The sequence below is a fragment of the Sphingomonas sp. DC1600-2 genome (assembly GCF_049897605.1).
Classification (GTDB): Bacteria; Pseudomonadota; Alphaproteobacteria; order Sphingomonadales; family Sphingomonadaceae; genus Sphingomonas.
Genome location: NZ_JAFCWO010000002.1, coordinates 153,040 through 208,914, shown reverse-complemented (window position 1 = coordinate 208,914; position 55,875 = coordinate 153,040). Strand labels below are relative to the sequence as shown.

General features: G+C 65.5%; 53 protein-coding genes (2 of these 53 cut by a window edge). 27 read left to right on the top strand and 26 right to left on the bottom strand.

Translation table 11 applies throughout. The annotated features are described in order from the left end of the window. The 4 genes from mrdA to ACP7BL_RS04440 all read right to left on the bottom strand — a co-directional run. Positions 1–1,102 carry the 5' portion of a penicillin-binding protein 2 gene (mrdA, locus tag ACP7BL_RS04455; protein WP_426257728.1) on the bottom strand. It extends 1,004 nt beyond the left edge of the window, so 1,102 of the gene's 2,106 nt are visible here — the first part of the coding sequence; it begins with the start codon at positions 1,100–1,102; its stop codon lies off the left edge, out of view. Next, a complete protein-coding gene (mreD, locus tag ACP7BL_RS04450; RefSeq protein ID WP_426257727.1) occupies positions 1,099–1,608 on the bottom strand; it encodes a rod shape-determining protein MreD in 510 nt (169 codons plus the stop codon). Before mreD ends, mrdA begins: the two co-directional genes overlap by 4 nt. Then, the gene (mreC, locus tag ACP7BL_RS04445) at positions 1,605–2,510 is read right to left on the bottom strand and encodes a rod shape-determining protein MreC (RefSeq protein WP_341203263.1); all 906 of its coding nucleotides are present in this window, start codon (positions 2,508–2,510) and stop codon (positions 1,605–1,607) included. Before mreC ends, mreD begins: the two co-directional genes overlap by 4 nt. A gap of 122 nt (positions 2,511–2,632) precedes the next feature. Beyond that, the gene (locus tag ACP7BL_RS04440; protein WP_010403353.1) at positions 2,633–3,679 is read right to left on the bottom strand and encodes a rod shape-determining protein; all 1,047 of its coding nucleotides are present in this window, start codon (positions 3,677–3,679) and stop codon (positions 2,633–2,635) included. A gap of 159 nt (positions 3,680–3,838) precedes the next feature. On the opposite strand from ACP7BL_RS04440, the gene mutL reads away from it, so the two are divergent. Next, positions 3,839–5,629, top strand: a complete 1,791-nt coding sequence (gene mutL / locus ACP7BL_RS04435) for a DNA mismatch repair endonuclease MutL (protein ID WP_426257726.1) — start codon at positions 3,839–3,841, stop codon at positions 5,627–5,629. Between the two features lie 332 nt (positions 5,630–5,961). On the opposite strand, the gene rplI is transcribed toward mutL, so the two are convergent. The 4 genes from rplI to ACP7BL_RS04415 form a co-directional block, all read right to left on the bottom strand. Then, positions 5,962–6,561, bottom strand: coding sequence for a 50S ribosomal protein L9 (gene rplI, locus ACP7BL_RS04430; protein ID WP_426257725.1), 600 nt, complete (start codon positions 6,559–6,561; stop codon positions 5,962–5,964). 12 nt (positions 6,562–6,573) lie between these two features. Next, on the bottom strand, positions 6,574–6,798 hold the full coding sequence (gene rpsR, locus ACP7BL_RS04425) for a 30S ribosomal protein S18 (RefSeq protein WP_010163758.1): 225 nt from the start codon (positions 6,796–6,798) through the stop codon (positions 6,574–6,576). 12 nt (positions 6,799–6,810) lie between these two features. Further along, positions 6,811–7,245 carry a 30S ribosomal protein S6 gene (rpsF, locus tag ACP7BL_RS04420; protein WP_010403344.1) on the bottom strand — a complete coding sequence of 145 codons (435 nt, stop codon included), beginning with the start codon at positions 7,243–7,245 and terminating at the stop codon, positions 6,811–6,813. A 272-nt stretch (positions 7,246–7,517) separates the two neighbouring features. Beyond that, entirely contained in the window at positions 7,518–7,880 is a 363-nt protein-coding gene (locus tag ACP7BL_RS04415; protein WP_126845763.1) for an RcnB family protein, read from the bottom strand. A gap of 208 nt (positions 7,881–8,088) precedes the next feature. Here ACP7BL_RS04415 and fabD point away from each other — a divergent pair, with 208 nt between their 5' ends. The 6 genes from fabD (at position 8,089) to ACP7BL_RS04385 (ending at position 13,220) form a co-directional block, all read left to right on the top strand. Further along, on the top strand, positions 8,089–9,048 hold the full coding sequence (gene fabD, locus ACP7BL_RS04410) for an ACP S-malonyltransferase (RefSeq protein ID WP_126845762.1): 960 nt from the start codon (positions 8,089–8,091) through the stop codon (positions 9,046–9,048). A 62-nt stretch (positions 9,049–9,110) separates the two neighbouring features. Further along, positions 9,111–9,851 (top strand): 3-oxoacyl-[acyl-carrier-protein] reductase, encoded by a 741-nt coding sequence (fabG, locus tag ACP7BL_RS04405; RefSeq protein WP_137902568.1) that lies wholly within the window; start codon positions 9,111–9,113, stop codon positions 9,849–9,851. Positions 9,852–10,003: 152 nt separating this feature from the next. Beyond that, complete coding sequence (locus tag ACP7BL_RS04400) at positions 10,004–10,240, top strand: acyl carrier protein (RefSeq protein ID WP_033965183.1); 237 nt, start codon at positions 10,004–10,006, stop codon at positions 10,238–10,240. Between the two features lie 120 nt (positions 10,241–10,360). Then, positions 10,361–11,620: a beta-ketoacyl-ACP synthase II gene (fabF, locus tag ACP7BL_RS04395; RefSeq protein WP_126845758.1), complete on the top strand. Its 1,260-nt coding sequence runs from the start codon at positions 10,361–10,363 to the stop codon at positions 11,618–11,620. A 114-nt stretch (positions 11,621–11,734) separates the two neighbouring features. Beyond that, positions 11,735–12,700, top strand: coding sequence for an endolytic transglycosylase MltG (mltG, locus tag ACP7BL_RS04390; RefSeq protein ID WP_033965184.1), 966 nt, complete (start codon positions 11,735–11,737; stop codon positions 12,698–12,700). Between the two features lie 124 nt (positions 12,701–12,824). Beyond that, a complete protein-coding gene (locus ACP7BL_RS04385) occupies positions 12,825–13,220 on the top strand; it encodes a hypothetical protein (RefSeq protein WP_426257724.1) in 396 nt (131 codons plus the stop codon). A 128-nt stretch (positions 13,221–13,348) separates the two neighbouring features. On the opposite strand, the gene eda is transcribed toward ACP7BL_RS04385, so the two are convergent. From eda to ACP7BL_RS04345, 8 genes are all read right to left on the bottom strand, one after another. Then, positions 13,349–13,969, bottom strand: coding sequence for a bifunctional 4-hydroxy-2-oxoglutarate aldolase/2-dehydro-3-deoxy-phosphogluconate aldolase (gene eda, locus ACP7BL_RS04380; RefSeq protein ID WP_426257723.1), 621 nt, complete (start codon positions 13,967–13,969; stop codon positions 13,349–13,351). Then, positions 13,966–14,934, bottom strand: a complete 969-nt coding sequence (gene glk / locus ACP7BL_RS04375) for a glucokinase (protein ID WP_033965187.1) — start codon at positions 14,932–14,934, stop codon at positions 13,966–13,968. Before glk ends, eda begins: the two co-directional genes overlap by 4 nt. 2 nt (positions 14,935–14,936) lie before the next feature. Then, positions 14,937–16,754 (bottom strand): phosphogluconate dehydratase, encoded by a 1,818-nt coding sequence (edd, locus tag ACP7BL_RS04370; RefSeq protein ID WP_426257722.1) that lies wholly within the window; start codon positions 16,752–16,754, stop codon positions 14,937–14,939. Between the two features lie 124 nt (positions 16,755–16,878). Beyond that, entirely contained in the window at positions 16,879–17,589 is a 711-nt protein-coding gene (gene pgl, locus ACP7BL_RS04365) for a 6-phosphogluconolactonase (RefSeq protein ID WP_426257721.1), read from the bottom strand. A gap of 154 nt (positions 17,590–17,743) precedes the next feature. Then, positions 17,744–19,210 (bottom strand): glucose-6-phosphate dehydrogenase, encoded by a 1,467-nt coding sequence (zwf, locus tag ACP7BL_RS04360; RefSeq protein ID WP_126845754.1) that lies wholly within the window; start codon positions 19,208–19,210, stop codon positions 17,744–17,746. Between the two features lie 86 nt (positions 19,211–19,296). Next, positions 19,297–20,226: an N-acetyl-gamma-glutamyl-phosphate reductase gene (argC, locus tag ACP7BL_RS04355; protein ID WP_426257720.1), complete on the bottom strand. Its 930-nt coding sequence runs from the start codon at positions 20,224–20,226 to the stop codon at positions 19,297–19,299. After that, positions 20,223–20,483 (bottom strand): SH3 domain-containing protein, encoded by a 261-nt coding sequence (locus ACP7BL_RS04350; protein ID WP_126845752.1) that lies wholly within the window; start codon positions 20,481–20,483, stop codon positions 20,223–20,225. The genes argC and ACP7BL_RS04350 overlap by 4 nt, the downstream gene beginning before the upstream one ends. Positions 20,484–20,535: 52 nt before the next feature. Continuing rightward, a complete protein-coding gene (locus tag ACP7BL_RS04345) occupies positions 20,536–20,871 on the bottom strand; it encodes a MarR family transcriptional regulator (protein ID WP_126845813.1) in 336 nt (111 codons plus the stop codon). Between the two features lie 235 nt (positions 20,872–21,106). On the opposite strand from ACP7BL_RS04345, the gene secG reads away from it, so the two are divergent. The 3 genes from secG (at position 21,107) to ACP7BL_RS04330 (ending at position 26,221) form a co-directional block, all read left to right on the top strand. Continuing rightward, a complete protein-coding gene (gene secG, locus ACP7BL_RS04340; protein WP_033966389.1) occupies positions 21,107–21,514 on the top strand; it encodes a preprotein translocase subunit SecG in 408 nt (135 codons plus the stop codon). Between the two features lie 98 nt (positions 21,515–21,612). Then, on the top strand, positions 21,613–23,247 hold the full coding sequence (locus tag ACP7BL_RS04335; RefSeq protein WP_033966388.1) for a CTP synthase: 1,635 nt from the start codon (positions 21,613–21,615) through the stop codon (positions 23,245–23,247). A 163-nt stretch (positions 23,248–23,410) separates the two neighbouring features. Beyond that, positions 23,411–26,221, top strand: coding sequence for a DUF3857 domain-containing protein (locus ACP7BL_RS04330; RefSeq protein ID WP_426257719.1), 2,811 nt, complete (start codon positions 23,411–23,413; stop codon positions 26,219–26,221). A gap of 51 nt (positions 26,222–26,272) precedes the next feature. On the opposite strand, the gene ACP7BL_RS04325 is transcribed toward ACP7BL_RS04330, so the two are convergent. Together ACP7BL_RS04325 and ACP7BL_RS04320 are read right to left on the bottom strand one after the other, a co-directional pair. Beyond that, positions 26,273–26,560 (bottom strand): TM2 domain-containing protein, encoded by a 288-nt coding sequence (locus ACP7BL_RS04325; protein ID WP_426257718.1) that lies wholly within the window; start codon positions 26,558–26,560, stop codon positions 26,273–26,275. A gap of 132 nt (positions 26,561–26,692) precedes the next feature. Then, positions 26,693–27,163, bottom strand: coding sequence for an Hsp20 family protein (locus tag ACP7BL_RS04320; protein ID WP_426257717.1), 471 nt, complete (start codon positions 27,161–27,163; stop codon positions 26,693–26,695). Between the two features lie 259 nt (positions 27,164–27,422). On the opposite strand from ACP7BL_RS04320, the gene ACP7BL_RS04315 reads away from it, so the two are divergent. The 6 genes from ACP7BL_RS04315 (at position 27,423) to ACP7BL_RS04290 (ending at position 34,161) form a co-directional block, all read left to right on the top strand. Beyond that, positions 27,423–29,849, top strand: a complete 2,427-nt coding sequence (locus ACP7BL_RS04315) for a TonB-dependent receptor (protein WP_426257716.1) — start codon at positions 27,423–27,425, stop codon at positions 29,847–29,849. A gap of 406 nt (positions 29,850–30,255) precedes the next feature. After that, positions 30,256–31,506 (top strand): lipoprotein-releasing ABC transporter permease subunit, encoded by a 1,251-nt coding sequence (locus ACP7BL_RS04310; RefSeq protein WP_426257715.1) that lies wholly within the window; start codon positions 30,256–30,258, stop codon positions 31,504–31,506. Further along, positions 31,499–32,173 carry an ABC transporter ATP-binding protein gene (locus ACP7BL_RS04305; protein WP_126845749.1) on the top strand — a complete coding sequence of 225 codons (675 nt, stop codon included), beginning with the start codon at positions 31,499–31,501 and terminating at the stop codon, positions 32,171–32,173. The genes ACP7BL_RS04310 and ACP7BL_RS04305 overlap by 8 nt, the downstream gene beginning before the upstream one ends. Then, the gene (locus tag ACP7BL_RS04300) at positions 32,170–32,760 is read left to right on the top strand and encodes a GNAT family N-acetyltransferase (RefSeq protein WP_426257714.1); all 591 of its coding nucleotides are present in this window, start codon (positions 32,170–32,172) and stop codon (positions 32,758–32,760) included. The genes ACP7BL_RS04305 and ACP7BL_RS04300 overlap by 4 nt, the downstream gene beginning before the upstream one ends. Positions 32,761–32,771: 11 nt before the next feature. Beyond that, a complete protein-coding gene (locus tag ACP7BL_RS04295; RefSeq protein WP_033966381.1) occupies positions 32,772–33,251 on the top strand; it encodes a glutathione peroxidase in 480 nt (159 codons plus the stop codon). 19 nt (positions 33,252–33,270) lie between these two features. After that, complete coding sequence (locus tag ACP7BL_RS04290; protein WP_426257933.1) at positions 33,271–34,161, top strand: aspartyl protease family protein; 891 nt, start codon at positions 33,271–33,273, stop codon at positions 34,159–34,161. On the opposite strand, the gene ACP7BL_RS04285 is transcribed toward ACP7BL_RS04290, so the two are convergent. Next, the gene (locus tag ACP7BL_RS04285; protein ID WP_126845745.1) at positions 34,162–34,707 is read right to left on the bottom strand and encodes an HdeD family acid-resistance protein; all 546 of its coding nucleotides are present in this window, start codon (positions 34,705–34,707) and stop codon (positions 34,162–34,164) included. Positions 34,708–34,868: 161 nt separating this feature from the next. On the opposite strand from ACP7BL_RS04285, the gene dnaE reads away from it, so the two are divergent. Beyond that, on the top strand, positions 34,869–38,465 hold the full coding sequence (dnaE, locus tag ACP7BL_RS04280; RefSeq protein ID WP_426257713.1) for a DNA polymerase III subunit alpha: 3,597 nt from the start codon (positions 34,869–34,871) through the stop codon (positions 38,463–38,465). 93 nt (positions 38,466–38,558) lie between these two features. Beyond that, on the top strand, positions 38,559–40,142 hold the full coding sequence (locus ACP7BL_RS04275) for a long-chain fatty acid--CoA ligase (RefSeq protein WP_426257932.1): 1,584 nt from the start codon (positions 38,559–38,561) through the stop codon (positions 40,140–40,142). A 133-nt stretch (positions 40,143–40,275) separates the two neighbouring features. Here ACP7BL_RS04275 and ACP7BL_RS04270 read toward each other — a convergent pair whose 3' ends face one another. From ACP7BL_RS04270 to ACP7BL_RS04260, 3 genes are read right to left on the bottom strand one after another with little or no spacing between them, the layout of a single operon-like run. Then, complete coding sequence (locus ACP7BL_RS04270) at positions 40,276–40,569, bottom strand: DUF167 domain-containing protein (RefSeq protein WP_081988809.1); 294 nt, start codon at positions 40,567–40,569, stop codon at positions 40,276–40,278. Positions 40,570–40,579: 10 nt separating this feature from the next. Next, a complete protein-coding gene (locus ACP7BL_RS04265) occupies positions 40,580–41,923 on the bottom strand; it encodes an alginate export family protein (RefSeq protein WP_426257712.1) in 1,344 nt (447 codons plus the stop codon). A gap of 44 nt (positions 41,924–41,967) precedes the next feature. Beyond that, the gene (locus tag ACP7BL_RS04260) at positions 41,968–43,041 is read right to left on the bottom strand and encodes a PA0069 family radical SAM protein (RefSeq protein ID WP_426257711.1); all 1,074 of its coding nucleotides are present in this window, start codon (positions 43,039–43,041) and stop codon (positions 41,968–41,970) included. A 59-nt stretch (positions 43,042–43,100) separates the two neighbouring features. Here ACP7BL_RS04260 and ACP7BL_RS04255 point away from each other — a divergent pair, with 59 nt between their 5' ends. After that, positions 43,101–43,436: a VOC family protein gene (locus tag ACP7BL_RS04255; RefSeq protein ID WP_126845740.1), complete on the top strand. Its 336-nt coding sequence runs from the start codon at positions 43,101–43,103 to the stop codon at positions 43,434–43,436. A gap of 59 nt (positions 43,437–43,495) precedes the next feature. Then, positions 43,496–44,011: a YbjN domain-containing protein gene (locus ACP7BL_RS04250; RefSeq protein WP_426257710.1), complete on the top strand. Its 516-nt coding sequence runs from the start codon at positions 43,496–43,498 to the stop codon at positions 44,009–44,011. A 25-nt stretch (positions 44,012–44,036) separates the two neighbouring features. On the opposite strand, the gene moaB is transcribed toward ACP7BL_RS04250, so the two are convergent. Genes moaB through ACP7BL_RS04235 form a run of 3 tightly spaced genes read right to left on the bottom strand, consistent with a single transcriptional unit; the run spans position 44,037 to position 47,123 of the window. Then, positions 44,037–44,564: a molybdenum cofactor biosynthesis protein B gene (gene moaB, locus ACP7BL_RS04245; RefSeq protein WP_426257709.1), complete on the bottom strand. Its 528-nt coding sequence runs from the start codon at positions 44,562–44,564 to the stop codon at positions 44,037–44,039. Further along, a complete protein-coding gene (locus tag ACP7BL_RS04240; RefSeq protein ID WP_426257708.1) occupies positions 44,554–46,374 on the bottom strand; it encodes a lytic transglycosylase domain-containing protein in 1,821 nt (606 codons plus the stop codon). The genes moaB and ACP7BL_RS04240 overlap by 11 nt, the downstream gene beginning before the upstream one ends. Beyond that, positions 46,371–47,123 carry a uracil-DNA glycosylase gene (locus ACP7BL_RS04235; RefSeq protein WP_033966370.1) on the bottom strand — a complete coding sequence of 251 codons (753 nt, stop codon included), beginning with the start codon at positions 47,121–47,123 and terminating at the stop codon, positions 46,371–46,373. The genes ACP7BL_RS04240 and ACP7BL_RS04235 overlap by 4 nt, the downstream gene beginning before the upstream one ends. A 160-nt stretch (positions 47,124–47,283) precedes the next feature. Between ACP7BL_RS04235 and ACP7BL_RS04230 the strand changes: the two genes are divergently transcribed. From ACP7BL_RS04230 to ACP7BL_RS04200, 7 genes are all read left to right on the top strand, one after another. Continuing rightward, the gene (locus ACP7BL_RS04230; RefSeq protein WP_426257931.1) at positions 47,284–48,927 is read left to right on the top strand and encodes an electron transfer flavoprotein-ubiquinone oxidoreductase; all 1,644 of its coding nucleotides are present in this window, start codon (positions 47,284–47,286) and stop codon (positions 48,925–48,927) included. Between the two features lie 72 nt (positions 48,928–48,999). Beyond that, positions 49,000–49,824: a 4-(cytidine 5'-diphospho)-2-C-methyl-D-erythritol kinase gene (locus ACP7BL_RS04225; RefSeq protein WP_426257707.1), complete on the top strand. Its 825-nt coding sequence runs from the start codon at positions 49,000–49,002 to the stop codon at positions 49,822–49,824. Positions 49,825–50,026: 202 nt separating this feature from the next. Beyond that, complete coding sequence (locus tag ACP7BL_RS04220; protein ID WP_426257706.1) at positions 50,027–50,761, top strand: N-formylglutamate amidohydrolase; 735 nt, start codon at positions 50,027–50,029, stop codon at positions 50,759–50,761. Positions 50,762–50,770: 9 nt separating this feature from the next. Further along, positions 50,771–52,492 (top strand): dihydroxy-acid dehydratase, encoded by a 1,722-nt coding sequence (gene ilvD, locus ACP7BL_RS04215; RefSeq protein WP_426257705.1) that lies wholly within the window; start codon positions 50,771–50,773, stop codon positions 52,490–52,492. After that, positions 52,473–52,880: a hypothetical protein gene (locus ACP7BL_RS04210; RefSeq protein WP_426257704.1), complete on the top strand. Its 408-nt coding sequence runs from the start codon at positions 52,473–52,475 to the stop codon at positions 52,878–52,880. Before ilvD ends, ACP7BL_RS04210 begins: the two co-directional genes overlap by 20 nt. Further along, positions 52,877–54,274: an NAD(P)H-hydrate dehydratase gene (locus ACP7BL_RS04205; protein WP_426257703.1), complete on the top strand. Its 1,398-nt coding sequence runs from the start codon at positions 52,877–52,879 to the stop codon at positions 54,272–54,274. Before ACP7BL_RS04210 ends, ACP7BL_RS04205 begins: the two co-directional genes overlap by 4 nt. After that, on the top strand, positions 54,271–55,449 hold the full coding sequence (locus ACP7BL_RS04200; RefSeq protein ID WP_426257702.1) for a class I SAM-dependent RNA methyltransferase: 1,179 nt from the start codon (positions 54,271–54,273) through the stop codon (positions 55,447–55,449). Before ACP7BL_RS04205 ends, ACP7BL_RS04200 begins: the two co-directional genes overlap by 4 nt. A gap of 3 nt (positions 55,450–55,452) precedes the next feature. On the opposite strand, the gene truA is transcribed toward ACP7BL_RS04200, so the two are convergent. After that, positions 55,453–55,875, bottom strand: partial view of a tRNA pseudouridine(38-40) synthase TruA gene (gene truA / locus ACP7BL_RS04195; protein WP_426257701.1) — the 3' portion only. The gene runs 318 nt beyond the window's last position; only the last 423 of its 741 coding nucleotides appear in the window; its start codon lies off the right edge, out of view; it ends in the stop codon at positions 55,453–55,455.

Below are 55,875 nucleotides of genomic sequence, written 5' to 3'. Positions count from 1 at the left end.
AGTGGAAGATGCCGTTGCCGACGCGCAACGCGCCCGTGCAGACGACCCGATCGGATGCCGGAACCCCCGCGCCGAGCAGGGCCAGGCCGTTCATCGGCTTGACGGTCGAGCCCGGTGGATACAGCCCTTGGAGCACCTTGTTCATCAAGGGCACATGGTCGTTGTCCGACAGCATCTTCCATTCGAGATGGCTGATCCCGTCGGAGAAAGTGTTGGGATCGTAGGCGGGCATCGACACCATCGCGAGCATCTCGCCGGTCGCCACGTCGATCACTACGACCGAGCCCGACTGCGTGCCGAGCCGCCGTGCGGCATATTCCTGCAGGCCTGCATCGATCGTCAGGCGGGCGTTGGTGCCCGGCTGGTCGGGCTTGGTGGCCAGTTCGGCGACGAGCTTGCCGCGCGCGGTGACCTCGACGCGTTTTTGCCCAGCCACGCCGCGCAGCGTCGATTCGAGCGTCTTTTCCAGGCCATCCTTGCCCAGCTTGAAGCCCGGCGTGACCATCAACGGGTCACGCGTCTGCTTATATTGTTCGGCGGAGGCCGCGCCGACATAGCCGGTGAGATGGGCCACCGCCGCCCCCGCCGGATAGCTGCGGGAGAAGCCGCGCGTGGGGGCGACGCCGGGAAGCTCGGGTAAGCGCACGCTGACGGCGGCGAAGCGTTCCCAATCGAGGTTCTCCGCCACCTGAACCGGCTGGAACCCGGCGGCGTGCTCCAGATCGGCGACGAGCCGGTCCATTTCCTCGGGCGGCAGCTTCAGGATATCGCGCAGCAACCCCAGCACATGGCCCTTATTTTCGAGCCGGTCGGGGATGATGTCGACGCGAAAGTCGGTGCGGTTGTTGGCGATCGGTGCGCCGTGGCGATCAACGATCCAGCCTCGCCGGGGGGGCACCAGCGTCATGTTGACGCGGTTGCTTTCGCTGAGCGAGCTGTACCGTGCGTTTTCGGCGATGGCGAGCCAGGCCATGCGTCCAGCGAGCGCCACGCCAACCGCGCCCTGCAAGCCTCCCAGCAGGATCGCGCGGCGCGAAAAGCTGTAGCTTTGCGACGCCTCGGTCACCATGCGCGGCGATTGCGCGAAGGTGGCGCGCTTCATTCCGGCTCCTCGTCGCCCGCCAGCATGGCGCAGATCCGCGCGGCGAGCGGGAAGAGGAGGGTTGCGATGACGATTTGCAGCAGCAGCACGGTGTCGACATGCGCGCCGAGCGGCGCGGCAACCAGGCGCCCCAGGATCAGGCAGAAGGCGACCGACCCTGCCGCAATCAACCAGTCCTGCCAGAAATCACGATAGACGATCCGCTGGTCGATCAGTTCGATCATGAAGAAGCACAGCGTCCAGAACAGCATAGCGGTGCCGAGCGGTTGCCCGCTGATCAAATCATCGAACAGCCCCAGCGGAAGCGGGGCCCAAATGCGGAGCGAATCGGGTTTGGTCAGCCGCCAGCCGAGCAGCATCAACAGCCCGAAGGGCGGCAGGATCGGAAAGGTCGCGATGAACGGCCACAAGGTCACCGCCGAGCCGACCATCACCGACAGCGCCGGCACGAATCGCTGAAAACCGGTTACCGGTGCCTCGTCAAACGGGCCGCGAACCTGGCTCATTTCTTCTTCTTGGGCTTGGCGGGTTTGGGGGTCGGGATCGGCACGGGAATGGGGGGCGGCTCAGGCATGAAGGCGCGTTGCACCAGCGCGTAATCCAGCGTGTCGGCCTGGGCGAAACTGCGCGCGATCGAAGCGTCACGACCGCGCCGGATGACGCGCGCAACGGGAATGTTGGGCGGATAGATGCCGCCGGTGCCCGACGTCACGAAAACATCGCCCGGCCCGAAATCGGTGGTGGCGAGCGCAACCGACTTCACGTCGATCAGCCCGTCGCCGCGCCCGGCGGCGAGCGCGGGCATCCCGTCGCGCGTGCGGCGAACCGGCACCACGCTTTCCGGATCGATCAGCAGCAGCACCCGCGCACTGTTCGGGCCGGTTTCGAGGACGCGACCGATCAGGCCTTCGGGGCCGCGCACGGGTTGGCCGGTCGCAACGCCCTGCCAGGATCCCGCATTGAGCACCGCAAAGCGCCGCGTGCTGGAGCCCGTGGAGCTGACGAGCCGCGCCGCGACGACCGGCTCGGCGATGCGCTCGCGCATCTTGAGCAGCGCCAGCAACCGGCGATTGTCATAGGATAGCGATCGCGCGCGCATGAACAACGCGTGCTGGTCGGCCAGTTGCTTGCGCAAGGCGGCATTCTGGCCGCGCACCGCGAGATAGTCGCCAATGCCGCTCGGAATAGAGCCCAGCCAGTTTCCCACACCCGAAATGCCCGACGATACCGGCGTGGTAACTTCGGCCAGACTGGCGCGGAGCGACGCGAAGGCGGGCGGATCGAGCGAGGACAAGGCAAGCAGCACCGCGCTGACGATCGCACCCGCCAACGCGACGACATATGCCAGGAAGAAACCGTATTGCGCCCGCCGCGAGAAACCGGGACGCCGATTATGTGGCGGCGCCATGCTAACCCCATCCAAAAGCCCGAGGGCCGCCTAAAGAAACCGGTCTTCGCCTTACGCGATGTCGGTGTGCCTGAGTAGGGGTTACCCTAGCTTCAGGCACAACGACGTGTCATTTCAGAGCGTCACGCGGAGTGAAGAACACCCCGGAAGACCGGATCCTCCAGCGCGCGCCCGGTGCCGAGCGCGACGCAGGTGAGGGGATCGTCGGCGATAGTGACGGGCAGGCCGGTCTCGTCGCGCAGCACCTCATCGATGCCCTTGAGCAGCGCGCCGCCGCCGGTGAGCACGATACCCTGGTCGACAATGTCGGCTGCCAGTTCGGGCGCGGTGTTCTCAAGTGCGATACGCACGCCCTCGACGATCTGGCCGACCGGTTCGCTCAGCGCTTCGGCGATCTGGCCCTGGTTGATCTGGATTTCCTTCGGCACGCCGTTGACCAGATCGCGACCCTTGACGTGGATCGTCAGGCCGATGCCATCGAGCGGCGGTTTGGCGACGCCGACTTCCTGCTTGATCCGCTCTGCAGTCGCATCGCCGATCAGCAGATTGTGGTTGCGGCGGACATAGGAGACGATCGCTTCGTCCATCTTGTCACCGCCGACGCGCACCGACGTGGTGTAAGCAAGCCCGCGCAGCGAGAGCACGGCGACTTCGGTGGTGCCGCCGCCGATATCGACGACCATCGAACCGATCGGTTCGGTCACCGGCATGTCGGCACCGATCGCAGCGGCCATCGGCTCCTCGATCAGCCAGACCTGGCTGGCACCGGCGTTGGACGCGGCATCGCGGATCGCGCGGCGCTCGACCGAGGTCGAGCCCGACGGCACGCAGATCACGATTTGCGGCCAGCGCATGAAGCGGCGTTGCCCGCCATGCACTTTGTGGATGAAGTGCTTGATCATCTGCTCGGCAACGTCGATGTCGGCGATGACGCCATCGCGAAGCGGCCGGATCGCCTGGATGCTGTCGGGGGTCTTGCCCATCATCAGCTTGGCGTCGTCACCAACCGCCTTGACGCGTTTGACGCCATTGAGCGTCTCGACCGCAACGACCGACGGCTCGTTGAGCACGATGCCCTTGCCGCGCAGATAGACGACCGTGTTGGCGGTGCCGAGATCGATGGCCATGTCATGAGAAGAAAAGCGGAAGAGATTCGAGAAAAAGCCCATGGATCGTTCCGTTTCACGCCGGACTTAATGAACTGCCGACAGGTCGCACAAAGGTCGCGCGTCGCTTGCAACCGGGGCGTTCAGAGCGTTGCCTCCACGCTCTGATGCTCGGTTGAATGCGGGTCGCGGGATGCCGTCGATTGGGCTAGAGGCTAGGCCATGTCAATACGCCGCCTGCCAGAACATCTCGTCAATCGCATTGCTGCCGGTGAAGTGGTGGAACGACCCGCCAGCGCGTTGAAGGAACTGGTCGAGAATGCGATCGACGCCGGGGCGACGCGCATCGCTGTGCGCCTTGGGGGTGGGGGGACCGATCTGGTCGAAGTGACCGACGACGGGTGCGGCATGACCCCGCCCGACATGGCGCTGGCGCTGGAACGCCATGCCACCTCCAAGCTTCCCGATGAGGCGATCGAAGCGGTCAGTACGCTCGGCTTTCGCGGCGAGGCGTTGCCCTCTATCGCGAGCGTCGCGCGCCTCACGCTGGAAAGCCGCCCGCGCGGGGCGGAAGGGTGGGCGCGGGTGGTCGACAATGGCGTGCTGCTGTCCGAGGGCCCCGCTGCGATTCCGCCGGGGACGCGCGTGCGCGTCGAGGCGCTGTTCGAGCGCGTGCCCGCGCGGCGCAAGTTCCTGCGCTCGGCGCGTAGCGAGTTCGCCGCCTGCATCGACGTGGTCAAGCGGCTCGCCATGGCACGGCCCGACATCGGGTTTTCGGTCGAGCATGACGGGCGGCGCTCGTTCGGGGTGAGTGCGGGCGAGACCTTGCCCGACCGCGTCGCCGCGCTGACCGATCGCGGGTTGATCGACAATGGCGTTGGCGTCGATTTCGTGCGCGAAGGGATCGGGCTTGGCGGCATCGCCGGGTTGCCCACCTTCAATCGCGGCATTGCCGACCACCAATATCTGTTCGTCAACGGGCGCCCGGTGAAGGACCGCCTGCTGATCGGGGCGATTCGCGGCGCCTATGCCGAGATGATGCCGCGCGACCGCCATGCGGTGGTGGCCTTGTTCCTCGACGTGCCGCCCGACGCGGTCGACGTGAACGTGCATCCGGCGAAGACCGAAGTGCGCTTCCGCGATCCGGCGCTGGTGCGCGGGCTGATCGTCAGCGGCCTGCGCCGCGCGCTGGATGAAGCCGGGCACCGCAGCCAGCGGGCACCGGAAACGGCGATGGCGGCTTGGCAAAGCGAGCCGGTCGAGGCGATCGCGCCGCCATCTCCCTCTCCCCACTTGTGGGGAGAGGGTCGGGGAGAGGGGCAGTGGGAAGCGCCACGGCCCGCTTACACCCTCAACGACCGCCGCCCCAGCTTCACCCCACCCCCGCAAGCTCGCGCCGAACCGGCTTATGCGCCGCCGCCCGAAACCGCCGACTATCCGCTCGGCGTCGCGCGCGGGCAGGTGGCCAAGACCTATATCGTCGCCGAAAGCCGCGACGGGCTGATCCTGGTCGACCAGCACGCCGCGCACGAACGGCTCGTGCTCGAACGTATGCGCAAGGCGATGGCGAGCGGCGGGGTGGCGAGCCAGGCGCTGCTGCTGCCCGAAGTGATCGAACTCGATGAACCGGCCTGCGACCGGCTGGAGGCACGCGCGGCGGAACTGAGCGAATTCGGGCTCGACCTCGACCGCTTCGGCCCGCGCGCGATGCTGGTGCGCGGTGTGCCGGCGATGCTCGGGCAGGGGGATGTGACGGGCCTCGTCACCGATCTGGCCGATGAGCTCGCCGCGTTCGATGAGGCGCTGTCTTTGCGCGAGCGGCTCGACCATGTCGCTGCGACGATGGCGTGCCACGGCTCGGTGCGCGCCGGGCGGGTGCTGTCGGTCGCCGAGATGAACGCGCTGCTGCGCGAAATGGAGGTCACCCCGCACTCGGGCCAATGCAATCACGGTCGTCCGACCTGGGTGAAGCTGGCGCATGGCGACATCGAGAAGTTGTTCGGGCGGAAATAGCGTGCGGCTTGCGCAGGAATGAACGACGGAGCGTTGATTCGCTCATTTCGTCTACAATAAAGAACGCTTCGCCGTATTGAATTGGGCGGCGCGCATACGCATCTCATGCGCAACGTTGTCCAGGCAACATCCCATCACCGCAAAGCGATCTTTCCCATGAACAAGATTCTTCCCGTTTTCCTAGCGCTTATCCCCTTTGCTGCGCTGGTCGGCGCGTGCGCGGTCACGGGGTAACTGCATCCTCCCCGTGCCGGGGAGGACAGGCACACATAAGAAAAGGGCCGCCCGGATTGCTCCGGAGGGCCCTTTTTCTGTGCGCTTGAGCGAACGGCTCAGGCTGCGGCCGGTGCCTCGGCATCGTCCGCGCCGACTTCCGCCGTCGCGCCAGGTTCGGCATTGGGATCGTACGCTTCGACGAAACCAGCCTCGTCCTTTTCGAACATGGCTTCCATGACGTTGACGCCCTTGGCCTGCATCTCGGCCTCTTCGGGCGAGCGTGCAATGTTGACCTTGATCGTCACCGACACTTCGGGGTGCAGCGAAACCTTGACCTCATAGAGGCCAATTGCCTTGATCGGCTTGTTGAGCACGATCGCCGACTTCGAGACCTTGTGGCCAGCGGCTTCGAGCGCTTCGATCAGATCGCGCACGGCGACCGAACCGTAAAGCTGGCCGGTGTTCGACGACTGGCGGATCAGCGTCAGCGTGATGCCGTCGATCGTCTTGGCTTCGACCTCGGCTTCCGAACGCTTGGCAGCGTTGTCGGCCACGATCTTTTCGCGGTTCTTTTCGAAGACCTTGCGGTTGGCTTCGTTGGAACGGAGCGCCTTCTTGTTCGGCAGCAGGAAGTTACGGGCAAAGCCGTCCTTGACCTTGACGACGTCGCCGATGTTGCCGAGCTTTTCGACGCGTTCCAGCAGGATGATGTCCATCTGTTGGGCCCCTTACTTAACGATGTAGGGCAGCAAGCCCAGATGGCGCGAACGCTTGATCGCCTGGGCGAGCTCGCGCTGCTTCTTGGCGCTCACCGAGGTGATGCGCGACGGGACGATCTTGCCACGCTCGGACACGAAGCCCTGCAGCAGACGGACGTCCTTATAATCGATCCGGGGGGCGTCCTTCGCGGAGAAGGGGCAGCTCTTGCGGCGGCGGAAAAATGGGCGTGCCATATCTATAGCTCCTTATTCGCCGTCAAAGCTGCGGCGGGGGCGATCCTCGCGGTCGCCGCGGTCGGGACGATCGCCACGGCCTTCGCGGCCGCCTTCACGATCGCTGCGACGCTCACGGTCACGATCGGACTTGCGCATCATCACGCTCGGGCCCTCTTCGGACGCGTCGATCTTGACGGTCATGTAGCGAATAATGTCTTCGTTGATCTGAACCTGACGCTCCAGCTCGACGATCACGCTGCCCGGGGCATCGATTTCGAGCATGACGTAATGCGCCTTGCGGTTCTTCGCGATCTTGTAGGCGAGGCTGCGCAGGCCCCAATTCTCGGTCTTGACGACCCGGCCTTCATTATCGTTTACGATCTTGGTGGCGATTTCCGCCAGAGCGTCCACTTGCGCCTGTGCCAGATCCTGGCGCGCAAGGAACACGTGCTCGTATAGAGCCATGTGTCTCGTCTCTCTTCTTGGCCGATCGCTGACGCCCGCACCATGCGAAACGCCCCTCCGGCTATCGTCTTGCATAACAACCGGGGCGGAAAGCGTGCGCTCTCCGCCCCGATCGGCGTCCCATAGCGAAATTCGCGAGGAAGGCAAGCCCGGTACGGACCTCCGTCACCCCGGCCTTGTGCCGGGGTCCACCGTCTTCCGCGCGGATCGATTGCAGGGTGTGCGGCCCGGTGGATGCCGGGACAAGCCCGGCATGACGAAGACGACGCGCCTTAGTTGAACGCGCCGGCCAGCACCGCGCCGATCAGGCCGCCGCTGAGCGCGACGAGGACGGCGTCATTGCCCGAGCGCACCCAGTGATAGCCGCGCGGCGGCGCGTACAGGCGGCGGCCGCGATACTGACGCCAATCGCTGATTTCGCGATAGTTGGAGGCATAGCGGCGGTCGAAGCGCTGCCCGCGGGCCCAACGACGGCCGGGTTCGGGCCGGACGACCGTGCGCTTGGTGACGACGGTGCGGCCATTTGGCTGATGGCGGACCTCCGTCGTGCGGCGCTCGTCGCGCTGCTGCGCGCTCGCGGCGAGCGGGCTGAGGACGGTGGTGGCGGCCAGAACGGCGAGGATGAGTTTCTTCATGATGGGCTCCTTGTTTGTACACGGCGCCTTACTCCCGGCGTCGAACACATATGTGGGACGTGGTTGTCGCACGCCCGTGGCGGATAGAACCCGAAATGGTCGCAAAGTGTCCCGCCCGCTTCGGCCCTGTTCAGGTTCAGCGCAGGGTGCCCCGTTCTTGACGCGGCTTTGGCGGAGCGCCTAACCGCCGCACCAAAGGAGTATCACGATGCGCGCTTTCATTTTTCCGGGGCAGGGCAGCCAGAGCGTTGGCATGGGCAAGGCGCTGGCCGAGGGGAGCGCGGAGGCGCGGGCGGTGTTTCAGGAAGTCGACGAGGTGCTGGGCCAGCATCTGTTCCGGCTGATGAGCGAAGGGCCGGAGGATCAGCTGCAACTGACCGAAAATGCCCAGCCCGCGATCATGGCCAATGCCATCGCGACATTGCGGGTGCTGGAGAAAGAGGGCGGTATCCGGCTGGCGGACAAGGCCGATTATGTCGCGGGGCATTCGCTGGGCGAATATACCGCTTTGTGCGCTGCGGGCGCGATCGACCTGGCGACGACGGCGTTGCTGCTGAAGCATCGCGGGCTGGCGATGCAGGCCGCAGTGCCAGTCGGCGTGGGTGCGATGGCGGCCCTGCTCGGGGCCGATATCGACAAGGCGCGCACAATCGCCGAGGCGGCGGCCGAGGGGCCCGCGCCGGAAGGCGGAGACAAATGGGTGTGCACCGTCGCCAATGACAATGATCCGTCGCAAGTGGTGATCTCGGGCCATCGCGGCGCAATCGAACGCGCGGTGGCACTCGCCAAGGAGATGGGGGCGAAGCGTGCGGTCTTGCTACCGGTATCGGCACCGTTCCACTGCCCGCTGATGCAGCCCGCCGCCGACGCGATGGCAAAGGCGCTGGCCGATGCGCGGATCGATGCGCCGCTGGTTCCGGTTGTCGCCAATGTCACCGCCTCGCCGGTCGGCGATGTCGACACGATCCGGCGGCTATTGGTCGAGCAAGTGACCGGCATGGTGCGCTGGCGCGAATCGGTGCTGGCGATGGCGGAAACGGGCGTGGAGCGCTTCGTCGAATTCGGCGGCAAGGTACTGACCCCGATGGTCAAGCGCATCGCGGCGGACGTCGATGCCGTCAGCGTGGTGACGATGGCGGAGATCGAGGCTTTGGCGAAGGCGCTTTAGGACGTTTTTGCGCAGGGATGAGGTGACCGCCTTCGCGTGAATCATATCAATCGGAGAGAATAATGTTCGACCTTACAGGCATGACCGCGCTGGTGACGGGCGCTTCGGGGGGGATTGGGTCCGCGATCGCGCGCGCGCTTGCGGCACAAGGCGCGCGGCTGGCGGTTTCCGGGTCCAATATCGCAAAATTGGAGGCGTTTCGGGATAGCCTCGGCGGCGACCATGTCGCTTTGCCGTGCGACCTTTCGGATGGTGCCGCAGTCGATGCACTGGTGCCCGCGGCGGTCGAGGCGTTGGGGGGAAAGCTCGACATCCTCGTCAACAATGGCGGCATCACGCGCGACAACCTCGTCATGCGGATGAAGGACGAGGAATGGGATCAGGTGATCCGGGTCAATTTGGAGGCGGCGTTCCGGCTGGCCCGCGCGGCAGCACGCCCGATGATGAAGGCGCGCTTCGGGCGAATCGTGTCGATCACCTCGGTCGTCGGCACCACCGGCAACCCGGGCCAGGCCAATTATGCCGCATCCAAGGGCGCGCTGACCGCGATGTCCAAGGCGTTGGCGCAGGAACTTGCCAGCCGCGGCATTACTGTCAATTGCGTCGCACCGGGCTTCATCGCCTCGCCGATGACCGACAGCCTGCCCGATGCGCAAAAGGAAGCGCTTAACGCACGGATTCCGATGGGTAAGATGGGCGAGGGCGCGGATATCGGCGCGGCCGTGGTGTATCTGGCCAGCCGTGAGGCGGGTTACGTCACCGGGCAGACCTTGCACGTCAACGGCGGAATGGCGATGATCTGATCGCCATCGCATAGGACGGCGGCATGGTTAGCGATACGGTCCTGGCGGGCAAATAGCCCGGCTCGCCACGCCGCCCTCTTGCGCCGTTCCGATGCGCGTTCTACGTGCGTTCAGGAAACACCTAAACCCCCACCGACTAGAGGGAAGATACAATGAGCGAGATCGCAGAGCGCGTTAAGAAGATCGTCGTCGAGCACCTCGGCGTCGAAGCCGACAAGGTGACGGAAGACGCGAGCTTCATCGACGATCTGGGCGCGGACAGCCTCGACATCGTGGAACTCGTGATGGCGTTCGAAGAAGAATTCGAAGTCGAAATTCCCGACGATGCTGCCGAGAAGATCACGACCGTCAAGGATGCGATCACCTTTATCGACGAGCACAAGGGCTGAGCGCCACGCCTCTGGCGCGGCCGCACGGCTGAACACAGGAACGGCTCCCCGTCCCAGGGCACTGACCGGGGGCGAGGGGCCGTTTCCCATTTACGAGCATTTGAATAAACGGAGATGGCCATGCGCCGTGTTGTCGTAACCGGACTCGGGCTGGTGACGCCTTTGGGGGCCGATGTCGAAACCGCCTGGGCGAACATCCTGGCGTCGAAATCGGGCGCGGGCACGATCACGCGCTTCGACGCGACCGATTATGCCTGCACGATCGCGTGCGAGGTAAAGCCCGCCGATCACGCCTATGGCTTCGACCCGGGCAAGCGCGTCGACCACAAGGTGCAGCGCCAGGTCGATCCGTTCATTATCTATGGCATCGATGCCGCCGGGCAGGCGCTGGAAGACGCCGGTCTGCTCGACATGACCGAGGAACAGAAGTTCCGCGCGGGTTGCTCGATCGGATCGGGCATTGGCGGCCTTCCGGGCATCGCCAGCGAATCGATCGTGTTGCATGAAAAGGGGCCGCGCCGCGTCTCCCCGCATTTCGTGCATGGCCGCCTGATCAACCTCATCACTGGCCAGGTGCAGATCAAATACGGCCTGATGGGGCCTAACCACGCGGTCGTCACCGCCTGTTCGACCGGCGCGCATTCGATCGGCGATGCCGCGCGGATGATCGCGATGGACGATGCCGACGTGATGCTGGCAGGCGGTGCCGAGGGCGCGATCTGCCCGCTCGGCATTGCCGGTTTCGCGCAGGCGCGCGCGCTGTCGACCAATTTCAACGCGACCCCCGAACGCGGCAGCCGCCCGTATGACAAGGATCGCGACGGCTTCGTCATGGGTGAGGGCGCGGGCGTCGTCTGTCTTGAGGAATATGAGCACGCCAAGGCGCGCGGCGCGAAAATCTATGCCGAGGTGATCGGCTATGGCCTGTCGGGCGATGCCTATCACGTCACCGCGCCGCACCCGGAAGGCTCGGGCGCGTTCCGCTCGATGCAGATGGCGATGAAGAAGTCGGGCCTGGCTTTGTCCGACATCGATTACATCAACGCGCACGGCACCTCGACTCCGCTCGGCGACGAGCTGGAACTGAACGCGGTGCGTCGCCTGTTCGGCAACAATATCGACACGCTGTCGATGAGCTCGACCAAGTCGGCGATCGGGCATCTGCTCGGCGGCGCGGGTGCGGTGGAGAGCATCTTCTGCATCCTCGCTTTGCGCGACCAGATCGTGCCGCCGACGCTCAACCTCGACAATCCGAGCGAGAATTGCGCCGGCGTCGATCTGGTGCCGCATGTTGCCAAGAAGCGCTCGGTCAAGGCAGTGCTGAACAACTCGTTCGGCTTTGGCGGGACGAATGCGAGCCTGGTGATGCGGGCGATCTGATGCCGACCGCTTCCGTTCGCCCTGAGCCTGTCGAAGGGCAGCCCACCACGGGCGGAACCTCCGCTTTTGGGGAGCTGGGCTTCGACACGCTCAGCCCGAACGGGAAGTAGCGCCATGCGCAAGCTCGGTTGCCTTGGATTGCTGCTCGGGCTTGTCGCGATTGCCGCGTTGTTCGGCGTTGCGCAGATGTGGGGCGGGCGCGGGCCGCTCGCCCACCCGATCACGGTGCAAATCGCGCCGGGCAGCAGTCTGGCAACCGCTTCGGTGCAGCTGGAGAAGGCCGGGGCGATTGCGTCGGCGTCGCGCTTCCGCCTGTTTGCCAAGGTGTTCGGGGCGGATGCACCGATCAAGGCCGGCGAATATCGTATTCCGGCGCATCTGAGCCAGGCCGACATCCTCAAGGTGTTGCAGGGCACCAAGACGATCCAGCGCTTCGTGACGATCCCCGAGGGCTGGCCCTCTGTCTTGGTCAAGGACGCGCTCGACAAGACGCCGGGGCTGACCGGAACGGTTCCGGTGCCCGAGGAAGGGAGCATCCTGCCTGACAGCTACGCGTTCCAGCGTGGCGACAGTCGCGCCTTTCTCGTCAAACGCATGCAGAGCGTGATGCGCCGCTACCTCGCCAATGCCTGGGCGAATCGCAAGCCTGGGCTGGCCGTGACCACGCCCGAACAGGCCCTTATCCTCGCCTCGATCGTGGAAAAGGAAACCGGCAAGCCGAGCGAGCGCGCGATGGTGGCGGCGGTCTATTCCAACCGGCTGAAGCGCGGGATGATGCTGCAGGCCGACCCGACGATCATCTACCCGATCACCAAGGGGCGTCCACTCGGGCGGCGGATCTTGCTGTCCGAGGTTCACGCGGTGAACGCCTACAACACCTACGCGATGGTCGGCCTGCCCGCCGGGCCGATCTGCAACCCAGGCCGCGCATCGATCGATGCGGTGCTGAACCCGGCCCCCTCAAATGCGCTGTACTTTGTGGCGGACGGGTCGGGCGGGCACGTCTTCGCCGACACGCTGGAACAACATAACGCCAATGTCGCCAAGTGGCGCGCGTACCGCGCGGCGCACGGGATTTAGTCCCTAGCCGTCATGCCGGGCTTGTCCCGGCATCCACCGGGCCGCGCGGCATACGGGTGGTTGGCTTGGCAGCGTTCCCAATCTGCTGTACCTCTGGCGGAACAGGCGGTTGGGAAAAGCATGGATGTCCTTGTGGCTGAGCATCGCCCTTCAGGCAGCTGAGGCTGCCCCGGTTGCGAAGCTCTTCGATTTGGCCAGGACCACCAAGCCCATCCGGCTCAACGCGCTCGCCAAGTGCGACGACACACTCACCGCTGACGAAATTGTCGTGTGCGGGCGAAGGCGGGATCAATACCGGCTGCCGCTGCGCGAGGAGCCCGCGCCAGATGCGGATGCTGCGCGCGGGGCGGAGGCGAGTGGCCTGAGCGCCATCACCCCATCGGGTCGGTGCGGAATCTTCGCCGGGGAGCGGCAGTGCAGTAAACGCGAAGCGGCTGCCTACGGTTACGGCAATGGCCGCGATCCGATCACGCTGGTCACGCGCCTGGTCAAGAAGGCGCTTGATCCTGACGGGGAGTGAGGGTGGTGCGCCGCAGATTGTTCTGGTCGCCCCACGCCCGTCATGCCGGGCTTGTCCCGGCATCCACCGCGCGGTTGTCTTGGCGGGCCGGTGGACCCCGGCACGAGGCCGGGGTGACGGGTGTGCGCTTATCCCCGCAGCCTGCTCGCCGCGCGCGCAAGCGCTTCCACCTCGGCCATCGAGGCGCCCTTGGGCGTCACCCAGCTACCGCCGACGCACAGCACCGGCGCGAAAGCGAGCCATTCGGGTGCGCTTGCCTCGGTAATGCCGCCGGTCGGGCAGAATTTGCACTGGTAGAAGGGCGCGGCGAGCGCCTTCAGCGCCTTCAGCCCGCCATTGGCCTCGGCTGGAAAGAATTTGAAATGGGTGAGGCCAAGGTCGAGCCCGGTCATGATGTCGGCGGCATTGGCGATGCCCGGCAGGAACGGCACGCCTGCGTCGATGATCGGGCGCGCGAGGTGCTGGGTCAGGCCAGGCGACACGATGAATTCCGCCCCGGCGTCCACGGCTTGGGCAAACTGGTCGGGGTTCACGACGGTCCCGGCCCCGACGATCGCGCCGGGCACCTTCTTCATCTCGCGAATCGCGTCGAGCGCGGCCGGGGTGCGCAGCGTGACTTCGAGCACCTTCAGGCCACCTGCGACCAGCGCCTCGGCGAGCGGACGCGCGGTGGCGGCGTCGTCGATCACCAGCACCGGGATGACGGCGCTGGTCTGCATCACGTCGGCAATGGAGGGCGAGGCGGTCATAAGGTGTACTCCTGGGCATAAGCCGCCGCCGCGCCGAACAGGCCGGGCTGCGGATGGGTGATGAGTTTGACGGGGATCGCCGCCATGCGGTTCTGGAAACGGCCCTTGGCGGCGAAGCGCTCGGCAAAGCCCGAATTGCGGATATGGTCCTTCAGCCGCAAGCCAAGCCCACCCGCGATGACCACGCCGTTCGCGCCATGCGCCAGCGCGAGATCACCCGCGACCGCGCCGAGGCTCAAGCAGAACCGATCCATCGCGGCGACGGCCAGACTGTCCTCGCCGTCCAGCGCCGCAGCCCAGATCGCCTTGTCGTCGATGCGCGGGATGACGCGATGTTCGATGTCGGCCAGCGTTTCATAAATGGCGACGATGCCGGGGCCGGAGACGACGCGTTCGGCCGAGACGCGGGTATAGGCCTTGCGCAGGCGCTTGACCAACTGGTCCTCCAGCCCGTCGAGCGGCGCGAAATCGACATGACCGCCCTCGGTCTCGATCACGTGATAGCGATCCGGCCCGCGCAGCACTTGCGCAACGCCCAGGCCTGTGCCGGGGCCGCAGACGGTGAGGACCCCGTGATCGGGGAAGGGGACGTCCGGCCCGCACAGATGCAGGAAATCGCCCTGATCGACTTGGGCCACCGCCTGGCCGACTGCGCCGAAATCGTTGATCAGCACGAAGCTGTCGACGTGGAGCCGCTCCTTGATCAGCGGCGGCCGGATGACCCAGGGATTGTTGGTCAGCTTGATCACGTCGCCGCTGATCGGCGAGGCGACCGCGATGGCGGCGGCACGCGGCAGCGCGCGCCCCAATTGCGTGCCGAACGCCTCCCACGCGGTCTGAAAACCGGCATATTCGGCGGTTTTGAGCGTGACCGGCTCACCCAGCGAGACGACGCGGCCCTCGGCCACTTCGGCCAGCGCAAAGCGCGCGTGCGTGCCGCCAATATCGACCGAAACGATTTCCATGCTTACCATCCCATGCCGGTCAGCAGCGGCGATGCGCCGCGCTCGGCTTCATTGGCGTTCTGGCGGAACAGGCCGAACAGTTCGCGGCCCATGCCGTCGATTTCGCTCGGCATCGAGACGGGCGTGCGCGCCGCCCATTCCGCCGGATCGACCCGCGCGAACAGTTCGCCGGTCACCGCATCGAGCCGGATCACGTCGCCATCGCGGACGCGCGAGAGCGGACCGTCGCCCAATGCCTCGGGCGAGCAATGGATCGCGCACGGCACCTTGCCGCTCGCACCCGACATGCGGCCATCGGTGACGAGCGCGACGCGGAAGCCGCGATTCTGCAGCACGCCGAGCGGGGGCGTGAGCTTGTGGAGTTCGGGCATGCCATTGGCGCGTGGGCCCTGGAAGCGCACGACCACCACTACGTCGCGGTCGAGCTCGCCCGCCTGGAACGCGGCCTGGACCGACGCCTGATCGTGGAACACGCGCGCGGGGGCCTCGATCGTCCAGCGGTCCTGCTCGACCGCGGACACCTTGATGCAGGCGCGACCGAGATTGCCGGTGAGGATGCGGAAGCCGCCCTCGGGCGCGAACGGTGCGGACGCCGCGCGCAGGATGCTCTCGTCGCCGCTCGGGCCGGGATCGACCCAGGCCAGCGCATCGCCCTCGATTACCGGCTTGCGGCCATAATCGGCAAGGCTGTCGCCCGCGACCGTCAGCAGATCGCCGTGGAGCAACCCGGCCGACACCAGTTCGCGGATGACGAAGGGCATACCGCCCGCCGCCTCGAACCCGTTCACATCGGCCGACCCGTTGGGATAGACGCGGGTGATGAGCGGCACCGCCTTGGACAGGCGATCGAAATCCTCCCAGTCGAGCACGATCCCGGCGCAGGCCGCAATTGCGGGCAAATGCAGCAAATGATTGGTCGAGCCGCCGGTCGCGAGCAGGCCGATTGCGGCATTGACGATCGCTTTCTCATCGACGCACAGGCCGAGCGGGCGATAATCGTCGCCATGCCAGCCATTGGCGGCAAGGCGGTGGACGGCGGCGCGGGTCAGTTCCTGGCGCAGTTTGGTGCCGGGATTGACGAAGGCGGCACCCGGCATGTGCAGGCCCATCACTTCCATCATCATCTGGTTGGAATTGGCGGTGCCGTAAAAGGTGCAGGTGCCCTTGGAATGATAGGCACCGATCTCGGCTTCGAGCAGCGCCTCGCGGCCGACCTTGCCTTCGGCGAACGCCTCGCGCACGGCGGCCTTTTCCTTATTGGGCAGGCCAGAGGGCATCGGGCCTGAGGGGATCAGTACCATCGGCAAATGGCCGAAGCGCAAGGCCCCCATCAGCAGGCCCGGCACGATCTTGTCGCAAATGCCGAGCAGCGCGGCACCCTCGAACACGCCGTGGCTGAGCGCGATCGCGGTGGAGAGGGCAATCGTGTCGCGGCTGAACAGCGACAGCTCCATGCCGGGATAGCCCTGCGTCACGCCGTCGCACATGGCGGGCACGCCGCCTGCGACCTGCGCGGTGGCACCCGCCTCGCGCGCCCACACCTTCATCTGCTCGGGGTAGCGATAGTAAGGCGCATGTGCCGAGAGCATGTCGTTATAGGCGGAGACGATGCCGATGTTCATCGCCTTGCCGCTGGTCAGGGCAGGGCGGTCCTCCTCGGTGCCGGCATAAGCGTGCGCGGCATTGGCGCAGCCCATGGCGGGGCGCTCGATATGCGAATCGCGCGCGCGGCCGATCAGGCCGAGATAGGCGGCGCGGCTGGCCTTGGAGCGCTCGATCACGCGGTCGGTGACGGCGGCGATTTCCGGGTGCAGGGTCATGAAACTTCTCCGTCATGCCGGGCCTGTCCCGGCATCCACCCCGCAGCGCGTCCCGCGATCGCTGGCCAGGCGGCGCGGTGGACCCCGGGACGAGCCCGGGGTGACGGTGCGGGGCGCGTTGCTGTCACGCAGCCGCCCAGTGAATGTCGACGGGCAACTCTGCATCGGCCAGCACGCGGCCGATCGGGTAAGCCGAGGACGGCCCTTGCTTGATCGCCTGTTCGATCACCTTTTTCTTGGCGTCGCCGGTGACCGCGATGATCAGCGCGCGCGCCGAGACGATCGCGGCGCGGCTCAAGGTGACGCGCGCGACCGGCGCTTCCTTGGGCAGCGGCTCGGGCATCACGCCCAGCGCGCGGCGCTCGTTCGGGCCCGACAGCGCTTCGTCGAAATCGGGGCCGGGGAAGATCGAGGCGGTGTGGCCGTCGGCACCAACGCCGAGCAGGCACAGATCGAGCGGCCAGTGCAGATCCTGCATCAGCGCATCGGCCGATCGCCCGGCGGCCTTGTAATCGGCGGTGGCGGCGGGGACGATCGGCATTACGCGCGCGCCCTTGGGCAGGAAGGTCTTGGCGATCATCGTCACGTTGGACAGCGGATCGCCGAGCGGCACGATGCGCTCGTCGGTCGGCACGATGGTGACGCGCTTCCAGTCGATCTTGGCCTTGGCGAGGCGTTCGTAGATCGGGATCGGCGTCTTGCCGCCCGACAAAGCGATCACCGCCGCGCCGCGCGCATCGATCGCGGATTCGATGATGAAGGCAATGTCCCCGGCGACGGCATCCGCCATCTCCTCGGCATCGTCATAATCCCACCATTCGATTTCTTCGCTCATGATCTTTGTCCTTCATCTCCCTCTCTCCGCTTGCGGGTAGAGGGTGGGGGGGAGGGGGAGTGGCGCAGTGCGTCAGACGAATGTCCGCGTCACTGCCCCTCTCCCGCGCTTCGCTTCGCTCGCTTTCCCACTCCCCGGCGGGGAGAGGGGGATTTCAATCGTCCTGCCAGGTCACGCCGTCGCGCTCGGTCAGCGCGATGGCAGCACTCGGGCCCCAACTGCCCGAAGCATAACTCTTGGGTTTCATGTCATTGGCGACCCAACCGGCGCGGATCGCGTCGATCCAGGTCCATTGCGCCTCGACCTCGTCACGGCGGACGAACAGGGTCTGGTCGCCCTCGATCAGATCGAGCAGCAATCGCTCATAGGCGATACGACGGCGCGTGCCGGCAAATTCCGAATCGAGGCTGAGGTTCAGCGGCACTTCGCGCAGGCGGATGCCGTCGCGGTCGAGGCCGGGTTCCTTGGCCATCACCAGCAACTGCACATATTCCTCGGGCTGCAGGCGGATGATCAGCGCATTGGGCTGCAGCAGGCCGCCGCGGTTCGAGAACATCGAATGCGGCACGGGCTTGAACTGGATCGCGATTTCGGAACGGCGCGTGGTCATGCGCTTGCCGGTGCGCAAATAGAAGGGCACGCCCTGCCAGCGCCAATTGTCGACATGCGCCTTGATCGCGACGAAGGTCTCGGTGGTCGAAGGCTTGCCGAGTTCGTCGATATAGCCGCGCACGATCTGGCCGCCGCTGGCACCCGCTGCATATTGGCCGGTGACCGACATCAACGGCGCATCCGCCGGGGCGATCTGGCGCAGCGAGCGGAACACCTTGGCCTTTTCATCGCGGATCGCCGATCCGTCGAAGCGGGCCGGGGGCTCCATCGCGATCAGCGCGAGCAACTGCAGCATGTGGTTGGCAACCATGTCGCGCAAGGCACCAGCGCCGTCATAATAGGCCGCGCGCTCTTCCAGGCCGACGGTTTCGGAGACGGTGATCTGGACATTGTCGATGCCGCGCGCATTCCACACAGGCTCGAAAAAGCTGTTGCCGAAGCGCAGGGCGAGAATGTTCTGGACGGTTTCCTTGCCCAGATAATGATCGATGCGGAAGGTCCGCTCCTCGGGGAAGGCGCTGGCGACCGTATCGTTGATCTCGCGGCTGGAGGCGAGATCGTAGCCGAGCGGCTTTTCCAACCCGATTCGCACGGTTTCCCCGGCGAGGCCCGCCGATTCGAGCCCGCGAATGACCGGTTCGAACAGCGAGGGTGCCGTCGACAGGAAGATGGCAAGGCCACCCGACACATCGCCGACCTTTTCGGCGAGCTGCTTGTAATGATTGAGATCGGTCGCATCGAGCGCCTGATATTGCAGGCGGTCGAGGAAGGTTTTCGCGGCTTTCTCGTCCTTGCGGTCCTCGGGCAGGAACTGGTCGAGTGCCTGCTTGGCGAATTTACGAAAGCTCGCATCGGTATGCTCGGAGCGGGCGGTGCCGGTGATCGTCAGCCCCTCGGGCAGCAGGCCATCGGCGTGCAGGCCATAAAGCGAGGGGAGCAGCATCCGCTGCGCGAGATCTCCGGTCGCGCCGAACAACATCAATTTGGCGACGGGCGTGCGGGTGGGCATGCGAAATCAGCCTCCTGGGGAAGGGGTCACCTAAAGAGGCGAACGCGCGCCGCCAAGGTGAATACGTATCGTAAAGCGGCAAAAAATTACAGCGTCAGCCCCGCCACCGGATCGAGACCCGCCATGATGTTGAGACTTTGCACCGCAGCCCCCGCAGCGCCCTTGCCGAGATTGTCGAGCGTCGCGATCAGACGGGCCTGACCGGTGGCGGCGTTGCCGCACACCCGGACGGTCAGCCGATCCGTACCGGCATCGTCCTCGATACACACAGCGGCGGCATCGGCATCGGCAACGCGGATCAGCGCGCTGTCGGCATAGGCTTCGCGCAGCGTCGATTCGCACACCGCCAAAGTCGGGCGGCGGGTGAACATGTGGAGCGCCAGCGGAACCTCGACAATCATCCCGCGATAGGTGTTCACGACCGACGGCATGAAGATCGGCGGATGTTCGAGCCGGGCGTGCTTCTGCATCTCGGGCACATGCTTGTGCGCGAGGCCAAGGGCATAGGCGCGCGCCGCAGGCGGCGGATTGACGCCCTCATAATCGGCGATCATCGCCTTGCCGCCGCCCGAATAGCCCGACACCGCATTGACGCTGATCGCCCAATCGACCGGCACCAGTCCGGCGCGGACCAGTGGACGGACGAGCGCGAGGAAGCCAGTCGGATAACAGCCGGGATTGCTGACACGCTTCGCCTCGGCGATCGCGGCGGCCTGACCGGGTTCGAGTTCGGGAAAGCCATAGGTCCAGCCATCGGCGGTACGGAAGGCGGTCGAAGCGTCGATCACGCGTGTGCGATCATTGTCGATCAGCGAAACGGCCTCGCGTGCGGCATCGTCGGGTAGGCACAAAATCACGAAGTCACTGTCGTTCAGCGCTTCGCCGCGCGCCACGGGATCCTTGCGCCGCGCTTCGTCGAGCGAGATCAACGATATTTCGCTGCGTCCGGCAAGCCGCTCGCGGATTTCCAGGCCAGTGGTGCCGTGCGCACCATCGATGAAGACCGAAATGCTCATGCCGCGGGCCATGACAAGGCATCGGCGTCGATATAGCCGACCAGATCCTTGCCCGGCGCGCGGCCCCAGGCACGGCCGCGCACAAATTCCAGCACTTCGAACACGTCGCCAATCTCCAATTCGGCCAACACCGCCGAATCGGGGCCGGGTGCCTCGCGCAAGTCTGCCGCAGCGATCAGCACGCGGGGGACGGCGCAGGCATAATGCGGGGCGAAAACGCGGTCGGCCAGGCGAATATCGGCGAGATCGCGGCGCACCGCATGCCGCCGCGGATCGAGCGCGACCGACGCGCCCTGGAGCGCGAAGCTCCTACGTACTGGCGCGTCGAAGGGCTCGCTGGGGAGCGGGTTGTGGCGTGCTGTCGCCGATGAACTGCCCGAAATCGTCAAGAAACTCTGCCCCCTCGGAGGTACGTGCGACGAAGATATTACGCTTGTCGTTATCGTCGCGTTGACGGCGCAGATAGCCCAGGGTGCCGAGCCTGTTCAAGGCGCGCGTTATAACCGGCTTCGAAACGTTCAGCATCGTAGCCAGTCCGCGCACGGTGTGCGGCCCCGGCTGGAGATATACCAGCAGCAACAGGGCCATTTGCCGATTGGTCAAATCGGGTTCGCCCGACCGAACATAATCGACCAGGGTCTCCATCCATTCGGTGAGCGCATGATTGGTGTGTGAAGCCACGGCAAGTGTCCGCAAATGACGCGATAAAGCCCCACAATTGGGGATATTCCTGAGAACCTAACGCGCCGGGTCGCATCAGGTTTCAGTTCGATTGCGGAATGTTTACAACCAGTCCGACGCGGCGTGCGGTTGATCGCGTGGCGCACCTCGCCTATGTGCCCGGCTTCGCCATTGGCGCTCCAAGGATTCAACCCGCTTCATGTTGCTCTTCCAGTTTCTCCTCGTCGTCCATTTCGTCATTGCGCTGGCGCTGGTGACGGTCGTTCTTATGCAGCGTTCCGAGGGCGGTGGGCTGGGCATGGGCGGTAGCCCGGGCGGCCTGATGTCGGCGCGCGGCGCAGCCGATTTCCTGACGCGGGCGACCTCGATTCTGGGCGGTCTGTTCATCGCGCTCAGCATCCTGCTCGCCGTGCTCGCAGCGCAAGGGCGCGTGGCCAAGGTGGTGGCACCAACCACGCCGCCGCCCGCCGCCGCAACCGCGCCGATCCAGGCACCGGCGCAGACCGACCCGAGCGTTCCCTTCGCCAGCGGCGCACGCAGCGCGCTCGCGCCGACCGGCAACACCGCCGCCCGGGCCGATAACGGCGCAGTTCCGCTCGCTCAATAAGTCGCGCGCGGGCCGTCTTCCGGTCCGCGCACTTTTCCAAAAATATCGGAGTCGCGCGCTTGTCGTGCCACCCCTCTTCACGCTAGGTCTTTTCTCCCATGGCGCGGTTCATTTTCATTACCGGCGGCGTGGTCTCCTCGCTTGGCAAGGGTCTTATGGCGGCATCGCTCGCCGCCTTGTTGCAGGCGCGCGGCTATCGCGTTCGGATTCGCAAGTTCGATCCGTATCTTAATGTCGATCCGGGGACGATGTCGCCCTATCAGCATGGCGAAGTCTATGTGACCGACGACGGGGCCGAGACCGATCTCGACCTTGGCCATTACGAACGCTTCACCGGCGTCGCCTCGCGCCAGTCGGACAATATCACCTCGGGCCGGATCTATCAGCAGATCATCACGCGCGAGCGGCGCGGGGATTATCTGGGCGCAACCGTCCAGGTCATCCCGCACGTCACCGATGCGATCAAGGAATTCGCGCAAGCAGAGACCGACGATCTCGATTTCGTATTGTGCGAAATCGGCGGGACGGTCGGCGACATTGAATCGCTCCCCTTCATCGAGGCGATCCGCCAGCTGCGCAACGATCTCGGGCGCGGCAATTCGATCAGCATCCACGTCACGCTGGTGCCGTATATCGCCGCGGCGGGCGAGCTGAAGACCAAGCCGACGCAGCATTCGGTGCGCGAACTGGCCGCTTTGGGCGTGCAGCCCGACGTGCTCGTGTGCCGCTGCGAACAGCCCTTGCCCGAAAGCGACCGCGCCAAGATCGCCTTGTTCTGCAACGTGCCCAAGGAGGCGGTGATTCCGGCGCTGGATGCGAAGAGCATCTACGCGGTGCCCGTGCAATATCACCAGGAGGGGCTGGACGACGCGGTGCTCAACGCCTTCGGCATCCTGCCCGGCGGCGCGCCCGATCTGTCGCGCTGGACCGACATCATGGACCGGCTGACCAACCCCGAGGGCGAAGTTACGATCGGCGTCGTCGGCAAATATGTCGGTTTGCAGGATGCGTACAAGTCGCTCAACGAAGCGCTGGTCCATGGCGGCATCGCCAATAAGGTGAAGGTCAATGTCGAATGGATCGACGCCGAGCTGTTCGAAGGGCCCGATAGCGACATTGCCGCGCGGCTCGAGCCGATGCACGCGATCCTGGTGCCGGGTGCCTTTGGTGAACGCGGTGCCGAGGGCAAGATCGCCAGCGTGCGGTTCGCGCGCGAGCGCGAAATTCCCTATTTCGGCATTTGCTTCGGCATGCAGATGGCCTGTGTCGAGGGTGCGCGCGACCTGGCGGGCATTGCCAATGCCAGCTCGACCGAATTCGGCCCGACCGACGAGCCGGTGGTCGGCATGATCACCGAATGGATGACAGCCGAGGGCGTGCAGACGCGCGAGGCAGGCGGCGATCTGGGCGGCACCATGCGACTTGGGGCCTATGACGCCAAGCTCGACGGCAACAGCGTGGTTTCGACCATTTACGGCGGCACCGACATTTCCGAGCGCCATCGCCATCGGTACGAGGTCAACACCGCCTATCGCGAGGCGCTGGAGAAAGGTGGCCTGGTGTTCAGCGGCATGTCGCCCGATGGCATGCTGCCCGAAATCGTCGAGCGGCCCGACCATCCGTGGTTCGTCGGCGTGCAATTCCACCCGGAATTGAAGAGCAAGCCGTTCGATCCGCATCCCTTGTTCGCAAGCTTCGTAGCGGCGGCAGTCAAACAGTCGCGATTGGTCTGATCGCGCCGGTCCGGTGTGGTGGGAGGATTGCTGCAAACTGACAAAGGGGGTGGAGGTGCCTGAAATTGTCAGTCCGCGCCAAAAATCCTTAAAGATTGCACTGGCTTCGTGCCGCCTCCGCCCATAGTCTTGTCTACGGACTTGAAGACGTAAGGGGGATCATTTGCGACTTTTTCACTCGGTGAGCCTGGCGGTTATTGCTGCCGGGATGCCTTCCGTCGCTTTTGCAAGTGAAGCCCCACTCTATCAGCCCGCGCCGAGCTGGATCGTCATGGCCGCGATGCCCGACCTTGCCAAGCTGGACGCAGGCGCGCCGCCGAATTTGATCTTCGACGTCCAGCAACGCATCGAGAATGGGCGCTTATGGGCCTATGTCGATAGCGCGACGCGGATCACGTCGCCCGAGCTGCTGGCGCAGGCAACGTCGCTCGCCTTGCCGTGGGTGCCCGACAAGGGCGATCTGATCATCCACGAACTCTCGATCCTGCGTGGGACCGAGCGTATCGACCTGCTCGCGAAGGGCGAGAAATTCACGGTGCTACGGCGCGAGCAGACGCTGGAGCAGCGCGAACTGACCGGCATTCTGACTGCGACGATGGCGGTGGAGGGGTTGCAGGTCGGCGACGTGCTGCGACTGCGGATGTCGACCACGACGACCGACGCGGCGCTGGGCGGACGGGTACAGACGGTGATGCCGGTGTTCGCCGCACCGACGCGGCTTGGTTATGCCAAAATGCGCTTCTCCTGGCCGACCGCGACGCCGCCCAAATGGAAGCTGCTCGCCGAGGGCGTTACGCTCACCCCGGTGCGCAACGGTGCCTATAGCGAAGTCACCATCCCCCTGCCGGCCCCGAAGCAACCCGAAATGCCTGCGGATGCGCCGGTCCGCTTTCGCCATCCGCCCTTGATCGAACTGGCGACATTCAAGGATTGGGCCGACGTCTCGCGCGTGATGGCCCCGCTATATGCGACGCCCGAATCGACCAATCTGAACGACCCGATCCTGGCCGAGGCCGCCGCGATCATGAAGGCCGACCCGACGCCGATCGGCCGCGCGGAGCGGGCGCTCGAACTGGTTCAGCAGAAGATCCGGTATCTGGCGGTGGGCATGAACGGCGGCAATTATGTCCCGCAAAAGCCGGAACGGACCTGGGCGGTGCGGTATGGCGACTGCAAGGCCAAGACGCTGCTGTTGCTGACCTTGTTGCGGGCGATGAAGATCGAGGCTGAGCCTGTGCTCGCCAATATCGGGCTGGGCGATATCGTGCCCGACCGTCTGCCCAGCCCGATGGCGTTCAACCACGTGCTGGTGCGCGCGACGATCGATGGACAAACGCTGTGGTTGGACGGCACCGGCAGTGGAGCGCGCCTGATCGATATCCACGACACACCGCCGTTCGGCTATGGCTTGCCGGTGCGCGCGGCGGGTGCCGATTTGCTGAAGATCGCGACCCACGCCAACGCCCGGCCGATGGTGGATCTGACGGTCGATGTCGATGAGAGCGCCAGCGTCGATTTGCCGAGTGCCGTGGATGCGGTGGCGGTGGTCCATGGCGGTTATGCGGCGGCGCTGACCCTGGCCAAGACGCAGATGGGGGAGAAAGAAGAACGCGACGCGGTTGGCGGGTTTTTCACCACTTACCTTGGTGAAGGGCAGTTTTCCGATACTGCGATGGTCCCCGATCCCGTTACCGGCGATGTCACGCTGAAGGCGCATGGCGTCGTCAATTCGGCCTGGACGACCGATGACCGCCGGCGCAAGCGCGCGCTGGCGCGGGCGCTCGACAACGTCACCTTCGCGCCGGATCGCAGCAAGGTCGCGTGGGCGACGATTCCGGTGGCGACGGGCGATCCTTACGGGATGCGGTATCGGTTGCGGTTGCGTCTGCCCGACCGGGGGCGCGGCTTCGCGATCGAGGGCGAGCCCGACATGAAAGAACACGTCGCGGGTTACGAAATTTCACGTACGACCAAGCTCGATGGCGGGGTCGTTACGGTTGACGAGCGGATCGACACTGTCGGCCGCGAAGTGCCGGTCGCGCGCATCCCGATCGAGCGCGATGCCGTGGCGACCGCGAAGGCGCGGGCACCGCGTCTGGTCGCCCCGGTGGCGACGGCGCGCAAATGGGACATTGGCGCAAGCGATCCCGCTGGCGCGTCGCAGATCACCGCGATCAACGCGGTCCTGGCCAAGGCGATCGTTGTCACCACCGACGACAGCAGTGCCTATGCCACGCGCGGTTCCTTCAGGGCGAATACGGGGGATCGCGTGGGGGCGGTTGCCGATTGGACGAAGGCGATCGCGATTGAACCGTCTATCGACCTGTATTTGAAGCGCGCAGCGTCGCTCTACGAAATGGGCGATGTCAAAGCCGCGCTGGCGGATGCCGAGGCGGCGCGGGCGCTCGACCCGTCATCGGAAGCCGCGATCGGCCGTGTGACGATGCTGAAGGCGGAAAGCGGCGATCTGGCAGGCGCGCTTGCACTGCTCGACCAGCGGATCGCGCTTGGCGGGGAGATGCGAACGACGTTCCGCGTCGCCAAGGCCCGGCTGATCGGGGAATATGGCGATCCGGGAGAGGCGATCACGCAGTTCAACGCCTTGATTGCCGATAAGCCGGGTTCGCCCAGTCTCATGAATGCGCGGTGCTGGACCAAGGGCACGCGCAGCGTGATGCTCGATACGGCGGTAAAGGACTGCACCAGGGCCATCGAGCTGAGCGAGGACACCAGTGGCCCGCTCGACAGCCGGGCGATGGTGTGGTTCCGACTGGGGCGGTTTGAGGACGCGCTGGCCGATCTCGATGCGGTTCTTGCCGCTGAGCCCGGCCAGGCCGCCAGCCGCTTCCTGCGGGCGGTCGTGCTGCAACAGCTCCGCCGCGATGCCGAGGCGGCAAGCGAGTTGAAGATCGCCCGGCGGATCACCCCGAGCGTCGACCGGCATTATGCGCGCTATGGGATCAAGGCGCGGTAACGATTGGCAGGTCGGCGGTGGCGGCTGATACGTCCGCCACCGCGGGCCGCATCAGGCCACGTGCCCGGACAATTGGGTCATCACGTTATTTCGGATCTCGTTCTTTTTGTCACGGACCATGCCCGGAATGAGAAACGCGTCTATCAACAACCAGATAAAACCAATCAGGATAAAGTACGATAGGATTTGCAATATGGCGGTGGCAGGCCTGCCAAGGTAAAACCGGTGGGCGCTAATCCAACCAAGAAAAAACCAAAGCAGATATGCGACACCGGTGCTTGGCCCATCATTGGCTACGCGCTGCTCAACCAGCGAAAGCTCTGAAATTGTCAGCGCCATATCATCTCCCCCATTGTACCAACTGAGGCTATCTCCGAAGAGGTTGAGGCGCAAACTATTTGATCGGGGAACTCCGCCCAAAAAAAGCGTCCGGGAAGAACCCGGACGCCCAAAAAAAACACGAACTCTGGATTATGCCGCTTGCGCCGCGCCTTTGTCCTCGACCGCAACCAGCGGGGTGCCGGTCTTGATCGCGATCGTCTTGGGCTTCATCGCCTCGGGCACTTCGCGGACCAGGTCGATGGTGAGCAGGCCGTCGTTGAGCCGGGCGTCTTCGACCCGCACGAAATCGGCGAGTTCGAAACGACGCTCAAAGCTGCGATTGGCAATGCCGATGTGGAGGAACGAGGAGGATGCGGCCTCTTTCTCATCCTTGCGGCCCTTCACTTGCAACAGATTCTGCTGCGCGGTGATCTCGATCTCATCGCGGCCAAAGCCTGCCACCGCCAGCGTGATGCGATAGCGGTCGCCATCGAGGCGTTCGAGGTTGAAGGGCGGATAATTGTCGGCGCTCTGCTGCCGGGCATTGGCTTCGAGCATGTCGAATAGCCGGTCGAAGCCGACGGTCGAGCGGCGATAGGGGGTCAAATCGAACTGACGCATGATGAACTCCTTTACAAGCGAGTGTCGGTACGTCGAGCCGGGCCCGCCACCTGCGCGACCCCGCCCGGTGCGGCCCCAAGGGCACCGCACGCCCAGAATCTGGTTCGTTTCGGCGTCAGTTCAAGACCTGCCGGTACAGAATTTCGTGGCGCTAAAGACCAGCTTTGGTGGGGCAAAGAAGGAGAGGGCGTGAATATCCCCTCAAACGATGGGCATTATGTGCCGACTCGGGGCAACGCCCGGGAACAAGGGGACGTTCATGCTTGCGCACTTGCCGCTCATTCTGCTTGCCCATGCGACGCTCGCGCCACTTTCGATGCCGCCGGAACCCGCTGCGCCGGAGGTGACCGATGGCGATGCACAGGGCAATACGGGCGATATCGTGGTCACCGCGCGCCGCCGCGCGGAGACCGAACAGACCGTGCCGATCGCGCTATCGGTGCTTAGCGGGCGCACGCTGGCCGACAGTGGCGCGTTCAACGTCAACCGGCTGCAGCAGCAAGTGCCCACGCTGCAATTCTATTCGAGCAACCCGCGCAACTCGGCGATCAACATTCGCGGGCTGGGCGCGCCGTTCGGGCTCACCAATGACGGGATCGAACAGGGCGTCGGCTTCTACATCGACGGCGTCTATATCGGGCGCGTCGGGGCATCGACCTTCGATTTTGTTGATGTCGACCGCGTCGAGGTGCTGCGCGGGCCGCAGGGCACGCTCTATGGCAAGAACACGACGGCGGGCGCGCTCAACATCACCACGCGCGCGCCGAGCTTTACGCCCGAGGCGCGCGCCGAACTGAGCGTCGGCAATTATGATTTCGTGCAGGGCAAGACTTCGATCTCGGGGCCGATCACCGACACTTTGGCGATCCGCCTATCGACCTCGGCAACGACGCGGCACGGCACGATTTACGATGTGGCCAGCAACACCGATCTCCACCGCCAGCGCAATATCGGGTTTCGCGGGCAAGTGCTGTACAAGCCGACCGACACGCTCAGCCTGACGCTGGCGGGCGATCTCAACGTGCAGAACCCATTGTGCTGCGCGCAATATTACGCGCGCGTCGGCACCACGCAGCGCGCGGCGAACCGGCAATATCCGGCGCTGGCGGCGGCGTTCGGCTATGCCCCGCCCAGCACCAACCCGTTTGACCGCGTCACCGATCTCGATGCCAAGATCAATTCGCGCCAGGAAGTGGGCGGGGCGTCGCTCGTCACCAATTGGGATTTTGGGGCGGCCACGCTGACCTCGGTGTCGGCATGGCGCTATTGGGACTGGAAGCCGGCCAATGACCGCGATTTCATTGGCCTGCCGATCACCACGGTGTCGCAGAACCCGTCGCAGCAGGAGCAGGAATCGCAGGAAATCCGGCTCGCGTCGAACGGGACCAACAAGCTCGATTACACGGTTGGCGCGTTCCTGTTCCACCAGACGATCAACACGCAAGGGTCGCAGGTGCAGGGATCGGCAGCGAGCCGGTATTTGCTCAACCCCGGCAACGTGCCGGCGGGATCGCGCGGGTGCGCGTCCCCGACCGCCAATGCCTGCAACCCGGCGGTGCTGAACGGGTTGACCTCGACCAATACGATCAATTTCAAGAACACCAGCTTCGCCGTGTTCGGCAAGCTGAACTGGGAAGCGTTCAACCATTTCCACGTCCAGCCGGGCATCCGCGTCAATTACGACAAGAAGAGCGGCTCCTATGTCTCGGTCGTCACCACCGGCAGCGGCAGCACCACGCTGAACGCCGATCAGTCCGCCACGCTTGCCCCGCAAAGCTATGCGCCACGCTTCAGCGCATGGAACGTGTCGGGGGACGTGACGCTGTCCTATGATTTTGCGGCTGATGTGCATGGCTATGCAACCTATGCGAAGAGCTTCAAATCGGGCGGCATCAATTTGTCGGGCTTGCCGCTTAATGCGGCGGGGACGGCGGTGGATCTGACCACGCAGACGGTGAAGCCCGAAAAGGTCGATGCGTTCGAGCTGGGCCTGAAGACGCAATTTTTCGATCGCAGCGTCACGCTGAACGTCGCCGGATTCTGGACCGAGATCGCCGATTATCAGGCGACGGTGAATAACGGCCAGTTGACCGTGATCCGCGGCTATCTTGCCAATGCGGGCAAGGTGCGGTCGCGCGGGGTGGAGTTCGACGCGAGCTTCCGCCCGGGCAAGCGCTTCAACCTGTATCTCAACGGGGCCTATACCGATGCGATCTACCAGAAATTCACCAACGCGCCGTGCCCGCCCGAGCTCTCCGGCGGCACGGTGACGACGGGCACGCCTGGTCCGGCCGGGGTGCCGGGATCATTGAGCCCGGTGGTGTGCGATATTTCGGGGCAGCGTCTGCCCGGCATCTCGAAATGGTCCTTCTCCTATGGCGGCGAATATAATGTGCCGGTCGGCGGCGGGGATGGGCAGGTCTATCTGGGGTATGATGGCAGCGCTCGCTCGCGCTTCTCGTCCAATCCGTCGCCTTCGGCTTACACCTGGATCGAGGGGTATTCGCTGTCCAACTTCCGGCTTGGCTATCGCAAGAAGGACTTCAACGTCTTTGCCTGGGTGCATAATGCGTTCGACCAGGATTATTTCGAATTGTTGTCGACGCAGTCGGGCAGCACCGGGCTGATCGTCGGGCAGCCGGGCGATCCCCGAACCTTTGGCGCGACGATTTCCAAATCGTTTTGAGGCGTGGCCGGGGTGACGGTGGTAGCGCCGACGGCAAAGCCGCCGTCGGCCGGGTTCGCCGGGGGCGACCCGCCGTCCGATTTGGGCGATCCGCTGCGCGGATCGGTGGCCAGCATGGCCACCTTCGCCCAAATGCAAACGTCCGGGCCGTTTCCGACCCGGACGCCTGCGTGACGATCGCTCGTCAGCCCCCATCTCGCCCTCGCTGCACGCCTTGCGGCGGCGCTGAAAGCATTCCCCGAACCACGGCCGTTGCCTGTGTGTCAGTGACAGAAGCGTTAAGTGTGCGTGAGCGGCTTGTCATGGGGAATATGGCCGATCCGTAGCGATTGCGGCGCTGCTGTGGCGCTTGCGCAACAGGGGGCAACAGTTGCCAGCGCGGCATGTGCGCCGTAGAGCGGGCCCCATGATCCTCTCCCGCTATGAACGCATGATCGCCCGGCGCTATCTGCTGCCCGGCAAAGGCGAGGGGTTCATCTTCCTCGTCGCTGGCATCAGTCTCGTCGCCGTGATGCTCGGCGTCGCCGCGCTTGTCATCGTGATGAGCGTGATGAACGGCTTCCGCGCCGAACTGTTCGACAAGATCGTCGGGCTCAACGGCCATGCCGTGGTGCAGGGCTATGCCGGGCAGTTGCGCGACTGGCGCGACATCGTCGCGCTGGCCGACAAGACGCCGGGCGTGACCAGCGCCACGCCGATGATCGAGCAGCCGCTGATGACCACCTATAACGGCCGCGTCGAAGGCATATTGCTGCGCGGGATGCAGGTGTCGGACATTCGCAGCAACAAGACCATCGGCAGCAAGGTGGTGATGGGTTCGCTCGCGTCGTTGAAGCCGGGCAGCGGCGTGATTGCGATCGGATCGGGCCTGGCCGACCAATTGGGGGCGGTGGTCGGCAGCCAGATTTCGCTGATCAGCCCGCAGGGACAGACGACGCCGTTCGGCACCGTGCCGCGCATCGTCAGCTATACCGTCGGCGCGATCTTCACGATCGGCGTGTACGATTATGACAAAGCCTATGTCATCATGCCGATGGAAGACGCGCAGACGCTGCTGATGATGGGCGATTCGGTCGGTATGATCGAAGTACAGACCAACAATGCCGATCGCGTCGGCCAGATCCTCGCCCCGCTCGCCAAACAAGTCGGTCAGCGCGCGGTGATCCAGGACTGGCGGCAAATGAACGCGCAATTGTTCGAGGCGCTTTCGGTCGAGCGCGTGGCGATGTTCACCGTGCTGTCGATCATCATCCTGGTGGCGGTGTTCAACATCCTGTCCTCGCTGATCATGCTGGTGCGCGCCAAGACGCGCGACATCGCGATCCTGCGAACAATGGGGGCGAGCCGGGGGGCGATGATCCGTATCTTCATGACGGTCGGCACCACCATCGGCGCGCTGGGCGTGGTCGCTGGGCTGGTGCTTGGCTTCATCTTCCTGCACTTCCGGCAAAATATCGTCGATTTCGTGCAATTGGTGACGGGGCAGAACCTCTGGGATCCCTCGATCCGCTTCCTCACCGAATTGCCGTCCAAGACCGACCCGGTCGAAGTGACCGTCATTTCGCTGATGGCGCTCTTGTTCAGCTTCCTCGCCACGCTCTACCCCGCGCTCAAAGCGGCGAGCACCGATCCCGTGCAGGTGTTGCGCTATGAGTGAACCCGTCCTCAGCGTTGCCGGCCTGACGCGCGCGTTCAGCCAGGGTGGCGAAACCATCGAAGTGCTGCGCGGGGTCGATTTGCATGTCGGCGCGGGCGAGATCGTCGCGTTGCTCGGGCCGTCGGGCTCGGGCAAATCGACGCTGTTGCAGGCGGTCGGGCTGCTTGAGGGCGGTTTTGGCGGCTCGATCCGCATCGCGGGCGAGCAAGTCGCCAAGCTCGATTCGGACGGGCGCACCCGCGTGCGGCGCGATTCGCTCGGTTTCGTCTATCAATTCCATCACTTGCTGCCCGATTTCAACGCGACCGAAAATGTCGTGCTGCCGCAGTTGATCCGCGATCGCACCCACGCCCAGGCGAACGAACGCGCGACGGCTTTGCTCACCGCGCTTGGCCTCGGCCACCGCCTGACGCACCGCCCGAGCCAATTGTCGGGCGGCGAACAACAGCGCGTCGCGGTCGCCCGCGCGCTCGCCAATCAACCGGCGTTGGTGCTGGCCGACGAGCCAACCGGCAATCTCGACGAGGCGACGGCGGACGTGGTGCTGGCCGAATTCCTGCGGCTGGTGCGCGGCGAGGGCTCGGCGGCGCTGGTCGCGACGCATAATGAGCGGATGGCGCTGAAGATGGACCGCGTGGTGCGCCTGCACGAGGGGCGGCTCGCGTGAGCGCCTGGACCACACCCCCCACGCTCACCGGCGATCACGTCACGCTGCGCCCGACCGTGCTCGACGACCGCGATGCGATCGTCGCGGCGGGGGCGGATGGGAAGATCAGCGAATTGTTCTTCACCAACGCGTCGACGCTGACCGACCCCGACGCCTTCATGGCGGCGCTGTTCAAGGAACGCGATTTCGGGCGGGCGATGCCGTTTACCGTCTGCACGCCCGATGGCCGCGTGGTGGGCCTGACGCGCTATATGCGGATGAATGAAGGCCATAAGCGGCTGGAGATTGGCGGGACCTTCTACGCCAAGTCGGTGCAGCGCACCGGCGTCAACACTGAGGCGAAATTGCTTCTGCTCACCCACGCCTTCGAGGTGATGGGCTGCAACGCCGTGCAGATCCGCACCGACTGGTTCAACAAGCGTTCGCAAGCCGCGATCGAGCGGCTGGGGGCCAAGCGCGATGGTGTGCTGCGCAACCATCAAGTGATGGATGGTCGCGTGCGCGATCTTGTGGTCTATTCGATCATCGCCAGCGAATGGGCCGGGGTGCGGCCGAATCTGCGCTTCCTGCTCGCGCGCCACGCCTGAGGAGCTCGATCATGCCCGCCATCACCGATCTCACGGTTAAAGCCGCCGACGGCACGCCGGTCGACCTGTCGGCTTATGCGGGCAAGGTGCTCCTGATCGTCAACACCGCCTCCAAATGCGGCTTCACCCCGCAATATGAAGGGCTGGAGGCGCTGCACCGCCAATTCGGCGATCGTGGGTTTGAGGTGCTTGGCTTCCCCTGCAACCAGTTCGGCGCGCAGGAGCCGGGCGATGCCGCGGAAATCGCCAATTTCTGCTCGCTGACCTATGATGTGACCTTCCCGGTCTTCGCCAAGATCGACGTCAACGGCACCAATGCCGACCCGCTGTTCGTCGCGCTCAAGAAGCAGGCACCGGGGATCCTTGGCACCGAGGGCATCAAGTGGAACTTCACCAAATTCCTCGTCGGCAAGGACGGGCAAGTGGTCGAACGCTATGCGCCGACGACCAAGCCCGAGGCGATTGCGGCGGATATCGAAAAGCTGCTCTGAGAGGTACGTCGTGGGCGGTATGGTTTTGACGCGCTACTCGGTGGCGTTGGGGTCAGCGATAGCGATGGTGGTGGCGTCGCCCGTCATGGCGGAAGCTATCCCTGAGCGCTCCATCGCGATCGAGCGACCGCAGCAGCTCGATGGGCATCCGGTGGGTGCGCAGTTGCCGATCGTGACGCTGCGGATCGGCGGCACTTCGCTTCGCTTTCTGTTCGACACGGGTGCCTCCGAAATCGTGCTGAGCGAGCGTACTGCGACCCAGCTCGGGCTGAGCGGGGCGACGACGCAGACCGGTGCCGATAGCGGCGGCGTCGCCGTCGCCGGGCGCTATGTGACGGGTGTCGATATCGCGACGGCGGAGGGCGCGCCGCTTCGCCATGTGGACCGTGTGCTGGCGATGCCGCTGGGGCCGCTCGAGGCGCTGGGACTGGCGGGCGTTATCGCTCCGCAGGCACTGGCCGCCACGGGGTGTGTGCGCGTCGATTTTCGCGGTGGCGTGGCGACCGTGGCGGACGCGGGTGCGGTGGCCTGCCGTCTTCTGGCCAAGGGCGCTCGGGTTGCGGCACCAGGCTGGCGCGGCGATGGGCGTCCGCATGTTCCGGTCGGCGTGGGGGAGGGGGCGGATACGCCGTTTTTTCTGGTCGATAGCGGTGCCTGGCGCAGTGCGATCCCGGCCACTGCCGCCACCCGTCTTCCCCGGCTGCGGACCGCGCAGAGCCGCGGGGTTGGGGGGAAGACGGTGACCATGGATATCGTCGGCCCCGTTACCCTGAAGGTGGGCGACGCCCCGCAACCGTTGCCGGAGGCGGCGGTGGTCGAGGGGCGTACCACCGGAGTTTTGGGGTTCGATCTGCTATCGGGCATGACGCTGGTGCTGCATGCCGATGGGGCCTTTTCGATCGGCGAGTGATCAGCGCCCGCGCGTGCCGATCGCCTGCAGCGTGGCGGTGATGCCGCTGAACAGGAAGCTGATCCCGAGCACATAACCCGGCAGCGTCAGCGCGGTGAAGGGGATGCCCCAGATGATCCACACCGCCAGCACGATGTTAAGAATACCGAGCAGGATCAGGCTGATCCCGAAGCGCCGGAAGCGCGTGCCGATAGCGATTTCGATCACGCCGCGCGCGGTCAGCCAAATCGCGATCAGCAACGTCAGCGAGACCGCGCCGCTTGCGGGTTCGACGATGATCCACGCGCCGATCGCCAGCGAAAGGATGCCGCTCAGCAAGGTGTAAGCGGAGAAATGATGGCCGCGCAGGCCGAAGCTCGCGACTACCGCGATCGCACCGGTCGCGATCAGGAAGGACCCGGCGAGCAGCGTGGCGGTCAGCGTCGCGCTGACCGGCCAGAGAAATGCGGTGATGCCGACCGCGATGCTGAGGAGGCCGTAAGCCAGTAGCCAACCGGTCCCGACGCGAGCGGATGTGGTGGACGAACCGAAAGTCGTGTCGCTCATGTCTGTCTCCAGGGTGAAGTGCACGGGGGGGCGTTGAACAAGCTGATTTTTATATCAGAACGCCGATCGTGTCAGGCGCACTATACGTAAGTTTACGGGCAACGCGGCCGCTGCCGAGTTCGCAGCTTTACGAATCGGCGCGTTGGGCGCTACCAACCGGAATGGCCCATTCCGCGTTCGTACCCCTTCGGATATTCTCTTCCTACACCATGCTCGATGGCGCGATCGAGCCAAAGGCGATTGCCAAACGCGCGCAGGAACTGGGCTTTCCCGCCGCCGCCTTGACCGACCGTAACGGCCTGTACGCCGCGATGGCGTTTGGCGATGCCGCGCGCGCGGCGGGGGTGCAGCCGGTGATCGGCACGATGCTCGGCGTCGCTCGCCCTGATATGCCCGAGAATGCACCGCCCGTGCTCGACTGGATCGCGCTCTACGCACAGGATGAGGATGGCTATCGCAATCTGTGCGTGCTGGTATCGCAAGCGCATCTCGATCGCCCGCTCGAACTCGCGCCGCACGTCCCCTTCGCCGCGCTGGAGGGCCGCACCGACGGCCTGCTCGCGCTCACCGCCGGTCGTGAAGGTGCCCTGGCGCGGCTGTTCGCCGAGGATCAGCCCGATCGCGCGCTGGCTTATGCCGATCGCCTGCAGGCCTTGTTCCCCGACCGGCTCTATATCGAGCTGACCCGGCGGCTCGACGAGATCGAAGGCAAGGCCGAACCGGCGCTGCTCGATCTCGCTTATGACCGCAATCTGCCGCTGGTCGCGACCAACCCGTGCTGCTTCGCCACGCAGGATTTCAGCGAAGCGCACGATGCGTTGCTGTGCATCGCCAATTCGACCTATGTCGCCAGCGAAGACCGGCCGCGCACCTCGCCGGACGCGTGGATGAAGCCAGCCAAGGACATGCGCGAGCTGTTCGCGGACTTGCCCGAGGCGATCGCCAACACGCTGGTGGTGGCGCAGCGCTGCGGCGTCGGCGCGCCCAAGCGCAAGCCGATCCTGCCGAGCCTCGCCGGCGATCCCACCGCCGAGGCCGCCAAGCTGCGCGAGGATGCCCATGCCGGGCTCGAGCGGCGGCTCGACCGGATCGAACAACTCGCGGTTTCTGCTCCCCTCCCGCTTGCGGGTGTGACTGGGGGAGGGGAGTCTTCTGCGGCTGGTTCAGGCCCTCCCCCAACCCCTCCCGCAAGCGGGAGGGGAGATTCGGACTGGCGCGAGCCGTACCGCAAGCGGCTCGATTTCGAGCTCGACGTCATCATCCAGATGGGGTTCCCCGGCTACTTCCTGATCGTCGGGGACTTCATCAAATGGGCGAAGGATCATGACATCCCGGTGGGGCCGGGGCGTGGTTCGGGCGCGGGCTCGGTCGTCGCCTGGGCGCTGACCATCACCGATCTCGATCCGATGAAACTCGGCCTGCTGTTCGAACGCTTCCTCAACCCGGAACGCGTGTCGATGCCCGACTTCGACATCGACTTTTGCGAAACGCGGCGTGGCGAGGTGATCCGCTACGTCCAGGAGAAATATGGCCGCGACCAGGTCGCGCAGATCATCACCTTCGGTAAGCTGAAGGCGCGCGCGGTGTTGAAGGACACCGGGCGCGTGCTGCAAATGGGCTATGGCCAGATCGACCGGCTTGCCAAGCTGATCCCCAACCTTCCCGCCGACCCGTGGGACCTGAAACGCGCGATCGACGGCGTGTCGGAACTGCACAGCGAATATAAGAACGATCGCAGCGTGCGGCATTTGCTCGATCTGGCGATGAAGCTCGAAGGCCTGCCGCGCCACAGCTCGACCCACGCCGCGGGCGTGGTGATCGGCGACCGTCCGCTTGCCGATCTCGTGCCGCTCTACCGCGATCCGCGTTCGGACATGCCCGTCACCCAGTTCGACATGAAATATGTCGAGGGTGCGGGCCTCGTGAAGTTCGACTTTCTCGGTCTTAAGACGCTGTCGGTGCTCAAAAAGGCGATCGACCTGTTGGCCGCGCGCGGCGTGGTGGTCGATCTCGACGCGCTCGAATGGGATGACGAGGGCGTCTACAAATTGCTGCAAAAGGGCGACACGGTCGGCGTGTTCCAGCTCGAATCCGAAGGCATGCGGCGCACGCTTTCCGCCGTTCGCCCGTCCAATTTCGGCGACATCATCGCGCTCGTCTCGCTCTACCGTCCGGGCCCGATGGACAACATCCCGATGTTCGGCCGTCGCAAGAATGGGCAGGAAGAGATCGCCTATCCGCACCCGCTGCTCGAAGGCATCTTGTCAGAAACCTACGGCATTTTCGTTTATCAGGAACAGGTGATGCAGGCGGCGCAGATCCTGGCCGGCTATTCGCTCGGACAAGCCGATTTGCTGCGTCGCGCGATGGGCAAGAAGGTGAAGTCCGAAATGGACGCGCAGCGCGCGGGTTTCGTCGAGGGCTGCAAGACGATCAACGGCATTCCCGAAGCCAAGGCCAACGAATTGTTCGACTTGATCGACAAATTCGCCGGCTACGGCTTCAACAAGTCGCACGCCGCCGCCTACGCCTTGCTGTCCTATCAGACAGCCTGGCTCAAGGCGCACCACCCGCACGAATTTTTCGCCGCCTCGATGTGCTTCGATCAGGCGCAGACCGACAAATTGAGCGTGTTCATCGACGATATGCGCCGCCTTGGCGTCGCCATCCTGCCCCCCGACATCAACCGCAGCGAGGCCGAATTCTCGGTCGAGGACACCGGCGTCGCCGAGAGCGGCGGCTTGGCCGTGCGCTACGCGCTCGCCGCGCTCAAATCGGTCGGCGAAGGCGCGATGGAAAAGCTCGTCGCGGAGCGCGAGGCGGGCGGGCCGTTCGAGTCGATCGACGATCTCGCACGCCGCATCGATCCGCGCATCCTCAACAAGCGGCAGTTGGAAACGCTGGCGGCGGCGGGCGCGTTCGATGCGCTGAACGACAATCGCGCCGGCATCGTGGCCAGCGCCGAAACGATCCTCGCCACCGCCGCGCGCATCCATGAACAGAAGATCAGCGGGCAGGGCGGTCTGTTCGGCACCGCCGAAGCCTCCGAACCGCCGATCAAATTCCCGCTTTCCGCGCGCTGGACGATGGCCGAGCGGATGGACCAGGAGCGCGAGGCGTTCGGCTTCTATTTCTCGGCGCATCCGGTCGACCGGCACAGCCATCTGGCCAAGCTGCACGGCGCGCGCAGCTTCGTCACACTGGGCGAACTCAACATTCCCGATGACGGCACCCGCGCCGGTGCGACGATGGCGGTGCTGGTCGAGGATGCGCGATGGCGCACCTCGGCGCGCGGCAAGCGCTATATGATGGCGACGCTGTCGGACCCGTCGGGCCAGTTCATGGCGACCTGCTTCGATGATGCGGTCGCCGCCGAGTTGGAGGAATGCGCGCGCACCGGTGGCTGCGGTCTGGCGACGGTCGAGCTCGATCGTCGCCCTGGCGAGGAAACCCCGCGCGTGTCGGTCAAGCGGTTGCAATCGTTCGAATCGCTCGCCTCCAACGCGCGCTTCTGCCTGGAACTGTCGGTCGATGCACCGGGCGCGATGGCGGCGCTCGCCAGCATGTTGTCCGAAGCGCGCGGCGCACGCGGCGAGGTGTGGGCGACGGTCGCGGTTTCGCCCGGCGAGACGACCCGCGTGCTGCTCGGGCGCGACTTTCTACTCGACGGAGAGCTTGCCGCGCGGATCGAAGCCTTGCAGGATGTTTCTAACGTAGTGCTGAGAACCGCAGAGGCGCGGCTGGCACTCGTCGGATAATCCCCCTCCCGCCTGCGGGAGGGGTTAGGGGAGGGCACGCGACCGGGCACCATGATGCCGCCGCCGCCCCCCCCCGCAGGCGGAGGGATGTCTATGCTCGGTGGAATGCAGGATTTCGAATTGCGGGTGCCGCGGCTGCTGGATCACGCCGCGCGCGAGCATGGCGGGCGCGAGATCGTCAGCTATTGGGCCGATGGCCGCGAAACCCGCAGTGATTGGGCCGGTGTTGCCCGCGATGCCCGCAAACTGGCGCAGGCGCTGGAGCGGATCGGGCTTAAGCCCGGCGACCGCGTCGCCACACTGGCGATGAACCACAGCCACCATCTGGTCGCCTGGTATGGCACGATCGGGATGGGCGGGGTGATCCACACCATCAACCCGCGCCTGTTCGACGAACAACTCGTCTATATCGCCAACCATGCCGAAGACCGCGTGCTGCTCTATGACAAGCAGTTCCAGCCTTTGGTCGATCGGCTGAAACCGCTGTGGACCAGCATCGAACGCTATGTCTGTTTCGACGATGGCGGCTTCGACGCGCTGATCGCGCAGGAGGATGGTGCCTATGCCTGGCATGAAGGCCCGGAACGCGATCCCTGCATGCTGTGCTACACCAGCGGCACCACGGGTAACCCAAAGGGCGTGCTGTACGAACATCGCTCGACCGTGATCCACGCGATGGCCGAAGTCGCACCCTGGGTGTTCAACCTGTCGCCTTCCGCCGTCGTGCTGCCGGTCGTGCCGATGTTCCACGCCGCCTCCTGGGGATTGCCGTTCGCGGGCGCGCTGGCGGGCGCGAAGTTCGTTTATGCTGCGGTCAACGATCCGGCGGTGCTGTGCCGCTTGATGAACCAGGAAAAGGTCACGCATTCGGCGGGCGTGCCGACGGTGTGGCTGGCGATGTTCGGCCATATCGATGCGACCGGCGAGGTGCCACGCTTCCTTAGCCAAGTGACGATCGGCGGCTCGGCCGCGCCGCGCGCGATGATCGAGCGGATCATGGGCATGGGCGTCGAGGTCAAGCATCTGTGGGGGATGACCGAGACCTCGCCGGTCGGCACCGCCGGTTTTCCGCCGCCGCATTGGGACGAGATGAGCGCGGAGGCCCAACTCGACCATGTCGGCAAGCAGGGGCAGATTCCCTTCGGCATCGAATTGCGTATCGTCGATGATGCGGGGGCTGTGCTGCCGCGCGACGGCACCAGTTCGGGTCGGTTGCAAGTGCGCGGGCCGTGGGTGGTGAAACGCTACTTCAAGGCCACGGAGGACGCGGTCGATGCCGACAATTGGTTCGACACCGGCGATGTCGCGGTGCTCCACGGCGACGGCACGATGCAGATCACCGATCGCGCCAAGGACGTCATCAAATCGGGTGGCGAGTGGATTTCCTCGGTCGATCTCGAAAATGCCGCGATCGGCTGCCCCGGCGTTGCCGAGGCGGCGGCAATCGGCGTGTATCACCCGAAATGGGACGAACGCCCGCTGCTGGTCGTCGTGCGCAAGCCCGGCAGTGCGGTGACCCCGCACGAGATTCTGGTCCACCTTGGCCGTCATGTGGCCAAATGGTGGTTGCCCGATGAAATCGTGTTCGTCGAGGCGCTGCCGCACACTGCGACCGGCAAGCTGCTCAAAACTGCCTTGCGCGAACAGTTCAAGGACCATGTGCTGGCGGCGGCCTGAAGCTGAGGCTTCCGCTTCTTTCCGTTCGGGCTGAGCTTGTCGAAGCCCCGCTCGCCCCACGCGCGTCCTGCACTTTGAGAGGTGCCCTTCGACAAGCTCAGGGCGAACGGGGATTCGCGGCAATACTCCCGCGCTAGCGCGTCACCAGCACCACCTTGTCGCGCGCGGTCGCGCCGCGCACCAGCGTTAGCGCCGATCGCGGTCGACCCAGCGCCTTGGCGAGCAAGGCGAGGATCGCGTCATTGGCCTTGCCATCCTCGGGCGTCACGGTGGTCCGCACGTTGAGCACAGCGGGCGCTCCATCGGCGGGCAGGCGGATGTCGTTCGCGCCCGCATTGGGGGTTGCGCGGATCGTCAAATGCCCGTGCGCATCGATCAATCGTTCGAGTTCCTCGCGCGGGGGGAAGCTGTTCTTGATGCGGCTCATGCCCGCCTTCTTAAAAGAATACCGACGCGTTGAGCGACAGGTATAGCGTGTCGTGGTCACTGGCACGGTTGAGCGCGCTGGCGAGGAAGCGGCCCTTTGCCAGCCACACTCCGTCGGCCTCAAGCTGGAGGCGCTTGGGCACCGCCCAGAACCGCACGCGGGCATCACTCTGCCACCCGGCATCGCGGCCCGATTGCCCGGTCGGGTCGACCACGCTGGTGGTGGCAAAGGCATCGCGCGCCGAGGCGAGCCACAGTTTCTTGACCGACAGCATCGCGTCCACGCGGGGCGACGGCGTCACCTCCAGCCGGGGTCCGAGCGAAATCAGGTTGCTGCGCGTCACCGCATTATACAGCCCCGCTGGGGAAAAATCGGCGCGGCGCATGCCGTACAGCGTGTCGAACCGACCATAGCCGCCGTTGCGGCGGTCGCCCGAAGCATAATCGCCCTCGACGGCGAGACGCGGCGTCCATGCCCTGGTCCATTGATAGCCGATCCGCGCGTGCGCGAACCATGCCTCCACCGGCACGCGTGCGGCGGTGGGGGCAAGGCTGGCGGCAATCGTGCCGGTCTGGCGCATGATCTCGACTTCGCCATCGGTTTTGCCCGGGCTGGCGGGGGCGACCAGCCGTGCGGTCAGCGTCGTCAGGTGACGATCGCGCGTCGCATGGTCCGGGCGGTCGCGTTCCTCGAAGCGGTACGCGCCGATATCGCCCGCAACGCGACCGAACAGGCGCGGCAGCCCGGCCGTCGCGGCCCAGATGCGCGTATCGAACCCCTCTCGATCCAGCACTACGCGCCCGGTCCGCAATCCGGCGGCATCGTCGGGCAAGCGTTGTTGCGGCAGCAGATAGAAAGCGGTCACATTCCAGCGATCGCCGTCGGCCAGATCGAGCCGGGCTCCGGTAAAGGCGTTGGTGGTGTTGCGGTAATCGTCATTGGCGATCAACCGGCGCGAGCGCAGGTCGGCGGTCTGCCGCCCAAGCGTCACATGCCCGTAGAGCCGCTTGCGCGCGGCATCGCCCAGATCGAGCCCGAGAAACGCCTCCACCGGCTCGAAGCCATTGACCTCGTTCGTCGACAGCGCGCTTGGGCGCGGAGCATCGAGCGCGCGGCTGTCGAACAGCGTCCCGCCCAGCGTCAGCGGGCCGCTGCGATATGTCGCACGCACGATCGTGCGCAACTGGGTCGAGGCTTCATCGACGGGTACGCCCGCGCGCGCCTGATCGCGGATCGTTTCGTAGCGCAGGCGGATGTTCGCCGAGACATCGCCGCCCTGGGGCGCGCGCGGCAGCACCTGGCCGTAAGCCGGAACGGCGGCGACCAGCACCGTAAATGTCAGAAGCCCCCGCATCCGGCGCGGGCATAGCAAAGATCGCGGACGACGCCCACCCGGCGTCACCCAAACAAATCGCCTTGCGGCCCCGGCGGTGGCCGGAACAGGTCGGTGCGCAACACCATCCGCTCCTGGTTCATCCCATGCTTGCGGCACGCGATGAGGAAGCGCGTGCGCAGCAAGTCCGCCCAGGGGCCACTGCCGCGCATCCGCGAGAAGAAGCCGGGGTCGTTTTCGCGGCCCTGCCGGATCGAGGCGATCGTCGCCATCACCTTGCTCGCGCGGTCGGGGAAGTGCGTGTCGAGCCAGGCCTTGAACAAGGGGGCGACCTCCCACGGCAGCCGCACCGGAATGAACGAGACCGAGCGCGCGCCCGCCTCCGCCGCTTGCTCGACCAGATGCTCGATTTCGTGATCGGTGATCGCGGGGATGACGGGCGCGATCGAGACATGCGTCGGCACGCCCGCCGCGACCAGCGCGCGCACCGCCGCCAGCCGCCGCTTCGGGGTCGGCGCGCGCGGTTCGACCGTCATCGCGATCTTGGGGTCGAGCGAGGTGATCGAAATCGCCACTGCCACCAGCCCTTTGGCCGCCATCGGCGCGATCAGGTCGAGATCGTGCACTACCCGGTCCGATTTTGTGGTGATGGTCAGCGGGTGGTTGGTCTCGGCCAGCACCGCGATGCAACCCCGCGTGATCCGCCACTCGCGCTCGATCGGCTGATACGGATCGGTATTGGTGCCGAACGCGATCGGCTGGGCGACATAGCCGCGCTTCGACAATTCCGTGCGCAGCAGCGCCGGGGCATCGGGCTTGGCAAACAGCTTGCTCTCGAAATCGAGCCCCGGCGAAAGGTCGTGAAAGGCGTGGGTCGGCCGCGCGAAGCAATAGATGCAGCCATGCTCGCACCCGCGATACGGGTTGATCGAGCGATCGAAGGGCACGTCGGGTGAGCTGTTGCGGCTGATGATCGTGCGCGGCCGCTCGACCGTCACGGTGGTGCGCAGGCGCGGTGGGGTGCCGTCGAGCATGTCGCGGTCGTCAAGCCAGTCGCCATCCGCCTCGCGCTCGGGCAAGTTGAAGCGGCTGCTTTCACCATTGAGCGTTGCGCCGCGCTGGGGGCGGTTTTGGGCCATTGACAGATCGTAGCAGGTGCTAGAGAACGTAACAAGAACATTCAGGGGGAGACTCAGCGATGGCGCGTCTGAACTATCTCGAATTGCCGGTCGGCGACCTTGCTGCGGCCAAGGCTTTTTACGCGGCTGCTTTTGGATGGGATTTCACCGATTTCGGGCCAAGCTATGCCTCCACGATGAGCGGGGACACGGATATCGGCCTGCAGGGCGATATCGCGGAACAGACCGCGGCCCCGCTGCCGGTGATCGAGGTGGCGGATCTGGAGATGGCGGAAGCGGCGGTGCAGGCGGCGGGGGGCGAGATCACGCTGGCGATTTTTGCGTTTCCCGGCGGGCGGCGGTTTCATTTTCGCGATGTGGCGGGGCATGAATTGGCGGTGATGCAGCCAAGGTGAAGTGCTTGTCCGCCAAGATCTGGGTGATAGACATCACGAAGATTTCCGGGGGATTTTCCATGATTCGTTCGTATCTTCGCGGTTTGACGGCGGTGTTGTTCGCGGCCTCGGCATTGCTGCCGCTGGCGGCGCGGGCCGAGGAAAACAAGGAGCGCTTGCTCGACCTGCGCCAGCCGCCGGTGGTGGTGCAGGCGTTGCACGACGCAGGCTACAAGGCCGAACTCAAGACCAACAAGGCGGGCGAGCCCTATGTGCTCAGCGGTGCCAACGGATCGTCCTTCACGATTGAGTTTTACGGCTGCACCGGGGTGAAGGACTGCAACTCTTACCAATTCTCCAGCTGGTACAAGGCCGAGCCGCTGTTCACGCCCGAACTCGCCAATGAGTGGAATCGCGACAAGCGCTTTTTGAAGATCGTGGTCACCAAGGAGGGCACGCTCGATGAGTGGATGGATTTCTCCGCCGTCGGCAAGACCACCTTCGCCAATTTCGCCGACATCGTCGATTGGTATCAGACGATGGATGCCGACCTGACCAAATTCCTCGATGAAAAGCGCGCGGCGGCGAAGAAGTAGCGGATCATCGCGCCCCTTACCGGGCTTAGCGCTCGCGCAAACGCGGCATCAGTTCGACGAAGTTGCAGGGGCGGTGGCGGCTGTCGAGCTGGCTCGCCAGGATGCCATCCCACCCGTCCTTCACCGCGCCCGTGGAGCCGGGCAGCGCGAAGATATAGGTGCCGCGCGTCACGCAGGCGCAGGCGCGCGATTGCACCGTGGAGGTGCCGATCGTCTGGAAACTGAGCCAGCGGAACAGTTCGCCAAAGCCCGGGATCATCTTGTCGGCAACGCGTTCGATTGCTTCGGGCGTTACGTCGCGCCCGGTCACGCCTGTGCCGCCGGTGGTGATGATGCAGTCAATCTGCGGATCGTCGATCCAGCGGTGCAGTGTGCCGACGATGAGGTCGGCATCGTCGCGCACAATCTCGCGCGCGGCCAGCACATGTCCGGCACCCTCCAGCCGCGCGACCAAAGTGTCGCCCGAACGATCCTCGGCAAGGCCGCGCGTGTCGGAGACGGTAAGGACGGCAATGCGGACGGGCTGGAAGGTCAGGCTTTCGTCAATCGGCACGGGCGATCGCTTGTCTCGAGGGGCTGGTCGCCGTGGTGCTCGCCATCGTGCGGCCCGAGGACGCGCTCGATGTCAGGCGAACCGCTGCTGCCCCCGGCAGGCCGGGGAAGCGCGGCCACAGGCCCTGCGACAAAGCGGCACGGCTGACCGAGGCGGTCTTGCCGGTCTGCGTCTCATAGACCCAATAATTGCGCAGCACCGTGGTGACGTAGCCGCGCGTCTCCCAGAACGGGATCGATTCGATGTAGAGCAACGGATCGCCGCCGTCGCGGGCCTGCGCGTTCCACGCCTCGACCGGCCCAGGCCCGGCGTTATATGCCGCAATCACCTTGGGCAGCAGACCGTCGGTGCAATGCTGGTCGCGCAATTGCTCGAGATAGCTTTGGCCCACCTCGAAATTGGTGCCGGGGCGGGAGAGGGCGCTGCGGTCGAAATTGCGGCCCTGCTTGCGCGCAATGTCGGTCGCGGCACCAGGGCGGACCTGCATCAGGCCGTAAGCCCCGGCCGGGCTGACCACATCGGTGCGGAAGCGCGATTCCTGCAGCGTGTGCGCAAACACCAGCGCCTTGTCGACGCGCCAGCCGCCATCGGGTGCCCAATTGGGCGCGGGGAAGCGCGCCTCGACTGGCGGCGTCGCGCCGACCGGGCCATTGTGCGACAGCCAGATCAACGTGGCGGGAAGATCGAGTGCCGTCGTAAGGCGGACCAAAGCGGGATATTCGGCGGGGTCGCCGATCCGCGCTTGTTGCCGGATGACACTGTCGGCCAACCCGTTTTCGCCAATCTCGACCAAGGCCGCCGCAACGCGCACATTGGGGCGGCGACCAAGCGTCTGCCAGTCGCTCGCGACCACGGCCGCCATCGGGTGCGCGGCGGTTTCGCGAATGCCGAGCGCCTGGCGTGCCAGCAGCCCGTAAAACGTCTCGCGATATTGCGCCGCGTTCTTCAGCCGGTTCTCGACGCGATCGGGCCGCGCGCACTGCATGTCGGCGCGCGCCGCCCAATAGAGTGCCGCCGCGCGCAGGTCGACATCGCTGGCGCGCGCGGCAACGCCCTCGAACAGCGTGCCAGCGGCGGCGCAATCATGCTGCCGCCATGCCGCCAGCGCCCCGACCCACTGGCCCTCGACCGCGAAATCGCCATATCCGGCGGCGGCCTTCTGCGCCATCGCGCGGGCATTGCTGTCGTCACCCGCCAGGAAATACATCCAGGCGATCTTGCGCTGCCATTCGGTCTGCAGGTCGCTGGAAAGCCCCGGCGTCGCCTCGAGCAGCGCCTGCGCATCCGCCCCGCGATCTTCCTTGATCATCGGCTGCATCTTCAGCGCGAGTTCGACCGCGAGCAGATCGCCTTTGCCGAAGCTCTTCGCGCGCTTGCGGGCGGGCGCGCCGTCGATCCAGGTGAGCGCGCGTGCCTCGGGCAGCGGCGGCAACCCGACACCCCCGCGCGACGCGGCCATCGTCAGGATCTGCTTGGCCTGGGGCAGTTCGGGCGCACTGGCGAGCAGCTTCATCAACGGGTCGAGATCGGCCTTGGGCGAACCCTTGGCGGTCAGCAATTCCGCCTGCGCGATCGCGTGGAGCGGGCCGGGCTTGAGCGCGGCGAGCTGAAGCTGGGCGTCCTGCCATCTCTGGCTGCGGATGCTGGCGAAGACCGCGCGATAACCCTCGCGCTGCTCGACATCGAGCTGTGCGGGAATAACGCCGCGCGGACTGGCGGTTTCGATCGAGGCCGGCGGCTCCCCCGCCGCATGTGCGACACCGGGAACGGCGAGCGCCAAGGTGGCGACGACAGCCAGTCTAGCGCTCATGCGTCCAATCCTGCGATCAGCATCTGCAAATCCTTCCACGCGCGCGCCTTTTCGGCGGGCCGTTCCAGCAAGAGTCGCGGATGGAAACTGGCCACCACATCAACCGTGGTCCCACCCATGCCACCTTCGAGGTTAATTGCCTGCAAACTACCGCGGGCACGCGCGACGTCCATCCCGGTAAATCCACGACTGGGCGCATTCCCTAATAGGAGTACCCGTTTCGGGGCGACCAGCGCGACATGATGGCGCGCAATCTCGACCAGCCGCGCCTCGATTTCCGGCGCGATTCGGCCCGCCATCGGGCGCACCGAGCACATTGGCGCAAGGTACACCGATTCGCGATCCCGCCCGATCGCGGCCAGCATCCGGTCGAACAACCGCCCGACCGTGCCACTCAGCAGCACGCCGGTATCGCTATCGTCGCGATCGGGCACATCCACCAAAATCATGATGTCTGCGGCGGGATTGCCCGATGCCGCGATCGGATCGCCGCGCCACGCTGCTTCCGGCGCATCGGGACCAGTGCGCCACGCGAGGAACGCATCGAGCGTGACCGGTAGCGGCACGACGACCGGTGCCGCTACGGCGCGCGGGGCCGGGCGCTGTGGCTGGGTTTCGACCGGTGCAAGCGGGGTGGCGGTCCAGTCGCGCGCGTCCTCGTCGACCAGCGTGTCGATGCCGACATCGCGCCACCATTCCAGCGCGCTCGCCGCCGCCAAACGCCAATCGATATTCTGGTCAGCCCCCATGCGTTCCTTTAGACTCCTATGTTGACGTGAAGGTCAATTCGCTGGCACGCGGAGATGGACAGGACGTGCCGCGCGCGCGACGAGAATGCGCAGGTGGCGTCCGCGATGGAGACGAGATGTGAGCAGCCAAGAAACTGGGGCCGAAAACCACCGCGAATCCATGCCCTATGACGTCGTGATCGTCGGGGCGGGGCCTGCCGGCCTGTCGGCGGCGATCCGGCTGAAACAGGTTGCGGCCGAAAAGGGCGCGGACTTGTCGGTCTGCATCCTTGAAAAAGGCTCCGAAGTCGGCGCGCACATTTTGTCGGGCGCGGTCATCGATCCGCGCTCGCTCGATGAGCTGATCCCCGATTGGCGCGAAAAGGGCTGCCCGCTTGCCGAGGTGCCCGTCACCGACAACCAGCATTGGATGCTGTCCAAGACCGGCAAGGTCGCGGTGCCGCATTTCCTCACGCCGCCCTTCATGCACAATAAGGGCACCTACACCGGCAGCTTGGGCAATCTGTGCCGCTGGCTGGCGACCCAGGCCGAGGAACTGGGCGTCGAGATTTTCCCGGGCTTTGCCGCCGCCGAGATTCTCTACAATGACGATGGCTCGGTAAAGGGCGTCGCCACCGGCGATATGGGCGTGGCGCGCGATGGCACGCACAAGCCCGATTATACGCCGGGCCTCGAAATCCACGCCAAATACACCTTCTTCGGGGAGGGCGTGCGCGGCCATCTGTCCAAGCAGATCATCCGGACCTTCGATCTGGCGAAGGACAGCCAGCCGCAGGTCTACGGCATCGGCATCAAGGAATTGTGGGACATCGCGCCCGAAAACCATGTGCCCGGCCGCGTGATCCACACCCAGGGCTGGCCGCTCAATGAGACCGAGGGCTCCAATGGCGGCGGCTTCCTGTATCATCAGGCTAATGGGCAGGTCGCGCTCGGTTTCGTCACCTGGCTTAGCTATTCCAACCCCTATCTCTCGCCCTTCCAGGAAATGCAGCGCTGGAAGACCCACCCGAAGATCGCCGAGATCCTCAAGGGTGCCAAACGCGTGTCCTACGGCGCGCGCGCGATCAGCGATGGCGGCTTGCAGTCGATCCCCAAGCTGGTCTTCCCCGGCGGGGCGCTGATCGGCTGTTCGGCCGGTTTCCTCAACGTGCCGCGCATCAAGGGCACGCACACCGCGATGAAGAGCGGCATGATGGCGGCAGAGGCTGCGGTCGATGCGATCGTGTCGCAGCGCCAGCACGATGAGCTGGCGGCATATCCGGAGGCGTTCGAGGCGAGCTGGGTCAAGAAGGAGCTGTCGATCGTCCGCAACGTCGTGCCGCTGGTCGAAAAGTTCGGCGAGCTGATCGGCTCGGCGCTGGCGAACGTGACGATGTGGGCCGAATATATCGGCGTGAAGATGCCCTTCACGATGAAGCACCACCCCAACAACGAAAGCCTGTGGCGCAAGGATCAGGTCAAGCCGATCGCCTATCCCAAGCCCGACGGTGTGCTGACCTTCGATCGTCTCTCCTCGGTGTTCATCTCGAACACCAATCATGAGGAGGACCAGCCCGTCCATCTGACGCTGAAGGACCCGAACATCCCGGTCGAATATGACCTGCCAATGTATGACGAACCGGCGCAACGTTATTGCCCGGCGGGCGTGTATGAAATCGTCGGGCAGGACGAGGGCAACCCGAAGTTCGTGATCAACGCGCAGAATTGCGTCCACTGCAAGACCTGCGACATCAAGGACCCGACGCAGAACATCAACTGGGTGGTGCCGGAGGGCGGGGGCGGGCCGAATTATCCGAACATGTGATGGGCGCTTCCCCGGCGAAGGTGCGCATCGCTGTTTTCAACCGGTGCGATCTTGTTCTAGGGGCTGCCGCCGATGATCACCGAAAACGCCCCCGCCAAGATCAACCTCGCACTGCACGTCCGCGCGCGCCGCGCCGATGGCTATCATGAGCTGGAAACGCTGTTCGCCTTTGTCGCGGATGGCGACACCGTTACGCTGGAGCCGGGGCCGCTCTCGCTGACCATCACCGGCCCGTTCGCGCATGGCCTGTCGGGCGAGGGCGACAATCTCGTCACCCGCGCCGCGCGCGCCTTTGCTGATCGCTTCGGCGTGCCCGTGGGCGGGGCCTTCACGCTCGACAAGCATTTGCCGGTCGCCTCCGGCATTGGCGGCGGCTCCGCCGATGCGGCGGCCGCCTTGCGCGCGCTGGCGCGGGCGCACGATGTCGCGACTGACGACCCGCGCCTGTTCGAGATTGCGGCGGCGCTTGGTTCGGACGTGCCGGCCTGCCTGCTTGGGCGCACCGCGATGGGGCAGGGGCGCGGCGAGCGGCTGGAAGCGCTTGCCGGGCTGGCGGATATGCCGACGTTGCTGGTGAACCCCGGCGTCGCCGTATCGACGGCGGCGGTGTTCAAGGCGTGGGATGGCGTCGATCGCGGCGCATTGCCGACCGGGGACGTGTTGGCGATGGCGCTCGAAGGGCGCAATGACCTGGAGGCACCGGCGCGCGCACTTGCGCCCGAAATCGATGCAGTGCTGGACGCGCTTGGCGAGGGCAATCCAGTGCTGGCGCGGATGTCGGGATCAGGCGCGACCTGCTTTGCCCTCTATACGGATGAGGCGGAGCGCGCCGCCGCCGCGACGCGCATTCGTGCCGCCCAGCCGGGGTGGTGGTGTCTCGAAACGCGACTCGTATGACACTCTCGCGCTCCATTTCGGGACAGACGATGCAGCGCGCTGTGCAGCAACGGCGGAAATGCGCGCTTGGCACTGGCCTTGCAGCGGTCGGGTCGAACGGGTCCGCCGCCCCCAGCGGAGCGCCCGTTGATGGTCCACGGTCCCCCCGCGCGCCATCCATGCAGCGGGACGGCGCGGGCAACCGCGCCGTCCCCTCGCTGGCATGACCGGCCCGCGCATCCTGCCCGCAACCACGGGCGACATTCTGCTGATCTGCGATCACGCGTCGAACGCGGTGCCTGTCGGGGTCGAGCTCGGCATCGCGCCCGACTTGCTCGACAAACACATTGCGATCGATCTTGGCAGCGCCGCGCTGACCGAAGCGTTGGCGGAAGCGCTCGATGCACCGGCCATCCTTGCCAGCGTGTCGCGTCTGGTGATCGACCTCAACCGCCCGCTCGATTCTCCGGGCTTGATCCCCGGCACCAGCGATGGCCACGCCATTCCCGGCAATGCCATCGCCGAGCGCGACGACCGCATCGCTCGCTTTTATGTGCCTTATCACGAGGCCATCGACGCCGCGATCGCGGCGCGGCGACCGGTTCTGCTTGCGGCGATCCATAGCTTCACGCCACAGCTCGAAAGCGGGAGCGGCGCGGTTCGTCCCTGGGAAATCGGTATCCTGTCGAACAACGACCGTCGCGCCGCCGAGATCGCGCTGCCGCTGCTGAGGGCGCAGGGCCTGGTCACCGGCGACAATGAACCCTATTCGGGCCGCCTGCTCAACGCGACGCTCGACCGGCATGGGGAAGGCAACGGGATTGCCAGCCTTTCGATCGAAATCCGCAACGATCTGATCGCGGACGCGGGCGGCGTGGCGCGGTGGGTCACGATCCTCACGCCAATTTTGATCGAAATACGTAACAGACTTGCGTCGAACGGGGGTTTGGCGACATAGGCTTTCGCCATGACTCGCACCTTCGACAAAGCCAAGCTTCCCAGCCGTCACGTTTCGGTTGGGCCAGAACGCTCACCCCATCGCAGCTATTATTATGCGATGGGCATCGCCGAGGCGGACATCGCCAAGCCGTTCGTCGCGCTCGCCTCGGCTGGAAACAACTCCGCGCCGTGCAACACCAAGCTGGACGAACAGGCCGATGCCGCGCAGGCGGGCGTCATCACCGGCGGCGGAATGCCGCGCCGTTTCAACACCATAACCGTCACCGATGGCATCGCCATGGGGCATCAGGGGATGAAATCCTCGCTCGTCAGCCGCGAAGTGATCGCCGATTCGGTCGAGCTCAGCGTGCGCGGCCATTGCTACGACGCGCTCGTCGGCTTTGCCGGGTGCGACAAGTCGCTGCCGGGCATGATGATGGCGATGCTGCGCCTCAACGTGCCGAGCATCTTCGTCTATGGCGGATCGATCCTGCCCGGTCGCTTCCATGATCGCGACGTCACCGTCGTCGATGTGTTCGAGGCGGTCGGCCAATATGCGGCGGGCGGCTGTCCGCTGCAGGAACTGATCGAGCTCGAAAAGGTCGCGTGCCCCGGGCACGGCGCGTGCGGCGGTCAATTCACTGCCAACACAATGGCTTGTGTGGGCGAGGCGATCGGCCTCTCGCTGCCCAATTCGAACATGATGCCCGCCCCCTATCGCGGCCGCGACGAGATTGCGATCGCAGCGGGCGAGCAGGTGATGGAACTGATCGCGCGCAACATCCGCCCGCGCGACATCTGCACGCGCGAAGCCTTCATCAACGCAGCGCGCGTTGTCGCGGCGACCGGCGGATCGACCAACGCCGCCTTGCATTTGCCTGCGATGGCCAATGAAGCGGGCATCGAGTTCGATCTGTTTGACGTGGCGGAGGCCTTTAAATCAACGCCTTATATCGCCGATCTCAAGCCCGGCGGTAAGTATGTCGCCAAGGACATGTATGAGGCGGGCGGCGTCTACATGCTGATGAAGACGATGCTCGAAGGCGGCTTCCTCGACGGCAATTGCCTGACCGTGACGGGCAAGACGCTCGGCGAAAACATCGATCAGGTCACCTGGAACCCCGACCAGAAGGTCATTTACGACGTCAAGGCACCGCTATCGGCGACCGGCGGCGTGGTCGGTTTGCGCGGCACGCTCGCGCCCGATGGCGCGATCGTGAAGGTCGCGGGGATGCACCGGTTGCAGTTCACCGGCCCGGCCCGCGTGTTCGATTGCGAGGAAGAGTGTTTCGCTGCGGTCGAGGCGCGCCAGATCAACGAGGGCGAAGTCATCATCATCCGCTATGAAGGCCCCAAGGGCGGGCCGGGCATGCGCGAGATGCTGTCGACCACCGCCGCGCTTTACGGTCTTGGGCTGGGTGAAAAGGTCGCGTTGATCACCGACGGTCGCTTCTCGGGCGGCACGCGCGGCTTCTGCATCGGCCATGTCGGGCCGGAAGCCGCCGAGGGCGGGCCGATCGGGCTGGTCGAGGACGGTGACATCATCCGCATCGATGCCGAAGCGGGCACGATCGACCTTGACGTCGATCCGCAAACGCTGGCGGCCCGCAAGGCGGCATGGGTGCCGCGCGTCAATGATTACCAGGCGGGCGCGCTGTGGCGCTATTCCCAGACGGTCGGGCCTGCCTATAAGGGCGCGGTCACGCACCCGGGAGCCAGCGCCGAAACTCATGTCTACGCGGATATCTAGTCTAATATTGCTGGCCTTTTCGCTCGCCGCGTGCGGCGAGCAACGCACCGACCACGCCACACTCGCCAAGATCGAGGCGGAGCAGCGCCAGGCGCGCGACGATAGCGGGAACATCGTCTGCGCGGAGCGCGGTTCCGCCGATTTCGCGCGGACCTGCACGGTCGACCGAAGCGAAACCGATGCCGGGCTGGTGCTGACCGTGCGCCACCCGGACGGGGCGTTCCACCGCCTGTTGGTGACCAAGGACGGACGTGGTGTTATCGCTGCAGACGGTGCGGAAACCGCCGTGGTGACGATTATCGCCAATGGCGAGATCGAGGTTGCCTTGGGCGGTGACCGCTATCGTCTTCCGGCCACGGTCAAGGGCAAGGCGGCGCGCGCCTCATGATCCCGATCGATGGTCAGCCGATTTTGACCGCAGTTGAGATGCGCGCGGCCGAACAGCGCGCGATCGATGCGGGAACCAGCGTCACCGCGCTGATGGAGCACGCCGGGGCGGGCGTGGCCGAGGCGGTGCGGCGGCTGGCGGGGAGCGCGCCGGTGCTGGTGCTGTGCGGACCGGGCAATAATGGCGGCGACGGCTATGTCGCGGCGCGGATTTTGCGTGCGAACGGGGTCGCGGTACGCGTGGCGGCGACGGGCGCTCCGACGAGCGAGGCCGCCATTCAGGCACGCGGCGGCTGGGATGGGGCGGTTGAAGCGCTTGGCGACGCCGCGCCTGCGCCGGTTGTGCTCGATGCCATTTTCGGGACGGGGCTGTCGCGGCGGGTCGACGATGCCATTGCGGCACCGCTGGCTGCGCTGGTGCAGGCGGCGCGGCTTTCGATCACGGTCGATGTGCCGACCGGCCTCGCCACCGACACGGGCGAGGCGCTGATCGATACTGTCAGCCGCTTCGATATCACGCTCGCACTGGGTGCGTTGAAACCCGTGCATGTGCTTGCTGCATCTGCTGAAACTTGTGGAACCGTGCGGTTGGTGGAGATCGGCCTGGAGACACGCAGCGCTGCGCGCGCGACGGTGATCGATCGCCCCACGCTGCGAGCGCCCGGCAGCGACAGCACCAAATATACGCGCGGGATGGTGGCGGTGGTCGGCGGGATCATGCCCGGAGCCGCCGCGCTCGCTTCGGAGGCGGCGATGCGGGCCGGGGCGGGCTATGTGCTGTTGCTGTCGGACACGCTGCCGGCCAACACGCCGCACGCGCTGGTGCGTCGAGCCTGGGCACCGGACGCGCTTGCGGACGCGCGGATCGGGGCGATCCTGATCGGCCCCGGTCTCGGGCGCGACGATGCGGCGCGATCCAAGCTCGCAGTGGCGCTGGCGAGCGATCGCCCGCTGGTGATCGATGGCGATGCGCTGCATTTGCTGGACGGACGGACCTTTCATGATCGGAAAGCGCCGACGATCCTGACCCCGCATGGCGGCGAATTTGTTGCGGCGTTCGGCGCGTGGAGCGGCAGCAAGGTCGAGGCGGCACGGTCCGCCGCAGCCTCATCGGGGGCGGTGGTGGTGTTCAAGGGGGCGGACACGGTCATCGCTGACCCTGATGGCAGCGTTGTGGTGGCTCCGCATGGCTCGTCCTGGCTTTCGACCGCAGGCACGGGTGACGTGCTGGCGGGGGCGGTCGCCGCGTTGGCGGCAAGCGATTCGCCGCTGGGGACGCCAGCGCGCGCGGCGGCAGCGGTGTGGATGCACGGCGCGGCCGCGCGGCGGTTGGGCGGGGCGTTTCTGGCGGACGACTTGGCGCGTGAAATATCGGTAATAAGGGCGGCGTTGTGAGCGATGTGATTGTGCGTGTGGCGGCGCGGGGCGATGGTGTGACCGCCGATGGTCGGCACGCTGCCTTTGCCGCGCCGGGCGATACGCTGACGCCCGACAATCTCGTGATTCCGGGGCCGCGCCACCAGACGCCGCCATGCCGCCACTTTCCGCTGTGCGGTGGGTGCCAGCTCCAGCATCTCGATGACGCAAGCTACGCCGATTTCCTGAGCGATCGTATTTCTGGGGCGCTTGCCGCGCAGGGGCTGACGGCACCGCTTCGACCGCCTTCACTGTCCCCCGACCGCACGCGGCGGCGTGCGGCGCTCCATGCCGAGGTCAAGGGCGGTGCGGTCCGGTTGGGGTTCAGCGAACCCGCCAGCCATGCGATCGTCGATGTGCAGGAATGCTGGATCCTGACGCCTGCGCTGTTCGCGGTGCTGGCGCCCTTGCGCAAACTGCTCGCGCGGGCACTGAAGGGGCGGGCGCGGCTGCATTTGACCGAGGTCGATCAGGGCATCGATCTGCTGATCGAGGGCAAGCTGGCCGAGGGGCTGGCGATTGCCGAAGGGATCACGGCGTTTTGCGGCACGCACGGTATTGCGCGCTTGGCGGTCGATGACGGGATCGGCCCCGAAACGCGCTGGGAGCCTGAGGCGGTGACGATCACGCTCGGTGGTGTGGCGGTGTCCTTTCCCTCGGGCAGCTTCCTGCAAGCGACGCGCGAGGGCGAGGCGAGCCTGGTTGCGGCGGTGCGCGAGGCAATTGGCGCAGTGCGGGTGAGCGCGGATCTGTTCGCCGGGCTGGGCACGCTGGCGCTGTCGCTGCCGGGCAAGGTGTATGCTGCCGAGGCTGGGCGCGATGCGATCTTCGCGTTGAAGGCGGGCGCGGCGCAGGCGGGCCGGGCGGTGTTTGCCGAGCATCGCGACCTGTTCCGGCGTCCGCTGACGAGTGCGGAATGCGACCGGTTCGAGGCGATCGTGCTCGATCCGCCGCGTGCGGGTGCGCGCGAGCAGGTGACGCAACTGGCGGCATCAAAGGTGCCGGTGATCGCCTATGTTTCGTGCAATCCCAGCAGCTTTGCGCGCGATGCGGAGATTTTGTGCAAGGGTGGTTACACGCTCGATTGGGTGCAGCCGGTCGGCCAGTTCCGCTGGTCGACCCATGCCGAGTTAGCGGCCCGCTTCAGCCGATAGCCATCAAGGATAATCTGCCCGCAGGAAGTACAGGCCGTCGGGCGGGGCGTTGAAGCCGAGTGCGGTGCGGTCGCGGGCTTCGAGCGCGGTGGTCATGTCGTCGGGGCTCCATTTGCCCTCGCCGACCAGCGCGAGGCAGCCGACCATCGAGCGCACCTGATGATGCAGGAACGAGCGTGCCGAGGCGAACACGCTGATCCGCTCCCCCTCCGCCACCACATCGAGCCGGTCGAGCGTGCGCAGCGGGCTGTCGGCCTGGCAATGCGCCGAGCGAAAGGTGGTGAAGTCATGCCGCCCGATCAGCCGCGCGGCACCGTCCGCCATTGCCGCGACATCGAGCGGGGCGGGGATGCGCCATGCCAGCCCGCGCTCGACCGTCAGCGGCGCGCGGCGGGTGACGATGCGGAACTCATAATGCCGCCCGAT

Excerpts from the sequence above, each read along its gene's own strand:
- mreD (WP_426257727.1), bottom strand. The coding sequence starts at position 1,608 with ATGAGCCAGGTTCGCGGCCCGTTTGACGAGGCACCGGTAACCGGTTTT.
- mreC (WP_341203263.1), bottom strand. The coding sequence starts at position 2,510 with ATGGCGCCGCCACATAATCGGCGTCCCGGTTTCTCGCGGCGGGCGCAA.
- ACP7BL_RS04440 (WP_010403353.1), bottom strand. The coding sequence starts at position 3,679 with ATGGGCTTTTTCTCGAATCTCTTCCGCTTTTCTTCTCATGACATGGCC.
- mutL (WP_426257726.1), top strand. The coding sequence starts at position 3,839 with ATGTCAATACGCCGCCTGCCAGAACATCTCGTCAATCGCATTGCTGCC.
- rplI (WP_426257725.1), bottom strand. The coding sequence starts at position 6,561 with ATGGACATCATCCTGCTGGAACGCGTCGAAAAGCTCGGCAACATCGGC.
- rpsR (WP_010163758.1), bottom strand. The coding sequence starts at position 6,798 with ATGGCACGCCCATTTTTCCGCCGCCGCAAGAGCTGCCCCTTCTCCGCG.
- rpsF (WP_010403344.1), bottom strand. The coding sequence starts at position 7,245 with ATGGCTCTATACGAGCACGTGTTCCTTGCGCGCCAGGATCTGGCACAG.
- ACP7BL_RS04415 (WP_126845763.1), bottom strand. The coding sequence starts at position 7,880 with ATGAAGAAACTCATCCTCGCCGTTCTGGCCGCCACCACCGTCCTCAGC.
- fabD (WP_126845762.1), top strand. The coding sequence starts at position 8,089 with ATGCGCGCTTTCATTTTTCCGGGGCAGGGCAGCCAGAGCGTTGGCATG.
- fabG (WP_137902568.1), top strand. The coding sequence starts at position 9,111 with ATGTTCGACCTTACAGGCATGACCGCGCTGGTGACGGGCGCTTCGGGG.
- ACP7BL_RS04400 (WP_033965183.1), top strand. The coding sequence starts at position 10,004 with ATGAGCGAGATCGCAGAGCGCGTTAAGAAGATCGTCGTCGAGCACCTC.
- fabF (WP_126845758.1), top strand. The coding sequence starts at position 10,361 with ATGCGCCGTGTTGTCGTAACCGGACTCGGGCTGGTGACGCCTTTGGGG.
- mltG (WP_033965184.1), top strand. The coding sequence starts at position 11,735 with ATGCGCAAGCTCGGTTGCCTTGGATTGCTGCTCGGGCTTGTCGCGATT.
- ACP7BL_RS04385 (WP_426257724.1), top strand. The coding sequence starts at position 12,825 with ATGTCCTTGTGGCTGAGCATCGCCCTTCAGGCAGCTGAGGCTGCCCCG.
- eda (WP_426257723.1), bottom strand. The coding sequence starts at position 13,969 with ATGACCGCCTCGCCCTCCATTGCCGACGTGATGCAGACCAGCGCCGTC.
- glk (WP_033965187.1), bottom strand. The coding sequence starts at position 14,934 with ATGGAAATCGTTTCGGTCGATATTGGCGGCACGCACGCGCGCTTTGCG.
- edd (WP_426257722.1), bottom strand. The coding sequence starts at position 16,754 with ATGACCCTGCACCCGGAAATCGCCGCCGTCACCGACCGCGTGATCGAG.
- pgl (WP_426257721.1), bottom strand. The coding sequence starts at position 17,589 with ATGAGCGAAGAAATCGAATGGTGGGATTATGACGATGCCGAGGAGATG.
- zwf (WP_126845754.1), bottom strand. The coding sequence starts at position 19,210 with ATGCCCACCCGCACGCCCGTCGCCAAATTGATGTTGTTCGGCGCGACC.
- argC (WP_426257720.1), bottom strand. The coding sequence starts at position 20,226 with ATGAGCATTTCGGTCTTCATCGATGGTGCGCACGGCACCACTGGCCTG.
- ACP7BL_RS04345 (WP_126845813.1), bottom strand. The coding sequence starts at position 20,871 with ATGGAGACCCTGGTCGATTATGTTCGGTCGGGCGAACCCGATTTGACC.
- secG (WP_033966389.1), top strand. The coding sequence starts at position 21,107 with ATGTTGCTCTTCCAGTTTCTCCTCGTCGTCCATTTCGTCATTGCGCTG.
- ACP7BL_RS04335 (WP_033966388.1), top strand. The coding sequence starts at position 21,613 with ATGGCGCGGTTCATTTTCATTACCGGCGGCGTGGTCTCCTCGCTTGGC.
- ACP7BL_RS04325 (WP_426257718.1), bottom strand. The coding sequence starts at position 26,560 with ATGGCGCTGACAATTTCAGAGCTTTCGCTGGTTGAGCAGCGCGTAGCC.
- ACP7BL_RS04320 (WP_426257717.1), bottom strand. The coding sequence starts at position 27,163 with ATGCGTCAGTTCGATTTGACCCCCTATCGCCGCTCGACCGTCGGCTTC.
- ACP7BL_RS04315 (WP_426257716.1), top strand. The coding sequence starts at position 27,423 with ATGCTTGCGCACTTGCCGCTCATTCTGCTTGCCCATGCGACGCTCGCG.
- ACP7BL_RS04310 (WP_426257715.1), top strand. The coding sequence starts at position 30,256 with ATGATCCTCTCCCGCTATGAACGCATGATCGCCCGGCGCTATCTGCTG.
- ACP7BL_RS04305 (WP_126845749.1), top strand. The coding sequence starts at position 31,499 with ATGAGTGAACCCGTCCTCAGCGTTGCCGGCCTGACGCGCGCGTTCAGC.
- ACP7BL_RS04295 (WP_033966381.1), top strand. The coding sequence starts at position 32,772 with ATGCCCGCCATCACCGATCTCACGGTTAAAGCCGCCGACGGCACGCCG.
- ACP7BL_RS04290 (WP_426257933.1), top strand. The coding sequence starts at position 33,271 with ATGGTTTTGACGCGCTACTCGGTGGCGTTGGGGTCAGCGATAGCGATG.
- ACP7BL_RS04285 (WP_126845745.1), bottom strand. The coding sequence starts at position 34,707 with ATGAGCGACACGACTTTCGGTTCGTCCACCACATCCGCTCGCGTCGGG.
- dnaE (WP_426257713.1), top strand. The coding sequence starts at position 34,869 with ATGGCCCATTCCGCGTTCGTACCCCTTCGGATATTCTCTTCCTACACC.
- ACP7BL_RS04275 (WP_426257932.1), top strand. The coding sequence starts at position 38,559 with ATGCTCGGTGGAATGCAGGATTTCGAATTGCGGGTGCCGCGGCTGCTG.
- ACP7BL_RS04270 (WP_081988809.1), bottom strand. The coding sequence starts at position 40,569 with ATGAGCCGCATCAAGAACAGCTTCCCCCCGCGCGAGGAACTCGAACGA.
- ACP7BL_RS04265 (WP_426257712.1), bottom strand. The coding sequence starts at position 41,923 with ATGCGGGGGCTTCTGACATTTACGGTGCTGGTCGCCGCCGTTCCGGCT.
- ACP7BL_RS04260 (WP_426257711.1), bottom strand. The coding sequence starts at position 43,041 with ATGGCCCAAAACCGCCCCCAGCGCGGCGCAACGCTCAATGGTGAAAGC.
- ACP7BL_RS04255 (WP_126845740.1), top strand. The coding sequence starts at position 43,101 with ATGGCGCGTCTGAACTATCTCGAATTGCCGGTCGGCGACCTTGCTGCG.
- ACP7BL_RS04250 (WP_426257710.1), top strand. The coding sequence starts at position 43,496 with ATGATTCGTTCGTATCTTCGCGGTTTGACGGCGGTGTTGTTCGCGGCC.
- ACP7BL_RS04240 (WP_426257708.1), bottom strand. The coding sequence starts at position 46,374 with ATGAGCGCTAGACTGGCTGTCGTCGCCACCTTGGCGCTCGCCGTTCCC.
- ACP7BL_RS04235 (WP_033966370.1), bottom strand. The coding sequence starts at position 47,123 with ATGGGGGCTGACCAGAATATCGATTGGCGTTTGGCGGCGGCGAGCGCG.
- ACP7BL_RS04230 (WP_426257931.1), top strand. The coding sequence starts at position 47,284 with ATGCCCTATGACGTCGTGATCGTCGGGGCGGGGCCTGCCGGCCTGTCG.
- ACP7BL_RS04225 (WP_426257707.1), top strand. The coding sequence starts at position 49,000 with ATGATCACCGAAAACGCCCCCGCCAAGATCAACCTCGCACTGCACGTC.
- ACP7BL_RS04220 (WP_426257706.1), top strand. The coding sequence starts at position 50,027 with ATGACCGGCCCGCGCATCCTGCCCGCAACCACGGGCGACATTCTGCTG.
- ilvD (WP_426257705.1), top strand. The coding sequence starts at position 50,771 with ATGACTCGCACCTTCGACAAAGCCAAGCTTCCCAGCCGTCACGTTTCG.
- ACP7BL_RS04210 (WP_426257704.1), top strand. The coding sequence starts at position 52,473 with ATGTCTACGCGGATATCTAGTCTAATATTGCTGGCCTTTTCGCTCGCC.
- ACP7BL_RS04205 (WP_426257703.1), top strand. The coding sequence starts at position 52,877 with ATGATCCCGATCGATGGTCAGCCGATTTTGACCGCAGTTGAGATGCGC.